This is a genomic window from Hydrogenophaga flava NBRC 102514 (assembly GCF_001571145.1).
Taxonomy (GTDB): Bacteria; Pseudomonadota; Gammaproteobacteria; order Burkholderiales; family Burkholderiaceae_C; genus Hydrogenophaga; species Hydrogenophaga flava.
Map to the genome: position 1 here is coordinate 1 of NZ_BCTF01000021.1, position 54,679 is coordinate 54,679.

A 54,679-nucleotide genomic window follows, 5' to 3' on the forward strand; every position below is an offset into this window, starting at 1 on the left:
CCCCGGTTGGCCATGATGGTCGATCAAACCCGTCGCAAGGTGAGATGGGGTGGGTGAAGAGATCTGGTGAGATGAGATCAGGCCGGCAGGGCGAAGCTCTGCCGGCTTTGTTTTTTTGTCAGCCGGGCTGCCTCGTCAAACGGCGCGTGGTCGCGCAGCGTGGCGTAGCAGATGCGGGCGAGCTTGTTGGCCAGGGCGCAGGTGGCCTTGTTGTGGTTGGAGCGGCCCTGCACATCCAGCGCCCAGCGGCGGATGCCGCAGACCTCTTTGCCAGCGCCATCGGCCACCTTGGCCGCCCGCAACACGCTCCTGGCGCCGTGCGTGAGCAGCATGCGCAGGTAGCGGTCGCCCTTCTTGGAGATGCGCCCCAGGTACCGGCTGGCGCCGGAGCTGTATTCGCGCGGCGTCAGGCCGAACCAGCTGGAGAAGTGGCGCGCGTCCTGGAAGTGCGTCACATCACCCGACGTGGCCGCCACCAGCGCGGTGGCGGTGAGCAACCCGATGCCGGGGACTGACAGCAGCAAGGTGCACGCCGTGCTGTGGCGGGCCACTGAAGCCAGCTCACGCTCGACTTGGGCGATGCGCGCTTCGAGCAGGCGGATTTCTTCGAGCAGCATGCCGGCGGTGTGCCGGATCAGATCGGGCACGGCCGAGCGAGGATCGGCCAGCACGCGGCCGATCGTCTCGACCCCGGTGCGAGCACCTTGCGGGATGGTGATGCCGAACTCGCGGCAGAAGCCGCGCAAGGCGTTGATGCGCGAGGTGCGCGTGCCCATCCAGAGCGAACGGATGCGGTGCAGACCTTGCAAGGCTTGCTGCTCGACCGACTTCACGCGAACGGGGCAGATGTCCGATGCACGTGCCGCTTCGAGCAGGGCGGCCGCGTCGGTGGCGTCGGTCTTGTTGCGCCGCACGTAGGCGCGCACGTACTGGGCGGGCAGCAGGCGGACCTCGATGCCAAGCGAGTTCAACCAGCGAGCCCAGTGGTGGGCCGAGCCGCAGGCTTCCATGACGACCAGGTCAACGCAGCGGTTGGCAAACCAGCGCTCGAACTGGGAGCGCGTCAGGCGCTGGGTTTCAACGATGCGCCAGTGCTCATCGGCAACGGCGATCTGGAAAACGGATTTGGCCAAGTCGACGGCCACGGTAGTAGCATGCATCTCGGACTCCTTACGTTTGTTGAAGACCTGATCCCCACGCCAATGAAGACCAGTGCGCGTTTCTCGCGCAAACAAACGGGGGAGTCCATTCCATCACTCGAGTGGACGCGCTCCGGCATGGCACTTGGCCCGCGCGGCGGCTTGGTCCATCATCCACCGCGCGGGCCAAGTGCCATGCCTGCGCGCGCCCCTAAGCTCAAACTACAAGGGCTTCCCCCCGAAAGTCAAACACTGATCCGGCCGTGATGCATCGCGAAGCGATGGATCACGGAATGTGTTTCGACTCGATCCAATCTCCACCTTCAGCGCCCAGCCCGGTTGCTCAGCGAGCAAGGGATGCGGACAGCGAAACTACAAACGGTCATTGATGCTGCTTTGACTGGCAGCGGACCCTGATGAAAGACGCGCGCGGGGGACCCATTCGTTAGCCGAGGATGGCCGGTCTTGCCTGATCGACAGCACCGGGCCTGGTCTCCTTGAGTTAAACGGTCACGCCCCGCGCAGGTCCAACCCTGACTCATCAACGCTGGCTGCACGCGGTGGTGGAAATCAATCTCCCTGCTGCTTTCTCTTTTGCGATGCGGCGACCTTCAGACCGGTAGCCTGAAGTCATCCCCTTTGCTGAGCACAGCCCAGCACATGCGGGCGTTCTTGGCGGCGATGGCGACCACCGCTTTCCAGTACCCCCGGCGCTGCGCCAGCGCGTTGGCCCAGCGACTGATCGGATCGCTCTTGTTCTTGGCTGCGGCCAGCACCGCCCGTGCACCGAGCACCAGCAGGCTGCGCAGGTACGGGTCCCCGGCCTTGGTGATGCGGCCCAGGCGCTGCTTGCCGCCCGAGCTGTACTGCCCGGGCACCAGGCCGAGCCAGGAGCACAGCTGGCGACCACACCTGAAGTCGCGCCCGTTGCCGATGGTGCTCAGCAGCGCCGTGGCGGTGGTCTCTCCGATACCCGAGAGCTGCATCAGGCGCTGCGCCTCGGTGCTCTGGCGAGCCATGGCGCGGATGTGCTGGTCGTACTGGCTGATGCGTTCATCCAGGCGGGTGACTTCGCTCAGCAGATCGCCGATCACGGTGTTGGCCCAGCCGGGCAGGTCTTCCAGGCGGGCCATCGTTTCGCGGCGCACGACGGCGGCTTTGAGTGGCAACACGATGCCCTGCTCTGACAACAGACCGCGGATGCGGTTGAGCGTGGCGGTGCGCTGCTCGACAAAACCCTGGCGGGCGCGGTGTACCAGCAACTGGCCCTGCTGTTCGATGCTCTTGACCGGGACGAAGCGCATGTTGGGTCGGGTGACGGCCTCGCAGATGGCGGCGGCGTCGGCCGCGTCGTTCTTGCCACGTTTGCCCGAGAGCCGATAGGGGATGACGAACTTGGGCGCCATCAGACGCACGGTGTGGCCGAACTTCGCAAACTCACGCGCCCAGTGGTGGGCGCCGGAGCAGGCCTCCATGCCGATCAGGCACGGTGGCAGCGAGGCAATGAGTTCGAGCAGCTTGCCGCGCGCAACGTTCGGGCGCACCAGCGCGGGCTTGCCCGACTCATCGACGCCGTGAACGGCAAAGACGTTCTTTGCCAGATCGATGCCAACGGATACGATTGCCATGGACTTCCCCTTCCAACAAACGAGTGAGTTGATGAGAGTTCGCACTTCCCATCGTGGCACTTTGATGCCGTACCCCGCAATTGCGCGGATCACTCGGGACGGGGAAGTCCCTTTTATTCGTTAGGCCTCACACAGCAACTTGTGGCGCCTCAGCAGCGCAAGCCGACCAACACTGAGCCACTCAGCACGACATGACGCGACGCATCCAGACCCACGAGCAATGTCTGAAGGACTTCGTCGCCGAACTCAAGCGAGAGATCAAGAGCAATGTCAGCTTCTGGCGAAACGTGGAGCCTAAGGAGGCAGCTGCACGCCGAGCTGCTTTCGTTTCGGTTGTCGTTGCGCTCAAGCGCCAACTCGAAGCGCACGGGATACCTCTTGCCGATGTTGGGCTGGTGGACTACGACGTACCGCAGGTGCCAGAGTAAGCGCACCACTGCTCGGCAGAGGCAAGTCGGGTCTCGTAGCATGAAGCGCATGGTGGGCCGGGTGACGGCTTCGCAGATGGCGGCGGCGTCGGCCGCATCGTTCTTGCCGCGTTTGCCCGATAGGCGGTAGGGGATGACGAACTTAGGCTCCATCAGGCGCACGGTGTGACCGAACTTCGCAAACTCGCCCGCCCAATGGTGGGCGCCGGAGCAGGCCTCTATGCCGATCAGGTAAGGCGGCAGCGATGCGATGAGTTCGAGCAGACGGGCGCGCGGGAAAGTGGGGCGCACCAACGCGGGCTTGCCCGCTTCATCCACGCCGTGAACGGCAAAGACTTTCTTTGCCAGATCGATGCCAACGGATACGATTGCCGTGGACTTCCCCTTCCAACAAGCGAGTGAGTTGATGAGATTTCGCACTTCCCATCGTGGCACTTGGATGCCGTACCCCGCAATTGAGCGGATCATCCGGGACGGGGAAGTCCCTTTCATTCGTTAGGCTGCACAACTCACCCACGATGGCGCAGGTGACCCATGAAACCGTTCTCGGATCCAGCAGTAGACGCCCGATTTAGGTCCTACCCGCCAAAGGTCCGAGCCAAGATGCTCGCGCTTCGAGAACTGGTCTTCGACACTGCAGCAAGATCCCCAGACGTGGGCGAACTTCAGGAAACCTTGAAGTGGGGCGAGCCGGCGTACGTCACGGCGAAGTCCAAAAGCGGTAGCACGGTTCGCATGGACTGGAAGGCACGTGCACCTCACCAGTACGCCATGTACTTTCACTGCCAGAGCGGCCTTGTCGAGACATTCAGGACCTTGTTTCCCAAGGAGTTCCGCTTCGAAGGGAATCGAGCCCTTGTGTTCGCACTCGACGAGAAGGTCCCCAAGGACGCGCTGGCGTTCTGCATTGATGCAGCGCTCACGCTTCATTCGCGCAAGAAGGCATCCGTCAGGAGAGCCCAGGGTGCAGCCTAACTCTACGTGAGACGCCAACGAACCCGTGGGCCTGGACGGTGACGGTGATCGCGTTTCAACCGCTAACCACCTTGCTCAAGCCCGCACCCACAGGAAACAGCTGCGGGTTCGAGAAGTCCTTGACCAGCGCGTCGTACACCTTCCTCACGCGCGCCGACACCGGGCTGCGCTGCGGCCGGTACACGCTGATGGGCCAGGGCGGTGGGGCTAGCTTGGGCAGCACCGCCACCAGCGTGCCTTGCTGCAGGTGTGGGGCGGCCACGAATCCGGGCAACTGGGCCACGCCGAGCCCGGCCAGTGCGGCGGCGCATTCGGCCTGTGTGCTGTTGCTGGTGAAGGCCAGTTGCCGCGGCACCCATTGCGGCAGCTGCTTCAGGAACCACGGCCAGGGCTTGCCGGTGCGGCGGTCCAGTGTGCCGATCACCGGGCCCAGTTGCAGCTCTGCCAGCGTTCGGGGCACGCCGATGCGCTCCAGCAGGGCCGGGGCTGCCACGATGAAGAAGGGGACTTCGGCCACTTGCCGCGCCACGAAGCGGGTGTCGCGGATGAGGCCGTGCCGGATGCCGATGTCGATGCGTTCATCGACCACATCGGTTTCTTCGTCTTCCAGGTGCAGCTCGAACTGCAGCCCGGGATGGACCGCCTGCAAACGGGCCAGGCTGGCGATCAGCGCTGTCTGGCCGATGGGCTGCGGAGCGGTCAGGCGCACCACGCCTTCCACCGGGCCGGTCGCGCGGGACGCAGGCGCTGTGAACAAGGCGTCGACACCATCGACCCCGCGCCTGGCCAGCTCGGCCCAGCGTTCGCCTTCGCGCGTGATCTGGCACTGTCGCGTGCTGCGATGAAACAGCACCTCGCCCACCTGGGTCTCCAGCTCCTGGATGGCGCGCGTGACGCTTTGCGGAGAGATGCCCAGCTGCTGGGCGGCTTCCCTGAAGTTCTTTGACTCGGCCGCTGCGCAGAAGATTCGCAGCATCTCCAATCGGTTTTGCATAGAGCAGTTTCCAGGCGGGCCCGGCATTCCAGCGCGGGGAATTCTCAAATCGGTTCGGGTTCATTCCCCTGCGCGCACCACGACGGGATACTGACTCGCAGGTGCAGCCGCGCGCATTGGCGCGCACGTTTTCCGTCGCGGGTCTTTCATGCAGTTCATCTTTCAATCCCTCTGGCCCATCGGCCTGGCGTTGTCTTTCGGCTTCTTGCTGGGCCGCTTCGTTCCACTGTCTGCACGCTGGACCGGCCGCGCCTTGCGGGTGCTGATCTTTCTGCTGTTGTTCTATTGCGGGCGGGAGTTCAGCGCCATTCTTCAGGTCGGGTCTGCACTGGGCAGGATCCTGTCGACGGCGGCGATCTTTGCCCTTCTGACGACGGCCGGATCATGGGGCCTGATGCTGCTGTTCCTCAAGAGCCAGAACGCATCGGCAGGGGCGCGGAGTGGAGCCTCCGTGCCGCAACGGTGGCGGCAGGCCGGTGTGGATTGCCTGATGGCCCTGGGGACCGTGGCCGCCGGTGTGGTGGTCGGGCAGTACGACCTGCCCGTGCTGGGGCTCATCGACACCCACCATCTGATCTATGTGATGGTGTTGCTGATCGGGGTGGAGCTGGTGGAGGTGCCGTTGGCCCGGATATGGCGAGACCCAGTGGCCTGGGCGGTGCCCCTGCTGGTGATCGGTGGCTCAGTGCTCGGCGGCCTGGGCGCCGCGTTGTGGACCGGCGAATCTGCGCGCGTGGCGCTGGCGATTGCCAGCGGGTTTGGCTGGGTCACGCTGTCCAGCGTGCTGGTGAGCAACGCATTGGGCGATGAATATGGCGCCATCACCATGGTGACGGACATGCTGCGCGAGCTGATGGCCATCACGGCGCTCTACTTGTTCGGCGCCCGGTTCAGCCGCGAGTCGATCGGTCTCTGTGGGGCGACGGCGCTGGATGCGACCTTGCCACTGATCCGCGCCCAGTGCGGCATGGGGGTGGTGCCTCTGGCCTTGTTGAGCGGGCTGGTGCTCACCTTGCTCAGCCCGGTGTTCATCGTGTTGTTCCTCGGGGCGGCCCGTTGATGGCCGGCTGAACCCAGGGGAGGGGCTCACCCCCGCCGCGCCGCCTCGATCACCGCGATATCGATCTTCGTCATCTCCATCATCGCGTTGAACGCCCGCTGGGCCGCGGCGCGGTCGGGGTCGGTGATGGCGGAGGTCAGCGCGCGCGGGGTGATCTGCCACGACAGGCCCCACTTGTCCTTGCACCAGCCGCAGGCGTTTGCTTCGCCGCCGTTGCCGATGATGGCGTTCCACAGGCGGTCGGTTTCGGCCTGGTCGTCGGTGGCCACCTGGAACGAGAAGGCCATGCCGTGCGACACGCCCGGACCGCCGTTGAGCCCCAGACAAGGGATGCCCATGACAGTGAATTCGACGGTGAGCACGTCGCCTTGTTTGCCCGAGGGGAAGTCGCCGGGCGCGCGCATGACCGCACCCACGGCGCTGTCGGGGAAGGTGGCGGCGTAGAAGCGCGCGGCTTCTTCTGCTGTGCCGTTGAACCAGAGGCAGACGGTGTTCTTGGCGGGCATGGGCGTCTCCTTGGTTTTCGAAAGGTTCCAACGATAGCCCGGAACTACAGATTCCAGGGAGCCGACGTCACACCGGTGTTGTCGGGTCCAGCAGCCAGCGCAGGTCGCCTTCCAGCCGCGGCCATTCGACGCCTGAGGCCATGTGGCCGTAGGGGCTGTCCAGCTCGCGGTAACGCAGCGGCCCGGGGACCGTGCCGAGCAGGGCGCGCACCGCGGGGTCGGGCGGGAAGATGGCGTCGGTGGTGCAGACCATGAACAGCAGGCGCGCGCGGATGTCGGCGAGGCGGCGGCGCACATCGAAGCGTTCGGCCGCGGCCGCCAGGGTGACCATGCTGTTGGGGTCGAAGCGCTCGGCCCACTGGCGGCAGGCCTTGTCCATGGCGACCTGGCGCTGCACCGGGTCGGCGATGCGCGCCTCGAACAGGCGCTCCAGGCCGTAGCTGCGCAGGGTCTGCAGGCGCAGGTCCATCAGCAGGTCTTGCATGCGCGGGTCGCCATAGTGCCAGCCGCCGTGCCAGGCCGGGTGGTCGGCAAAACGCTGGCGCGTGGACGCGGCGCTCAGGCCCTGGGGGTGGGTGAGGCCGGGCATCAGCACGCCCGCGGCGTCCACCATGTCGGGGTGTGACAGCGCCCACTGCAGGGCCTGCCATCCGCCGTAGGACGGGCCGACCACCGCGCGCAGGTGGCGCACGCCCAGGTGCTGCAGCAGGCGGTGCTGCACCGCCACAATGTCTTCGAGCGTGATGGCGGGAAAGTCGGGGCCCCAGTGCCGGCCGGTGCCGGGGTTGGTGGTGTTCGGGCCGGTGGTGCCGAACGAGGAACCCAGCATGTTGGAACAGACGATGAAGAAGCGGTCGGTGTCCAAGGGTCGGCCGGGGCCGAGCAGCGGCGCCCACGAACCTTCGGCCACCAGATGCCCGGGCGTGAGCATGGACGGGCCGCTGGTGTAGCCGTGGGTCACCAGCACGGCGTTGCCGCCGTCGGAGGCGAGCTGGCCGAAGGTGACGTAGGCCACGTCCAGCGCGGGCAGTTCGGTGCCGCTGGACAGCCGGTGGGCGCCCAGTGAAAGGGTGTTCAGCATGTCAGTCGACCTTGATGCCGGCGGTCTTGATGACCTGGGTCCAGGTCTCGGTCTCGCGCTGGACGAAGGGGGTGAAGCTGTCCTTGCCGGTCGCGACCACGGTGGCGCCGGTGGCCTCGATGCGGGCCTTGAGCGGGCCGTTCAGCGCTTTGAGTGCGGCGGCCTCGATGGCGGCGACCACCGGCGCGGGAATGCCCTGTGGTCCAGAGATGCCGGCCCAGGCCGTGGCCTCGAAGCCGGGGTAGCCCGATTCCGCCACCGTGGGCACCTGGGGCAGCAGCGGGTTGCGCTGCGCGCTGCTGATGGCCAGCGGCACGACCTTGCCGGCCGCGCTGGGCGCGATGACCGCGTCCTGGTTGAGGAACATCAGCTGCACCTGCCCGGCCATGAGGTCGGTGAGTGCGGGCGCGCCGCCGCGGTAGGGGATGTGCAGCATGGAGATGCCGGCGCGCTGCTTGAACATCTCCATCGCCAGGTGGCCGGACGTGCCGTTGCCCGAGCTGGCATAGCTCAGCCGGCCGGGGTGGGCCTTGGCGTGTTTCACCAGATCGGCCAGGGTCTTGAAGCCGGTGGAGGGGTGCACGATGAGCGCGTTCGCGCCGGCCAGCGCGAATGCGATGTGCACGAAGTCGCGGTTGATGTCGAACGGCAGCTTGGCCACCAGGCCCGGGCTGGTGGCGTTGCCGATCCAGGACAGCATCAGCGTGTGACCGTCGGGTGCCGCGCGGGCTGTGGCTTCGGCGGCAATCACGCCCGCACTGCCGGGCTTGTTCACCACGACCATGGGCTGGCCCAGCAGCTTGCCCATCTCGTCGGCGATCATGCGCGCCGCGTTGTCCGACGGCCCGCCGGCCGGCGCGGCGACGATGAACTGGATGGGGCGGTTGGGGAAGGGGGCCTGGGCCGACGCCACCGACGGGGCGAGGGCGTGCAGGGTGCCCAGTCCGCCCAGGGCGAGGATCTGCCTGCGCGTGAGTGGCGCGGGTGCTGAGGTCATGCTTGTCTCCTGTGTTTGTGGCCGCATGGTCGGGGCATTCCCCATCGGAGACAAGTAAAAAATTTGGGGTAGCCATTAGACTCTCCAATACCATGCCCGCCGCCTCCACCGTCCTGCTCAACCGCCTCCTGGCCCGGGGCAAGTTCCGCCATGCGCAGGTGCTCATGGAGCTGGCGGAGCTGGGCAGCGTGCAGCGCGCTGCAGACGCCATGGGCATGACGCAGTCGTCGGTGACGCAGTCGCTGGCGTATCTGGAGCAGCTGCTGGAGGTGCCGCTGTTCCACCGCCACGCGCGGGGTGTGCGGCCGACCGAGGCCTGCCTGGACCTGCTGCCGGTGGCCCGCCAGATCGTGGCCGGCCTGGGCGCCGGCGCAGAGGCGGTGGCCGCGCGCCAGCACCAGGGGCAGGGCGTGGTGCGGCTGGTCGCGTCGGGTGCGGCCATCAACGGCTTCCTGTTGCCGGCCCTGGCCGCCTTTGGCGAGCGCCACCCGCAGGTCGGCGTGCAGCTGCAGGAGCTGGAGCGCGACGACCTGCTGCTGCAGGTCTCGTCGGGGCAGGTCGACCTGGCGGCGTGCCGCCGGCCAGCGGTGGTGCCCAGCGGCTGGCGCTTCGATGCCGTCGCCAGCGATCACCTGGTGGTGGTCTGCGGCCCCCACAACCCGCTCGCGGGACGGCGGCTCCGCTCCTGGAAGACTCTGTCGGAGGCCACCTGGCTGCTGCCGCCGGTGGACAGCATCGCCCGCGTCCGGTTCGAGGAGGTGGCGGCCGGCTTCCCCCGGCCGGCGGCCACCTACCCGGTGGTGACGCGGTCGCTGTCCACGCTGGTCTGGCTGCTGCGGAACAAGCCTTTGCTGGCCCTGTTGCCGCACCGCTCCATGGCCGCCTGGCTGGCCCAGGGGCTGCTGTCCACGGTGGCCATGGACACGGGGTTCTCGCTGGAGCCGGTGGGGGTGTTGCAGCCGGAGCAGGGCACCCGCGCGGCGCCGGTCCTGCTGGCCCGGTGGCTGCTGAGCGCCGACGCCGAGGTGCCATCCGGCGGGGGCGCCTGAGCCCGGCGGGCCGCCGCCCGCCGGCCCGTCTCAGCCCCGCATCTTGCGCAGCAGCAGCTCGCGCATGATCTGGATCGGCGCCTCGCGCCCGCGGCCGCGCCGTGTGGCCAGCATGAAGGGCGACTGGAAGCCGAAGCTGGCCGGTAGCAGCACGCGCAGCTTGCCCTGGTCCATCCAGGGCTGGGCGTAGTGTTCGGGCAGGTAGCCCACGTAGCCGCCCGAGAGGATGAGGAACAGCTGCGCCTCCATGCTGTCCACCGTGGCCACGCTGTTCTTCATGCCGTGCTTGCCCAGCTCGGCCTTGCTCCAGTAGCTGCGGCGCACCACGTTGAGTTCGGACACCTGCGCCTCGGCGATATGGCGCTGGGCGAACAGCGGGTGCTGGTTGCTGCAGTACAGCCACTGCTGTTCGCGGTAGAGGGGCTGGAACACCAGGCCTGGCGGGCGGGTGGGAAAGAAGCCGATCGCCAGGTCCAGCTCGTTGCCCAGCAGGGCTTCCTGCAGGTCGTGCGGGTTCTTGACGAACAGGCCCAGGTGCACGGCGGGGTGGCGCTGGTTGAAATCACCGATCGCGTCCGACAGGCGCAGGGCGCTGTCGGTGACGGTGGAGTCGATGACGCCGATGCGCAGCGTGCCCGAGAGGCCCCCCTTTAGCGATGCGGCGAAGCTGCCGAAGCCGTCGATCTCGCCCAGCAGGCGCTGCGCCTCGTTCAGCAGCAGCTCGCCCTTTTCGGTGAGCGAAAAGCCGCTGCGGCCGCGGTCGCAGAGCTTGAAGCCCAGCAGGCCTTCGAGCTGGCTCATGTAGGTGCTGATGGCCGATAGCGTGAGGTTGAGTTCCTGCTGCGCCTTGGCGAAGCCCTGGTGGCGGGCCACGCTGGCAAAGATGCGCAGCAGTTTCAGGTCGGGCGTGGGGACGGTCGACGTGGTGGACATTGGTTTCGAAAAGTCTGAAGTGAGTTTTTGGTTCTGAGCATTTGTCGTGCCAGGGGGCGCCCGAAGAATGGGCACCAGCACACGACCACCGACCCGGAACCGAATGACCGCTCACTTCAACCAGCCCCAGGGGGGCAACGAGATGCCCCGTTTTGCGGGGCGCGGCACCATGTTGAGGCTGCCCGCCGCCGACACGCCCGAGGGGCTGGACGCCGCCTTCATCGGCGTGCCGCTGGACATCGGCACCTCGCTGCGTGCGGGCACCCGTTTTGGTCCGCGCAGCATCCGCAACGAGTCGGTGATGATCCGGCCGTACAACATGGCCACGGGCGCCGCGCCGTTCGATGGCCTGCAGGTGGCCGACCTGGGCGATGTGCCCATCAACACGTACAACCTGCTCGAATCGGTGCGCATCATCGAGGCGCACTACGACACCCTGCTGCCGCACAAGGTGGTGCCGCTGACGCTGGGCGGTGACCACACCATCACGCTGCCCATCCTGCGTTCGCTGGTGAAGAAGCACGGCCCGGTGGGGCTGGTCCATGTGGACGCCCACACCGACACCAACGACCACATGTTCGGCGAGAAGATCGCCCACGGCACCACCTTCCGCCGCGCGGTGGAAGAGGGTCTTCTGGACTGCAGGCGGGTGGTGCAGATCGGCCAGCGGGCCCAGGGCTACACCAGCGCCGACTTCCAGTGGGGCGTGGACCAGGGCTTCCGCCTGTTCACGGCCGAGCAGTGCTGGTACCGCCCGCTCGCGCCGCTGATGGACGAGGTGCGCCAGACCATGGGCGACGGCCCGGTGTACCTGAGCTTCGACATCGACGGCATCGACCCCGCCTGGGCGCCCGGCACCGGCACGCCCGAGGTCGGCGGCCTGACCAGCATCCAGGGCCTGGAGATCGTGCGCGGCTGCCGCGGGCTGAACCTCATCGGCGGCGACCTGGTCGAGGTCTCGCCCCCCTACGACCAGAGCGGCAACACCGCCCAGCTGGCCACCAACCTGCTCTACGAAATGCTCTGCGCGCTGCCGGGTGTTCCCGTTCGCTGAACCCAGGAGTCCTTGTCATGAACGCCCGCCATCCGTTCCCCCAGCCGCAGGACGCCGCTCAGGTGCCGCGTTTCGCCGGCCTGTCCACCTTCATGCGCTTGCCCCTGGTCGAACCCGACCGGCAGGATACCGTCGACATCGGCCTGATCGGCCTGCCCTGGGACGCCGGCACCACCAACCGGGCCGGTGCCCGCCACGGCCCGCGCGAGGTGCGCAACCAGTCGGCCCTGATGCGCAAGGTGCACCACGTCAGCCGCATCGCGCCGTATGACCTGGCGCGCGTGGCCGACCTGGGCGACGTGGCGCTGCCGCCCATGGACCTGATGCTGGGCCTGGACCTGATCGAGGCCTTCTACCGCCGGGTGCACGCGGCCGGCGTGCGGCCGCTGTCGGTGGGCGGCGACCACCTGGTCACGCTGCCGGTGTTCCGCGGCATCGCCCGCCATGGCGCAGTCGGCATGGTGCATTTCGACGCCCACTCGGACACCAACGACAGCTACTTCGGTGGCCAGCGCTACACCCACGGCACGCCGTTCCGCCGCGCGGTGGAAGAGGGCCTGCTGGACCCGAAGCGCACGGTGCAGATCGGCATCCGCGGCTCGGTCTACGACCCGGCCGACCTCGACTTCGCCAAGGCGGTGGGCATCCGCGTGATCCACATGGAAGAGGTGGCGGCCCGCAGCAACGAGGACCTGCTGGCCGAAACGCGCGGCATCGCCGGCGACGCGCCCACCTACATCAGCTTCGACGTCGACTGCCTGGACCCGTGCTTCGCCCCCGGCACCGGCACGCCGGAGATCGGCGGCATGAGCACGCTGCAGGCGCAGCACCTGGTGCGCGGCCTGCAGGGGCTGCACCTGATCGGTGCCGACGTGGTCGAGGTCAGCCCGCCGTTCGACGTGGGCGGCGTGACCTCGCTGGTGGGCGCGACCATGGCGTTCGAGCTGCTGTGCCTGCTGGCCGATGCGCACGCCCGGCTCGGCCGCGCGCCGGCCCCGGAGGCAGCCGCATGAAGCTCGACTTGTTCCGTTCCCTCTGGGGCTGGCAGGGCGACTGGGCCACCTGCGCCGCCGAGGTGCGTCGAATGGGCGCGGTTGGTGTGGAGGCGCGGCTGCCCGGCGACCCGTTCGCCCAGCGCGCGCTGCGCCATAGCCTGCAGCAGGAAGGGCTGGACTACATCGCCGTGGTGTTCACCGGCGGCGACGTGGTGCCGCGCCAGGACTGGACGCTGCAGCAGCACTGGGACCGGCTGGCCGCCAGCCTAGACGGTGCGCAGGCCGTGGGCGCGCGCTTCCTCAACGTGCTGCCCGGCAACGACCGCTGGCCGCTGGCGAAACAGGTCGAGTTTTTCGGCCGCGCGCAGGCCCTGGCCGACGCGGCCGGCGCGGTGTGCAGCTTCGAGATCCACCGCGCCACCTCTCTCTACAGCCCCTGGGTGGCGCTGGAGGTGATCGCCCAGCTGCCGCAGCTGCGCTTCACCGCCGACATCAGCCACTGGGTGGTGGTGTGCGAGCGCCTGCTGGACGACCCGGCCGACGACCTCGCGCCCTTCATCGAACGGGTGCACCACGTGCAGGCCCGCGTGGGCTACGACCAGGGGCCGCAGGTGCCGCACCCGGCCGCGCCCGAGTACGCCAAAGCGCTGGCCTTCCACCGCGGCGTGTGGGAGCGCATCTGGGCCGCGCAGCGCGCGCGCGGCCAGGCGGTGACCACGCTCACGCCCGAGTTCGGCCCCGACGGCTACACCCACCTGCTGCCCTTCACCCAGGCCCCCGTGGCCGACACCTGGGGCCTGAACCAGTGGATGGCCCGCGCCGAGACCGAGCACTTCGCGCAGTGGCGCGCCGCCCAGGCCGAGGCCGTGCCCGCCTGAACCCGTTTCTGCAACGTCCTGCAAACCATGCCCACCACCACCGCCAACTTCGAATCGCTGCCCGTCATCGACATCCGCGGCCTGTTCAGCCCCGAGCTGGCCGACCGCCAGGCCGTGGCCGACCAGCTCGGCCATGCGGCCCGCCACGTCGGTTTCTTCTACGTCAAGGGCCACGGCATCCCGCGCGAACAGATCGCCGGCCTGCGCCGCGCCGCGCAGCAGCTGTTTGCGCAGGACCTGGACTGGAAGATGCGCCACCACATCGGTCTGGGCCGCGGCCACAAGGGCTTCGTGCCCGAGGGCGAAGAGATCTACGGCAGTGGCAAGCCCGACCACAAGGAGGCCTACGACATTGGCTTCGAGGCCGCCGACGACCACCCCTTCGTGCAGGCTGGCCAGCCGCTGATCGGCGGCAACAAGTGGCCCGAACTGCCGGGCTTTCGCGAGGCGGTTGCGGCCTACTACGACAGCATCTTCTCGCTCGGCCGCACGCTGCTGCACGGCTTTGCGCTGGCGCTGGGCCAGCCCGAGGACGCGCTGGACCAGTACGTGACCTGCCCGCCGTCCAAGCTGCGCCTGATCCACTACCCGGTGGACCCGGCGGCCGAAGACACGCCGGGCATCGGCGCCCACACCGACTACGAGTGCTTCACCCTGCTGCTGGCCGACCAGGCCGGGCTGGAGGTGCTCAACGACCAGGGCCGCTGGGTCGACGCGCCGCCGCTGACCATCGACGGCGAGGAGCTGTACGTCATCAACGTGGGCGACATGCTGGAGGTGATGACCGCCGGCGCCTTTGTCGCCACCACGCATCGTGTGCGCAAGGTGCGGCACGAGCGCTATTCGTTCCCGCTGTTCTTCGCCTGCGACTACGCCACCCGCATCGCACCGCTGCCAGCCTTCGACCCCGCGGGCGAGGCGCGTGCGCGCTACGGCGACATCGCGATTGGCGAGCACATGTGGAGCATGGCGCTGCAGACCTACCGCTACCTGCGCGAGAAGGTCGCGCGCGGCGAGCTGCAGCTGCCGGCCAACGCCCGCAACACCACCAGCTTCGGCCAGTTCAAGACGCTGGCGACAACCCCCGCCGAGGCAACCGCGCCCTGAGCGCCGCCGGCCGTTTACCCGGTTCACGCATCCCGTTCCCCGTCCCTTGCCTTTCCTTGTCTGTTCCCTTCCTTCAGGAGTCCATGCCATGTCCCCACTGACCACTTCCTTCACCCGCACCGCCCTGGCCGCCCTCGTCGGGCTGGGCTGTCTGGCCGGCGCCCAGGCGCAGACCATGGCCCCCGGCGTGCTCAAGGTCGGCCTGGAAGCCACCTACCCGCCGTTCGAGTCCTACGACGGCGACAAGATCGTCGGCTTCGACCCCGACCTCACCGCGCTGCTGACGCGCGAGATGAAGCTCAAGCCCGCGCTGACCGACACCAAGTTCGTCAACCTGATTCCGGGCCTGGCCGCCGGCCAGCACGACGCCGTGGTCTCGGGCCTCTACATCACGCCCGAGCGCCTGGCCCAGGCCGACGCCATCCCCTACGCCAGCTCGGGCGCGCTGATCATGGTCGCCAAGGACAGCAAAGTGGCGCCGAAGACCGAGAAGGACCTGTGCGGCCTCAAGGTCGGCCTGCAGGCCGGCACCTCATGGGTCAAGCTGCTCAAGACCCTGTCGGACGAACACTGCAAGGCCACCGGCAAGGGCGCCATCACGGTGATGGAGTTCCCCACCGCGCCCGAGGTGTCGCAGGCCATCATGTCCCGCAACGTCGACGCCCAGCTGGAGATCGCCGGCGCCGCCAAGATGATCGTGGAGAAGACCAAGGGCCGCGTGACCATCAGCTCGCCCGACCTGGTCTACCCGCAAACCCTGGGCATCTACGTCAAGAAGGGCAACACGGCCCTCAAGCAGTCCTTCGAGACCGCCATGGCCGCGATCCGCAAGAGCGGCGAATACGACGCGCTGATCAAGAAGTACGAGCTCACGCCCGTCAAGTAATCCGCCGCCGCCCCACGACACGAGGACGCCGCCCATGGAACTGGACTGGACCTACTTCTTTTCGCTCTTTTCCATGGGCGCGTTCTACCGCGCCAGCGCGATGGTGATCGCGCTGGGCTCGCTGTCCTGGCTGCTTGGACTGGTGCTGGGCTTTGGCCTGGCCCAGGCCGAGGGCTCGCGCCACGTCTGGCTGCGCTGGCCGGCGCGCTTCTACGTCTGGTTCTTCCGCAGCGTGCCGCTGCTGGTGCTGCTGGTGTTCGTCTACAACCTGCCGCAGATCTTCCCCGCCACCGGCGTGGTGCTGGGCATCCCGTTCCTGGCCGGCCTGACCGGCATGGTCATGACCGAGGCCGCCTACATGGCCGAGATCCACCGCGGCGGCCTGCTGTCGGTGGCCAAAGGCCAGCGCGAGGCCGGTCATGCGCTGGGCCTGGGCTGGTTCGCCACGCAGACGCGCATCGTGCTGCCGCAGGCCTTCCGCATCGCGCTGCCTTCGCTCATCAACGAGTTCGTCACCATCATCAAGCTCACCTCGCTGGTGTCGGTGATCTCGCTGCCCGAACTGCTGCTGACCGGGCAGCGCCTCTACACACAGAACTTCCTGATCCTCGAAACCCTGCTCGCGGTGGCGGTGTACTACGTGGCCATCGTCACCGTGTTCGGGGCCGCGCTCGGCGCGCTGGAGCGCCGGCTGGACCTGAACCGGCGCAAGCCCGCGCCGGTGGACGAGGCGGACCTGGCCCGGCTGCGCGCCGGCCTGCCCGCGGCGCCGGTGGTCGCACCCGCCGAACGCGGGCCTGGCGCGCCGCCCGCGCTGGACCTCATGGCCATCCACAAGGCCTACGGCAGCCACGCCGTGCTCAAGGGCGTGAACCTGCGGGTCGGTGCCGGCGATGTGATTTCGATCATCGGCCCCTCCGGCTCGGGCAAGACCTCGCTGATCCGCACCGTCAACGCGCTGGAGAGCCTGGACCAGGGCGAGATCGTGCTGTTCGGCGAGAGCTACCTGCTGGGCGCCGCGCCGCAGGACGCGGCCCGCGTGCGCCAGGGCATCCGCCGCATCGGCATGGTGTTCCAGGGCTTCAACCTGTTCCCGCACCTGACGGTGCTGCAGAATATCCTGCTCGCGCCCGGCCTGCACGGGCAGGGCGACCCGGTGTCGCGCCAGCACACCGCTCAGCGCCTGCTCGACAAGGTCGGCCTGCTGGCGCACCTGCACAAGTACTCGCACCAGCTCTCGGGCGGGCAGCAGCAGCGCGTGGCCATCGCCCGCGCGCTGGCCTTGCGGCCCGACGTGATGCTGTTCGACGAACCCACCTCGGCGCTCGACCCCGAGCTGGTGGGCGAGGTGCTCAAGGTGGTCCGCGACCTGGCGGAAGAGGGCATGACCATGCTCATCGTCACGCACGAGATGGAGTTCGCGCTGCAGATCTCCGACCGCGTGGTGTTCATGGAGAACGGCCAGCTGCTGCTGGACGCGCCGCCCGCGCGCCTGCAGCAGCCCGATGCCGGCGACGACCCGGCGCTGGCCCGCGTGCGCCGTTTCATGGGCCTGGACAACGGCCCCGCCGTTGCAGCCTGACCTTCACGGAGACTTCATGACCAACACCCCCGGGGCCGACGAGGCCACCCTGCGCCGCGACCTGGCCGCCGCCTATCGGCTGGCCGCCCGCTTCGGCTGGGACGACACGCTCTACACCCACTTCTCGGCCCGGCTGCCCGTTGGCAAGAAAGGCCAGCAGCGCTTCCTGCTCAACCCCTTCGGCCTGCTGTTCAAGGAGGTGCGCGCCAGCGACCTGATCGTGGTCGACCTGGACGGGAAGGTGGTGCAGGGCGACGCCGCGATGAACCCGGCCGGCTTCACCATCCACAGCGCGGTGCACACCGCACGCGACGACGCCCACTGCGTCATCCACACCCACACCGTGCCCGGCATGGCCGTGGCCGCCTGCGAGCAAGGCCTGTTGCAGCTCAACCAGATCTCGGCCGAGTTCCACCAGTCGGTGGGCGTGCATCCCTACGAAGGCGTGGCCTTCAACCTGGAGGAACGCAGCCGCATCCAGGCCGCGCTGGCCGACAACATGGCCCTGATCCTGCGCCACCACGGCCTGCTCAGCGTGGGGCCGACGGTGGCCGACGCCTTCTGCGTCATGTACTACCTCAACAAGGCCTGCGAGATCCAGCTGGCCGCCGCGCAGCTGGCCAGCATCGCCGGGCCGGTCACGCGCATCCCGCCCGCGCTCAGCGCCCACGTGCGCAAGCAGTTCCGCGGCGTGGAACACGAGCGCCAACTGGTCTGGGCGGCCTGGCTGCGAGATCTGGAGCGCAGCGAACCGGACTACCGCCTGTGAGCGGTGCCGCGCCGACCCTGCTGCTGTGCAGCGAGACCGACGACCTCTCGGGTCTGTGTGGCGAATTCGAGCGCGCCGCCGCGCGGGCCTGCCCCGGCCTGCGCGTGCGGTGCTGGACGCCGGACACGGCGACCACCGAACTGCAAAGCGTGGTCGCCATCGCGGGCTGGTTCGTGCCCCTGGGCCTGCCGGCGCGCCTGCCGCGCCTGCGGCTGCTGGCCTCCATCGGGGCCGGGGTGGAACACCTGCTGCGCGACCCGGACCTGCCCCCCGATGTGCCAGTCACCCGCATCGTCGACCCGGCGCAGGCACGCGGCATGGCCGAGTACGTGCTGTGGGCGGCGCTGCACTTTCACCGCGACCTCGACCGCGTGCTGGCACAGCAGACGCGCCGCGAATGGCGCATGCCGGCGCAGCGCCCGGCCAGCGCCTACCGCGTCGGCATCATGGGCCTGGGCGCCATGGGCGCTGAAGTGGCCCGCACCCTGGCCGCGCACGGGTTCGATGTGCACGGCTGGGCGCGCAGGCCCGCTGCGCTGGACTGCGTGACCACCTGGGCCGGGCCGGAAGCGATGCGCCCCTTCCTGGCAGGGCTGGACATGGTGGTCTCGCTGCTGCCGCTCACACCCGAGACGCGCGGCCTGTGCAATGCCGACTGGTTCGCCGCGCTGAAGCCGGGCGCGGTGTTCGTCAACTGTGGCCGGGGCGAACAGCTGGTGGTGCCGGCGTTGGTGGACGCGCTGCGCAGCGGCCACCTGCGCGCCGCGGTGCTCGATGTGTTCGAACACGAACCCCTGCCGGCCGACGACCCGCTTTGGACCGAGCCTGCCGTGGTCATCACCCCGCACATGGCCTCGTCCGCGTCCGCCGAGGTGATCGCGGGGCAGATCGTGGAGAACACCGCGCGGGCGCTGGCGAGGAGGGCGCTGCTGCATGCGGTGGACCGGCTGCGCGGTTACTGAGCATCCATCGCCGGGCGTACCGGACGATTTCTTTCTCTGGCCGCGCTCCGGCGCGGGCGTTGGCGACGGATTGAGTAACTGTTCTGCAGCGGTTGCAGTAGTACGCTGGGGATCACTCAACGAATGTTCTCGCAAATGAAGCGGTCATTCATGAACTCTTAGAGGTCCTGGTCCAAATGACCTGCCCTCCACCAACGGGTGGTAGCCCGCACGCATGCGCGTGCGCGCCCCGACCGCCAACGGAGACAGGCACGGCGATTCAAAGAAGTGTCAGTTGGGTTCCGAAGTCGAGCGGTCAGGACGCCGACCAAACTACCGCCACATCGGCTTTGTTGGCTTGCTCCAGCATGCTCACCAGTGGCACCAGCCGCTGTGACAGCCGCACATCGGGGTCTGCATCGTCCGTGGCGGGGAGCGGTTCCGGCGCCGACTTTTCCTCCTTCAGGCGCAAGGCGTGGTCTTCCCGCCAGGCACGCTGCAGGATGTCGATGGCCCGGGGCAACTGATCCGGGCTGATCACGCCCTCCGGCGTGAGTTCTTTGCCGATCAGCCGCAGTGCACCCTGGGCATCGGCGCCCAGCATGACGAGATCGGCCGTGGCCTGTGATTTGAATCGGTACAGCATGGGCAGCTTTCGGTTGGAGTGACAGGAGGGTGGGCCGCCGGCACATCCGTCACCAGCGACCACATCAACAACAACCGTACGCCAACTGGCCGCTTTGCGCAAACCCGTAAGTCAAGCACGTGCCCGATGCGTGTCATGAGGCATCCGTGGGTTCGCCAGCGCACAGACGCACGCCGGCCCGGACGCCAGCATGCGTGCACGGGTCTCGCAAAAGCATGGCCCTGCAGCACCGCTGTTCGCGGACGCTGCCATTCCTCTCCTACCGAAAGCCCCCCATGAAAACCAGCACCCAACGTTTCTCCATCCTCCTGCTCGCAGCCGCTGCGCTCACCAGCGTGGTGGGCTGTGCCTCCACAGCCACCCAGGAAAGCACCGGCCAGTACATGGACGACACGGCCATCACGGCCAAGGTCAAGACGGCCATCTTCAACGACGCGTCGCTCAAGTCGGCCGAGATCAACGTCGAGACCTTCAAGGGCGTGGTCCAGCTCAGCGGCTTCGTCAACTCGGCGGGCGACATCCAGCGTGCGGTGCAGCTGGTGCAGGGCATCAGCGGCGTGCGTTCCGTGCGCAACGACATGCGCCTGAAATAAGTGTCCCCTCCCACCACCCAGGAAAGAACGCCATGAACACCACCGTCAAGACCCTCGGCGACGAAGCCTCGAACCTGGCCCACGAGGCCGCACTCGGCACCGAGCACGCCATCCGCTCCACACAACACCTGGCCCAGCAGGGGCTCGACGGACTGGGCACCGCGCGGGCACAGACCGGCGCCGCCCTGCAGCAGCTGGCGCACGACACCAGCGCGCTCACCCACCGGGGCATGGAAGCCCTGCGCGACGGAGGCCAGCAGCTGCGCGAGAAGTCCTCGCACGCGCGCCAGGCCACCGCCGAGTACATCCAGCACGAGCCGATCAAGTCCGTGCTGATCGCGGCCGCGGTGGGGGCGGGTCTCATGGGCCTGCTGGCGCTGTTCAGCCGGCACCGCGGCAACGGCCACTGACTCACGGACGCCGGCACATGATCCATCCCGTATTCCGCCTGGCCGCGGCACAGCCCATGCTGCTGGCCGCGCATGTGGGCGCCTATGCCGGGCTGGTGTCCGAAGAGCTGCACACCAGCGCAGCCGCGGTCCAGCGGCGCCTGCTGTGGCAGCTCGGTGGCGCCTTGTGTCTGGCGGTTGCGGCGGCACTGGCCGGGGTGGCCTTGCTGCTTTGGGCGTCGCTGGCGCCGGGTGCGGCACCGGCCGCGTGGCTGTTCGTGGCCACGCCGCTGTTGCCCGCGGTCCTCGGGCTGGCGGCGTGCTGGCGGGCCCAGGCCCACCGCAACGGCGAACCCCTGGCCCGGCTGCGCGCACAACTGGCCGAAGACGCTGCCCTGCTGGCCGGTCACACCGCGCCATGAACACGCCCACACCGATCTCCCCGGCGCTTCCTGCCAGCAGCGCACAGCTGCGTCTGGCCGAGAGCCGGGCACAGATCGCCCGCTGGCTGGAACTGGACCGCCAGGCGCCCGCCGCTTCGTCGGCACTGGGCTGTGCGGTGCGCAGCGCACTGCCGCTGCTGGGTGGTCTGCGTGCCCACCCGGGAACGGCCGTGGTGCTGGGCGCGCTGGCACAGGCCTGGCTGCGGTCCGGTCCGCCGCCATCCCCTGTCGGGAGCGGCTTCATACGCCCGCCGTGGGACCTGGCCATCACGCTCGCACGCCGCCATCCCAGGACCAGCCTAGTCGCGGTGGGCGTCACCGGTCTGGCGCTGTGGTGGTGGAGCCGTTCGTCCAGCCGCCCACCGTCTCGCTGAATCTCTCCACCCCTCGAAAGGAACCGCCATGCTGTACACCATCGCCCTCGCTCTGCTCATCCTCTGGCTGCTGGGTCTGGTCACCTCCTACACCCTGGGGGGCTTCATCCACCTCCTGCTGGTGGTCGCCATCGTCATCGTGCTGCTGCGCGTGATCCAGGGGCGCAGCCCGCTGTGATGCCGGTGCGGAGCGAGCCGGTCCGATCCGGCCGCTCCACCCGACTCACTCCCGGGGTTCGCCCTGGGCGTTGACCGTCACACTCGGCCCCGGCCGGTCGGTCAGCTGAACGTGGTGAAGGACGCCGCGGAACTCGTAGGTCACGTCCCAATAGTCGACCCGGTCGCGGCCACCCGAGGGGCTGCAACGCTGGACGTCCTGGGTGACGGGGCCGCGCTGTGAGGGCTGGCCCACCTGGGAGCCGATCGCTGCGCCGGCCACCACACCACCGACGGTGGTCAGGTCCCGGCCGGACCCGCCGCCGATCTGGTGACCCAATATGCCGCCGATGACCGCGCCCGCCAGCGCACCCGGGACATTGGCGCTGCTGCGCGGCGGTGGCACCTCTTCGCGCTCCATCCAGCAGCGCTGGCCGCCGGCGGTCATCACGGCGCGCGCCGAAAGGACTTTCGCCTCATACAGCCGTTCGTCGGGCGCACGCCGGTAGTCTCGCCGCCCCGATGACGGCCCCGCCTCCGGGTGGCTGGGCCGAACCGTGGCCGGATAACGGTCGGCAGGGGCCGGTGCGGCGCAGCCGGACAAGACCGCGAAGGCCGGCACCAGCACAGCGGCGATGCACAGGCGGGTCCGAGGGGTGGGAAGACGGGTGGTCATGATGAGGCTCCTGACGGTGGACCGAACGGTTCGACGAACGGGATGACACAGGCTGTCCCACCCTTGTTCGCTGTCATCAGGCTAGGCCTGAGAACGCTGGTGGTCTGTTCGACGGCGCACAGACCTTTGCCCCCCCTGTGCCTACAACCGTTGTGCGGGCCGACCGGCCACTTTCTCCCTCCCCAGACAGGCGCAGACCATGACACACACACCTTCTTCCCCCCCCACCTGGGACACCGCTTCGCTGGGCCGACCGGCCGGCGCATCGGCCCTGGAACACAGCGCCCTGAGCGCCCACCTCAGCGACTGCGGCGCCCGCCGCGGGCGCCTGCGCGACCTGCGGTCCGGTGCAGACGGTCTGCGGCAGGTGCTGTCCGCGCGCGTGGTCTCCACCGCGCTGGTGCTGACCCTGCTGCTGGGTGCCTTGTGGCTGTTGCGCTGAATGGCACTGGCCAGCCTGCGGGCCCGGTGGGAGTGGATTCCACCCCTTGTTGACGGCATGCTCGACGCCCGCCGGGGCATGGCGCTGGAGCCGATCCGATCCGAGCTCTTCGGTGTGGACCGGCTGGCGCAGCATGGCCACAGCCTCGGCAGCACGCACCGCGCCGGGCCGGCCCGCTTCGGCCAGGCCACCTTCTACCCGCGCCTGCAGAGCAATGTGCGCACCCTGCGCGCGGCCTACCAGTTCGTGGCGCAAGAAGCCCAGACCGGGCAGGACATCAGCCCCGCGGCCGAATGGCTGTTCGACAACTTCCAGCTGATCGAAGCGCAGCTGCGCGAGATCCGCGAGGGTCTGCCCGCGCGCTTCTACCGCTCGCTGCCGGTGCTGCTGGACGCCCCGCTGGCCGGACTGCCTCGTATCTACGGCGTGGCCTGGGACTACGTGGCGCACACCGACAGCGCGTTCGACGAAGATCTGCTCGTGCGGCTGCTGGACGCCTACCAGGATGCGCGGGAACTCAGCCAGGGCGAGCTGTGGGCATTGCCCACGACCCTGCGTGTGGTCCTGGTGGAGAACCTGCGCCGCCTGGCCGACCGCATTGCCAGCCAGAAGGCCGCACGCGAACTCGCCAGCCTGTGCGCGCTGCGGATCAACAGCATGGGCCTGCCGGAACTGCAGGCCCTGCACACGCTCATGGTCCGGCGCGGCGTCGGCCCCGAGTTCCTGTGCGCCCTGGTGAGGGCCCTCATCGGCCGGGTCGCGATGCCAGGGGAAGACGGGCAGCGACAGGCCCAGGCCTGGCTGAAGGTCCAGGTGCCCGACCTGGCCGCACTGCAGGCGCAGGAAGCGGCCGACCAGGCGGCCGACCACCTGAGTGTGGGCAATGCCGTCACGGCGCTGCGCCGGATCGGGGCGGCCGACTGGCAGGACATCGTCAGCCGGTCCAGCCGCGTGATCCGCGAGATGCTGGCCTCGCCCGTGTTCGCCGCCGAGGACGACACCACCCGCAACGCCACGCTGCACGCCATCGAGCGCCTGTCGGTGCACAGCGGCCACAGCGGCGCGCACGTGGCCCGCGAGCTGATCCATGTCATGGGCGGAACCCGCCCGCCCAGCCTGGCCTCGCACTGGCTGCAGGGAGACGGCCGTCCCGAGCTGGAGCGCACACTCGGTGTGCGCCAGCACCGCAGGGGCTGGTGGCGGCCCTTGTTGCGGGTCTCGCGCACGCCGGCTTACCTGGGCGCGCTGGCGCTGGGCAGCGCCGGGCTGGTGGCCGCGTGGCTGCCCGGCCCGGTGTGGGCCACCGCCAGTCCGGCCGCGCTGGCGCACACTGCGCTCACTGGCCTGTTGATGCTGCTGCCCGCGTCCGAAGCGGTGGGGGCCCTGGTCAACCGGCTCATCAGCGAATCGGTGCCACCGGTGCACCTGCCGCGCCTGCTGCTGGCCAAAGGCATCCCGCCCGAGGCGCAGGTCATGGTCGTGATACCCGCGCTGCTCGGTCACCGCGCGGGCATCGACGCCCTGGTGCGGCGTCTGCAGCTGCACCACCTGGCCAACCCCGAGGCACACGCCCAGTTCGCCCTGCTCAGCGACTGGACCGACGCCGACACCGAACACCACCCGGACGACGACGCGCTGCTGGCGCATGCCGCCGACGCGCTGCGCGCGCTCAACCGGCAGCACCCGGTCGCCGCGGACGCCCCCGCGCGCTTTCTGCTGCTGCACCGCGCACGCACGTTCAGCGCCACCCAGGCCCAGTGGCTGGGCTGGGAGCGCAAGCGCGGCAAGCTGCAGCAGCTGGTGGCCCGGCTGGCCACCGGCGAGCCCGGCCCGTTCTTCGACCTGGGCGAGCTCTCGTGCACCGCACCACACACGCGCTATGTGCTCACGCTCGACAGCGACACGCAACTGCCCCCCGGCCGCCTGCGCGCGCTGGTGGGCGTGGCCGAACACCCGCAGAACCGGCCGGTGCTGGACGCCGGTGGCCGGCGCGTGCTGCGGGGCTACGGCATCCTGCAGCCGCACCTGATCCCGCCGCTGCCCACCGAGGGTGTGCAGACCCCCTGGCAGTGGCTGTTCGCCGGGCAGAGCGGCATCGACCCCTACAGCGCCATGAGCTCCGACGCCTACCAGGACCTCTTCGGTGAAGGCAGCTTCACCGGCAAGGGCCTGCTGCACGTGGCGACGCTGCACGCGGTGCTGGGCGAGCGCCTGCCCACGGAACGCATCCTCAGCCACGACCTGCTCGAAGGCGCGCTGGTGCGCTGCGCCGTGGTGAGCGACGTCACCCTGCTCGAAGCCGAACCCGAGCACAGCGACGCCGACGCGGCCCGCCAGCACCGCTGGATGCGCGGCGACTGGCAGTTGCTGCCCTTCCTGTGGCAGTACCGGCGCTGGCCCCTGGGCGCCATCAACCGCTGGAAGCTGGTGGACAACCTGCGCCGCTCGCTGGTGCCGCCGGCGGCGCTGGCGCTGACCGTCCTGTCGCTGGGCGGCCTGGGGCTGAGCCTGCCGGTGGCCCTGGTGCTCGCGGTGACCGCCTACACGGCCGGCCCGCTGATGGGGGCGCTGGCGGCCTGGGTGCCGCGCCGCTGGGACCTGGCCGGTGAGCGCTTTGTGGTCACCGCCTCGCTGGACCTGCTGCGCGCCCTGGCTGCCGGCCTGTGGCAGCTGGCCCTGCTGCCGCAGCACGCGCTGCGCGCACTCGACGCCGTGCTGCGCACCGCGCACCGCCTGGCCCGCAGCCACCGCCAGCTGCTGCAATGGACCACCGCCGAGGCCGCCCAGGCGGATCTAGGCACCGACCTGTGGGCCACGCTGCGCCGCCACCGCGCCGGGCCGCTGATGGCGCTGGCGGGGGCGGCGGCGTTGTGGGTGGCCGGCTTGCAGCCCGGTGCCCTGGGCTGGACCCTGCTCGCGCTGTGGGCCACCGCGCCGCTGGTGGTCTGGGCGGCCAACCGGTCCTGGGCGGTGCATCCGTTGCCGCTGTCGGCGGCGGACCGCGAATGGCTGCACGGCGTGGCGCGCGACACCTGGCGCCTGTTCGAGCGCACGGTGGACGCGCCCGACCACCACCTGCCGCCCGACAACCTGCAGAGCGCACCCTACGAGATGGTGGCCCACCGCACCTCGCCCACCAACATCGGCCTGTACCTGCTGAGCGCCGCCTGCGCGCGGCGGTTCGGCTGGATCGGCACACAGGACCTGCTGACCCGGCTGGAGGCGACGCTCGCCACCCTGCACCGGCTCGAACGCCACCGCGGCCACTTCCTCAACTGGTACGACACCCGCACCCTGTTGCCCCTGCCGCCGCGCTATGTGTCGACGGTGGACAGCGGCAACCTCTGCGTGCACCTGCTGGCCGTGGCCCAGGCCTGCCGCGAACTGACCCACGATGCCGACGGCCGTGCCGCCTGTGCGCAAGCGATCGTGCGCTCGCACCGGCGCCTGCAACCCCTGCAGGATCTGCTGCCGCAGCGGCTGCATCGACCGCTGGCGCAGACCGCGCTGGGCCGCCTGTTCGCGGCCGAGCCGCTGGCGCCCGGCGATACGCCCCTGCCGGTGGACTTTCCTGCGCTGCTGCAGGCCGCCACGATCGAGCTGGAGAGCCTGCCCCCCACCGGCCACCCTGGCATCGTGGACCGCGCGCCCACCGCGCTCGACGAGTTGCAGTGGCTGCTGGGCGACCACCTGGCCACCTGGCGCTCGGCCCTGCGCGACCAGGCCGCCGCCGATGCCGGCTGCGACGTATCACATTCGCACACCCACCGGCGCCTGCTGGCCCTGGCGGACGCCTTCGAAGCCCTGGCCTGGGCGGCCGACTTCCGCTTTCTCTACCACCCGCGGCGCCACCTGCTGCACATCGGCTACCGGCCCGACGATCAGCTGCTGGACACCGCCTTCTACGACCTGCTGGCCTCCGAGTCGCGCAGCACCAGCCTGCTGGCCATCGCCAAGGGCGACGTGCCGGTCAAACACTGGACGGCGCTGGGCCGGCCCTTCTTCGCCAGCGGGCAGCACGTGGTGCTGCGTTCCTGGTCGGGCTCGATGTTCGAGTACCTCATGCCCACCCTGGTGATGACCGAACCGCGCGGCAGCGCGCTGGGCGAAGCGGCGCATTCGGCGCTGCGCGAACAACGCGCCAGCGTGCGGGCCACCGGACTGCCCTGGGGCCAGTCCGAAAGCGCCTACGCAGTGCGAGACCAGACCCTGGCCTACCAGTACGCCCCGCAGGGCGTGGCCCGGCTGGCGCTGCGCCGCACGCCGCCGGCCGAACACGTGGTCGCACCGTATGCGAGCGTGCTGGCCACGCTGGTGGACCCGCGCGCCGCCTGCACCAACCTGCGCCTGCTCTGCGGGCTGGGCGCGCGCGGACGCTATGGCCTCTTCGAGGCCCTGGACTACACCCCCGCGCGCCAGTCCCACGGCCACGCCCACACCCTGGTGCGCACCAGCATGGCGCACCACCAGGGCATGAGCATCGTGGCGCTGGCCAACCTGCTGCACGGCGGGGTGGCCCAACGTTGGGGCATGGCCCACCCGCGGCTGCAGGCGGTGGCCTCGCTGCTGCACGAACGCGCCCCGCGCGAGCTGGCGCCGCCCCTGCCGCTGCCCGGCCTGGTACCTCAGGAGCTGCACCCCCGCGTGCCCGAACCGGTGCGCGCGCTGGTGCCTGGCGAACAGGCACTGGAGCCGACCCACCTGCTGTCCAACGGGCGCTACACCGTCACGCTGCGGCCCGGTGGCGCAGGCTGGAGCCGGCACGGGCAGACCGGCATCACGCGCTGGCGCGACGACGCGCTGCGCGATGCAAACGGCAGCTTCCTCTACCTGAGGCGCGACGCGGCCCTGCCACCGGTCTCGCTGACCAGCCACCCCGCGCCCGACCCGTCGGCGCGCTACCTGGCCCACTTCCACACCGACCGGGTGGTGTTCGATGCCGCCTGGGACGACCTGCGCGTGAGCACCACCGTCTGGGTCAGCCCGGAGGACGACATCGAGCTGCGCCAGGTGGTGCTGCACCACGACGGCGACGAGCCCATCGAGCTGGAGCTGATCTCGGCCTTCGACGTCACGCTCGCTAGCCATGCGGCGGACGAGGCCCACCCCGCCTTCTCCGGCCTGTTCGTGCAGGCCGACTGGCTGCCCTCGCAGCAGGCGCTGCGCTTCGCGCGCACACCGCGCCTGCCCACCGAAGGCCGGCTGCAGGCCGCGCACTTCGTGGCCAGCACGCAGGGCGAGTTGCTGGAGCTTCGCTGCCAGACCGACCGCGCCCGCTGGCTCGGCCGCCACCACCCCGCCAGCCAGCCGCTGGCCGACCTGCAGGCCGTGCCCCTTGGGCCCGAAACCCTGACCACCGGCCTCGACCCGGTGGCCGCGCTGGGCGTTCGGCTGCGCATGGCTCCCGGCACGCAGGCCTGCGTGACCTTTGCCACCGCCGCCAGCGAAGACGCCGCCACCCTGATGGCCGTGGTCGACAAGTACCGCCAGCCCAGCTACGTGGAGCGCTCCTCGGTCATGTCGGCCACGCTGACCAGCATCCCGGTGGCCTCGGGCCGGCCACACACCCAGGATTTGCCGGCCCTGCACGCGCTGACCACCGCGCTGGTGCTGACCCTGCCCCGGGTGGCCATGGCCGACCCTGGCGTGGCCGAAGCCCCGCCGGTCGTCGAGAGCGACCGGCGCCTGCTCTGGCCGCTGGGCCTGTCGGGCACGCGCCCCCTGGTGCTGGTCACGGCCGGTCCGACCAAGGGCATGGGCCTGCTGCGCGCCCTGGTCCAGGCCCAGCGCGAATGGGCCCGCGCCGGTGTGCCCTGCGACCTGGTGGTGCTCAGCCACGAGGCGCACTCGTACCACATGCCGCTGCAGCATGAGCTGACGCTGATGACCGAACAGCCCGGTTCAGTGCCCGCGGGCTCCACGCCCACGGTGAGTGCGCTGCACCGCCTGCGCTTCGACCAGCTCTCGCCTGACCAACTGGCCACGTTGCAGCGCCTGGCGCGCGTGCACCTGGTGGCCGACGGCCGGCCGCTGCTGGCGCAGGTGGGCGCCTGGAGCGAGCGGCATGCCACACCGACGGCCAGTGCGTGGAAGGGTTTGGTCACCGAGACCGTGCCGGTGCGCCGGCTGCCGGCCAGTCCCGGCCCGTCCAGCGGCCACTTCGGTCCGGACGGGCGTGATTTCGGCTTCACCGTCGGCGCCGACCAGCAACCGACACGGCCCTGGATCAACGTGCTGGCCAACCCCGGCTTCGGCTGCATGGTGTCCGACAGCGGCGCAGGCCCCACCTGGGCACTCAACAGCCGCCTGAACCAGCTCACGGCCTGGTCCAACGACCCGGTGGCCGACCCGCCGGGCGAGTGGTTCCTGCTGCAGGACCGGCGCAGCCGCGACATCTGGAGCGTGACCCCGTCGGCCTGGGGTGCTCAGGACGTCGACTACGCCGTCACGCACACCCAGGGGCTGACCTCCATCAGCCACCGGCGCGGCGCGCTGGCGGTCAGCGTGCACTGGTGCGTGGACCCGGTGACGGCGCTCAAGCAGGTGCGCATCCGGCTGGAGAACCAGGGCGGCCGCAAGGCCCACCTGCGCATCACCGGCCTGGTGGAATGGCTGCTGGGCGAACAGCGCAGCGACCGCGCCACCCTGGTCACGCAGCCCTGCCTCGCGACGCCGCCCGAAGTCGGCCTGACCGGCCTGCTGTGCACGCAGACCGAGGCGGCCGCGGGTCTGGGGGGCGGCACCGCGTTCTTCTGCGAATCGCACGAAGGCGTGGACGCGCCCGAGGCCATCGACTGGACCTGCGACCGCCGCGCCTTCTTCGATGCCCGCGGCCAGCTGGTCCTGCCCCAAAGCCTGGGCCAGCGCAGCGGGGCGGGGCTGGACCCGTGTGCCGCGCTGTCTCGCCCCATCACCCTGCGGCCGGGCGCGGTCATCGACCAGGTGTTCCTGATCGGCCACGCCGCCAGCCCCGAGGCCGCGCGCACCCTGATGCGCCAGGCCGTGCGCAGCCCTGCGCGGGCGCGCGAACAGGCCGCGCAGGCGCAGTGGGAGCGCCTGCTGGGCGCCACGCAGGTGCACACGCCCGACCCGCTGTTCGACGCCCTGGTCAACCGCTGGCTGCTCTACCAGACCGTCTCGTCGCGCCTGTGGGCCAAGGCCGGCTTCTACCAGGCCGGTGGCGCCACCGGCTACCGCGACCAGCTGCAGGACGCCATGGCCCTGGTCTGGGCCGACCCGGCGCTGCTGCACGCCCAGGTCCTGCGGTGCGCGGCGCGCCAGTTCGAAGAAGGCGACGTGCAGCACTGGTGGCACGAACCCGGTGGCGCCGGCGTGCGCACGCATTTCTCGGACGACCTGCTGTGGCTGCCGCTGGCCATCGCGCACCACGTTCAGGCCACCGGCGATGCCTCGCTGCTGGACGAGACGGCCCCCTTCCTGACCGGTCCGCCAGTGCCCGAGGGCGCCGAAGACCGCTACGACGTACCCGCCGTGAGCGCGCGCAGCGCCAGCGTGTTCGAGCACGGCGCGCGCGCCATCGACCACAGCCTGCGCGTGGGCGCGCACGGCCTGCCGCTCATGGGCAGCGGCGACTGGAACGACGGCATGAACCGCGTGGGCCACGAAGGGCGGGGCGAATCGGTCTGGCTGGGTTGGTTCCTGTGCCACATCGTGCGCGCCTGGCTGCCGCTGGCGCTGGCGCGCGGCGACCACTACCGGGTGGAGCGCTGGGCTGCGGCGCTGGCGGGCTGGCGCCAGGCCCTGGCCACACAAGCCTGGGACGGCGCCTGGTTCAAGCGCGCCTTCTTCGACGACGGCAGTGCCCTGGGCAGCCATACCAGCGCCGAGGCCCGCATCGACCTGATCGCCCAGGCCTGGGCGGTGCTCTCGGGGGAAGCCACGCCCGAGCGACAGCACCTGGCCATGCAGGCGGTGGACACCGAACTGATGGACATGGAGCACGGTCTGGTGCGCCTGCTCGTCCCGCCGCTGGTGGACGCCGTGCCCAGCGCCGGCTACATCCAGGCCTACCCGCCCGGCGTACGCGAGAACGGCGGCCAGTACACCCACGCCGGCGCCTGGGCCTTGATGGCCGCGGCCCTGGTGGCGCTGCGCGAGCCGGGCAACGCCTGGGCCCGCAACACACCCTACCGGCTGTTCACCTGCCTGAGCCCAGCGCACCGGGCCGCTCACCCACAGTGGGGGCCGGCGTACGGGCTGGAGCCCTATGCGGTGGCGGCCGACGTGTACAGCCAGCCGCCCTATGTGGGGCGTGGTGGCTGGAGCTGGTACACCGGCGCCGCCGGCTGGCTGCACCGGGGCGCGGTGGAGTCCATCCTGGGCCTGAACCTGCAGGCGGACGAACTGTGGTTCACGCCCTGTCTGCCGCTGCACTGGCCGCGTGCCGAACTGACGCTGAAGCGGAACGGGTACCGCCTGCACTTTGTGCTGCTGCGCGCCGACATGTCCACGGCCCTGTCCGCCTGTGCCAGACTGAACGCGGGCCTGCTGCGGGTGGACAAACGCCTGCGCTGGCGCGAGTGGCCAACCGACAGCACGTTCGTCGTTCCGCTGGACTGAGCGGTCGCCGGTGCGGCTCAGCCGCGGCGGCGCACCACGGGGATGTGCAAACGGCCCGGTGCCTTGCGAGGAGGGCTGTGGCCGCTGGTGCGCAGCACCCGGTCCCAGAAGCCGCTGGTGACGCCGAAGCAGCAGGGCTGCAGCAGGTGGTGGTGGCGGGCGTGGGCATACCGGCGGGCCTGCCACCAGGGATGAACCATCTGTGCGTGGTGCAGGGCATGGTGCATGGCCACATAGGCCAGGTAGCCCGCGAGCACGCCCAGCGTGAGGGCTCCGCCGCGCAGGGGCCCCAGCGCCAGCACCGCCGGCAGTGCCACCAGCAGGCCGAACAGCGGCGCGCTCACGAGCGTCGGTGTGCCGATCAGCGCCTTCGGCCGACGGTGGTGTGCGCTGTGCCAGCTCGCAAAGGGCTCAAGCCCGTGCAGCACGAAGCGGTGCAGGGTGTACTCCAGCGCGGTCCACAGGACGACGCCGGCCAGGGCCAGTCCCACCAGGGACCACCCCGTACCTTCCGGTGCCTGCAGAGTGAGCCAACCGGTCAGGGTCGCCACCGCAAGGCCGTAGGCGATGAAGTCGGTGCGGTTGGATGGGTGTTCGATGGAAAAGGCGGACATGCGGTCTCCTGAGGGCTGCTGTGGCGTGGATGTCGGACCTTTCAATGCTCGGCCCGGTGCGCCCGCAGGTCTGTGCTGCAGCGAACGCAGGCACGTGTGCACAGCTCTTTTGTATGTGCGCTGTCGAACATACGCGGCGGGAACCCGCGCCTACACTCGAAAAAGTCACACATCACGGGCGCGGGTTCTTGCACGCCCCGACAAGGAGCCCCCCATGGAACCCATGCCCCCACCGTTCGCCAACCACCTGCTGGCCTCATTGCCTTCTGCCGAATGGGGGCGCTTCTCACCGCAGCTCGAAGCCGTCGAGCTTCCCCTGGGCAAGGTGCTGTACGAGTCGGGCGCCACCATGGGCCACGTCTACTTCCCGACCACCGCCATCGTCTCGCTGCTGTACGTGATGGAGGACGGTGCGTCGGCCGAAATCGCGGTGGTGGGCAACGAAGGCGTGGTGGGCATTGCGCTGTTCATGGGCGGCGAGACCACCCCCAGCCGTGCCGTGGTGCAGAGCGCGGGACAGGGCTATCGCCTGCGCGCCGGCGTCATCAAGGACGAGTTCAACCGCTCCGGGCCGGTCATGCACCTGCTGTTGCGCTACACCCAGGCGCTGATCACTCAGATGGCGCAGACGGCGGTGTGCAACCGCCACCATTCGCTGGACCAGCAGCTGTGCCGCTGGCTGCTGCTGAGCCTGGACCGCCTGAACGGCAGCGAACTGGTGATGACGCAGGAACTGATCGCCAACATGCTGGGCGTGAGGCGCGAAGGCGTGACCGAGGCCGCGCTGAAGCTGGCGCGGCTGGGTCTGATCCGCTATGCGCGGGGCCACATCACGGTGCTGGACCGGGCGGCGCTGGAAGCGCGCGTCTGCGAGTGTTACGCCGTGGTCAAGAAGGAATACGACCGGCTTCTGCCTCGCCAACTGGCGGAATGATCCCCGGGCCCGCCTGCCGTGGCGACGGGCCCCGGGGTTTCATGGTCGGTCAGCGGGTGCCTGTGACCTCGATCTCCACCCGGCGATCCGGTTGCAGGCATTCGATGAGCCGGGCGCGCGACAGGCTGTCGGGGCAGTCGGCCGCAGCGGTCACCGGTTGGCCCTCGCTCAGGCCGGTGGCGCTGATGCGGGCCGGGTCGATGCGGCCGTGGATCACCAGGTAGTCCTTGACCGATGCGGCCCGTGCATCCGAGAGCCTCTGGTTGAAGGCGTTGGACCCCATGCGGTCGGTGTGGCCCTCCACACTGATCGATTCGTAGGTGGCCCCGCCGAGCTGCTGGCTGAAACGGTCCAGGTCGTTCTGGCCCTGCTGCTGCACCACCGACTGGTTGGAGCCGAACAGGGCATCGGCCGACAGGCTCAGGCGCTCTGGCACGCGCGGCGCCACTGCGGGGGGCGCCGGCACCGGCACAGGCTCAGGCGCGGGTGCCGCAGCCACTGGCACCGGCGCCGGTGCCACATAGACGGGGGCGGCGGCCATGCGCGGCGCCGCCGTGCGACCGAACGGGAACACCAGGCTCACCGAGGCGACGTCGATGTTGTTGCGGCGGCCGGTGATGTCCTTCACGCGGTAGCGCTCCATCTCGCCGCGCACCCACATGGCGGGGGTCAGCTGGTACTGCGCACCCAGCCCGACCTTGTAGTTGGTGTTGTTGTGTTTGCTGCTGAACGCGACGCCCGCGCCCGCGCCGGTGCCGCTGTAGCGCTCTTCGGACCAGGCGTGGTGCACGCCCACCCTGGCCAGGCCGGCGAAGCGCTCGGTCAGTGGCAGCGTGCCCACCACATCGAAGTTCAGCCCGCGCACCTTGGTGGCCCCGGACAGCGAGCCGGCCGGAGAGGTCTGCGTCGTGAACCGGCTCTTGCCCAGGCTGTAGTAGCCGGTTTCCAGCGAGAGGTTGGGGTTGATCTGGTAGCCGCCAAACACCTTGAAGGCGTTGTCGTTGCGGTCACTGGAGCTGGAGAGCGTGTCGACACCGGGCAACAGCACGCCGGTGGTGCGGGCGGTCTCATTGGCCGAACGGGCGATGCCGGCACCGACGCCACCATAGAAGTGGCTGCTGCTTTGGCCCAGTGCAGGCACTGCGAGCAGGGCGCCGAGGCCGGCAAGCCCGATGAGGCGGATAGAGGAGGTGCGGTTCATGGGGTCCTTCTTGCGTTGTGGATGCGTTGCGCGGATTGCGTGGTCCGTTTGTAGAAGCCCTGATGACGTCCGTCGGTGCGCTGTCCAACATGGCCCTCGACCGGTGAGCGTGCGCTGTCGAACAGTCGGCACCGGAACGACCCCGCACACTGGGCACCCACCGGTCACACCGAGGCGCCTGCACCATGCCCACATCCGAAAATTTCCTGATCCGCCGATTGCCCCGGACGGCACGCAAACACCTGCTGGACCAGTGCGCGCTGTTTGACCTTGTGCTGTCCGACGAGCTGAGCGTGCGCGGTCAGCCGCTGGACCATGCGCACTTTCCCATCGATGGGTTCATCTCCATGGTGATCGACATGGACGGCTATCCGGAACTGGAGGTGGGCATGGTGGGGTGCGAAGCCATGCTGGGCGCCGAACTGCTGCTGGGCGCGACCCCGGCCCCCTGGCGGGCGCTGGTGCAAGGCCCGGGCCACAGCTGGCGCATTGGCGCCAAGGCCCTGCGCCGCGAATGCGCCACCAGCCCGGCGCTGCTTCAGGTGGTGCAGACCAGCCTGCTGGTGCGCCTGCACCAGCAGGCACTGGCCTCGGCCTGCGAGCGCTTTCACATGATCGGCCAGCGCCTGGCGCGCTGGCTGCTGATGAGCCACGACCGGGCCCGGAGCGACCGCTTCCACGTGACGCATGAGGGCATGGCCACGATGCTGGGCGTGCGCCGCGTGGGCGTGACGCTGGCGGCCAGCGAACTGCAGGACTGCGGCCTGATCCGCTACCACCGGGGCGAGCTCACCGTGCTGGACCGGACCGCCCTGGAAGGCCGGTCCTGCAGTTGCTACGCGACCGACCGGGCACTGCACCAGACGCTGTTTCCTGCCCAGCCCGCGTGAAGGAAGACGGCAGCGACCCGTTCAACCGAGCCAGCTGTCGTCCGCCTTGGCGGCCCACTCTTCCAGCTGCCGCTCGGCTTCGTCCTTGGCAATGCCGTAGCGCTCCTGGATCTTGCCGGCGAGCTGGTCGCGGCGACCCGCGATCTCGCGCAGGTCGTCTCCGGTCAGTTTTCCCCACTGGGCCTTGGTCTGTCCGGCCAGTTGCTTCCAGTTGCCTTCGATGGTGTCCCAGTTCATACAAGTCCTTTGTGGTGGCGGTGAACACCGCGTTCACCGTTCCTGTTTGTCGCAGGGCCGGGTTCCGGCGTCTGTGCGCCATCGAACCCGGATGCGCGTTGGGCTCAATCCTTGTCGGCGGGCATGCCTTCGAGCAAATCGGCCAGTTCGTCTGCGTGCTCCTCTTCCACCGCCAGAATCTGCCGCAGCAGGTCGCTCGTGGTCGGGTCCAGGTCTTCGAGAACACGGATCATGTCGCGGTAGCTGTCGATGGCAATGCGTTCGGCCACCAGGTTCTCGCGGATCATCTCGGGCAGGGTCTTGGCGGGCACGTATTCGGCGTGGCTGCGCTCGCTCAGGCTGTCGGGTGAAAAGTCGGGTTCACCGCCCAGCTGCACGATGCGCGCGGCCAGCTGGTCGGCGTGGCCCTGCTCTTCGTTGGAATGCACCAGGAATTCGGCACCCACGGTCTGTCCATGAATGCCGCGCGCCATGAAGTGATGGCGGCGGTAGCGCAGCACGCAGACGATCTCGGTCGCCAGGGCCTCGTTGAGCATCTTCAGCACCCGGGACCGGTCGGCGCTGTAGCCCTCGGTGACGGCGCCGCGTTCGATGTGCTGGCGCGCCTGCTGGCGCAGCACCTTGACGCTCGTGAGTTTGTGATGGGAGTTCATGGCGCTCACTTCTTGATCATGAGTTCGTTCTTCACGCCGCTCACCCCTTCGGCAGCGGCGGCCAGCTTGCCCGCCTGCTCGATCTGGTCCGGGCTGTTCACAAAGCCGGTCAGCTGCACTTCACCCTTGAAGGTCAGCACGCTGATGTCGAGGCTCTTGATGCCTGGGTCGGCCAGCAGCGCGGACTTGACCCGTCCCGTGACCGCGGTGTCGTCGATCGCGGAACCCACGGTGCCGGGAGCGCCTTTGAGGGAAATGCCGTTCTCCACATCGGTCACACCGGCCACAGCCCGGGTCAGCGCCAGGGCCTGTTCAATCTGAGCCTGGCTGTCGACAAACCCGCTGAGTTGCACCACGCCCTTGCGGGTTTCGACCTGCAGGTCGAGGCTCTTGACCAGGTCGTCGGCGATCAGCGCGGACTTGACGCCTGAAGTGATCACGGTGTCGTCCACCTGGGTTCCCAGGGTCATGGGCGGTGATGGCGGCACGACGAGCTCCGGTTCGGCAGGCTTGTTGCAAGCCCCGAGTGCGGTCAGGGCCAGGAGGCCGGTGGCCAGGACAGTGGTCCGGATGCGGTATTGATGGGTCATGAGGGGCTCCTTGGGTTGAAAAAAAGAACGCTCAGCGGGCGAGATAGCCGCCGTCGACGGGGTGGTACGAGCCGGTGACGAAAGATGCTCGGGTGGAGGCCAGCCAGACCACGAGCTCGGCCACCTCTTCGGGCAGGCCCAGGCGACCGATGGGATGTGCCGCCACCAGCGCGGCGTGCACGGCGGGGTCCGCGTCCAGCGCGCTGATCATGGGCGTCTGGATGAAGCCGGGACCGACCGCATTGATGCGCACGCCCTGTGCGCTGTATTCGAGCGCGGCCGCCTGTGTGAGACCCAGCACACCGTGTTTGGCGGCGGTGTAGGCGGCGGCCGTGGCAAAGCCGACCGTGCCCAGGATGGAGGCGACGTTGACGATCGCGCCGCCGCCGCTGCGCAGCAGGGCCGGGATCTGACAGCGCATGCCATAGAAGACACCGGAGAGGTTGACGTTGATGACCTGTGCCCAGCCGTCCAGCGGGTAGTCGGCCAGCAGCGCCGACGGGCCGCCGATGCCGGCGTTGTTGCAGGCCACATCCAGCCGGCCGAAATGCGCCATGGTCTGGTCCACCAGGGCCTGGGCGTCGTCGGGCTGTCCCACGTCCGACGTGGCGAACAGCGCCTCGGTGCCCAGGTCGCGCACCTGCCGCAGGGTCTCGTTGCCCGCGTGTGGGTCCAGGTCGGCCAGTACCAGGAGCGCGCCCTCGCGGGCGGCGACCAGCGCGATGGCTCGGCCAATGCCCGATGCGGCCCCGGTGACGAGCACCACTTTGTCTGTCAGCATGGAGTGACCCCAATCCAGGATGGCGACCGTGAACGTCAACGGACGCAGGCCCTGTCGATAGCGGACGCCACCGGCGGGGAGATGGTTGGACCTTAGGGTGTGGTGTGCAGGGGGTCTGTGCGCTACCTGACAGAGCATGGCGCCAAGGAGGGGTCCGAAACCCGCGCGCACCAGCGTTGCGGTGTTCGCAGGAGTACCATGGACCGCCTCAGGGGTGCGCTGGACGTGACACCGCCCCGCACCGATTCGCTTGAATCGCCAGTGGTGGCAGCGCCGCCCCTGGTGGGACAAGTCCTTTTCAGGAGCTGTCCCTTGTCAACCAGACGAACCAAACCGCCGGTCGCCGACACAGGTGAACACGCCGAGCTGCACCGGCAGGGGGCCAAGGCCGCCGCTCGCGGCGATGCACGTGCGACGAACCCGATGCTCGACGTGGTCAACCAGCCCGATGCCACTGGCGAGAGCAACACGGTGTGGACGGGGCGCCGAGACGCATGGGATCGAGGCCACACCACGCAGCTCGCACCGGCCGGCGAGCTGCTGAGCAGTGTGAAGACCGCTGCACCCTCCCTGGGCTCGCGGGATGAGGCCCTGTTCGGCGTCACCCGCGTGCTCACCTTTGCGGGTGCCAGCGGACTGACGGAAGCCAGCGGGTTCTTTTTCGAGCGAGATGCCCGGCTGTACCTCGTCACCAGCCGGCATGTGCTGTTCGATGCCCAAAGCGGGCACGCGCCCGACCGCATCGAGATCGAGATGCACACCGATGAGCGCGATCTGACACAGATGGCCCGCTTGTCGATCCTGCTTCACCGCGATGGCGTGGCCACATGGCACCAGGCCAGCGACAGCGGCGGAGAGATCGATGTGGCCACCATCCAAATCGATCGGAATGCGATGCCAACGGGCTGCGTGCTGCAGCCATTCAGGCCGCAGCACCTGGCGGTGGGGTTCGATCAATTCGATGTGGGCGACCGGCTGGCCATTCCGGGATTTCCCCTCGGCTTCTTCGACACCGTGCACCACCTGCCGGTGGTGCGCCAAGCCAGCATCGCATCGTTCTTCGGCATCCGCTTCCAGGGACAGGGCCTCTTCCTTACCGATGCCCGGATGCACCGTGGCAGCAGTGGCTCGCCGGTGCTGGCGCGTCTGGACGGCGACGGTGCAGGGCACCCGCGGTGGAGTCTGCTGGGCGTGCACTCCAGCCGCATGGACATGGCCACCCGCGACCTGGTGCAGGACGAATCACTGGGGCTGAACTGCGCCTGGTATGCCGATGTCCTGATGACCTTGACGACCGGTGACCTTTGATGAAACAGCGCTCAGGGAGCGACATGGCCTTGCTGTCCAGAAAGTTGTTCATGCCGAGGACAGCGCTGTTTCTGAATCGACCCGGGAGTCTTGGAATCCAGGGTCGATTGAGGTGGCGAGCAGGTCTGACAGCCATGGGCAGAAGACGATTCGCGGCATCAAGGGGCTCAAAGTCGACGACAGACCTCTGATCGCAGTGGCCTGGCCGCTTTCGGTGGGTTAGTAGTCGTTCAAAGAACATGGACCGACGTCCGTTGTCAGCCTCGACCTGTCATCCCTGGCGAACCAACAATTCCTCAACGCGCCCACAACCCATGACCTCCCCCTTCCTGCACCCCGCCATTCCGCAACTGCCAAGCGGAGACCTGCAGCGCACGGCCGACTTCTTCCGTGACCGGCTGGGTTTCACGGACTTCAGGCTGTTTCCCGAGCACGGGCACCTCATCGTCCTGCGTGGATCGGCAGAGATCCACTTCTGGTTGGCCGCGTCGGAAGACGAGGCGCGGCACCATGGAAGTGCCAGCAGTTGCTACATCCGGGTTCAGCACATCGAGCAGTTGCACCAGGAGCTGGTGCAGCTGCAAGCGCCATTTCGCTATGGCCTGACGCGCCAGCCCTGGGGCATGCACGAAATGCAGGTGGACGACCCTTTTGGCAACGCCATCCGCTTTGGTGAAGAGCTCAGCGACTGAGCCAGTGACGCTCGTCCGCCAGATCGCGTGGGCGCTACAGTGGGTGCCGGACCCACACCGAGACAGACACCCCCCATGAGCCTCGAATGGAGCGACAGCCAGGACACGATCAACTGGCACGAGTTGCAGAACCTCTACCGCCTGGCCCCGTTGGGCGACAAGTCGGTCGAGCTGTTGCAGACGGTGTTCACGAACAGCCGTTTCAAGTGTTTCGTGCGCGACGAGGCGGGCCGGCTGGTCGCAGCCGGGCGCGTGCTGTCGGACGGTGCGGACTGTGCCTACCTGTGTGATGTGGCGGTGATGCCCGATCACCAGGGCACAGGGCTCGGGCGGGCGGTGGTGCAGCGGCTGCTCGACCACTGCAAGGGACACCGCAAGATCATCCTGTACGCGGTGCCGGGCAAGGAAGACTTCTACCGCCGGCTTGGCTTCATGCGCCTGCTGACCGGCATGGCCATCTTCGAGGACCAGGCCGCGGCCATCGCGCGCGGCCACCTGGGCGAGGTCTGAAGCCCTCCGGCGGCGCGGGGTGGCCTCACTGCACGATTTCGTCGGCCGGTCCGCGGTGCGTGTCGGGTTGGGCCGTGGCGGCGCTGCCTGCAGCGGCACCCATCACCAGCAGAATGGCCAGCCACTGCAGGCCGGTGAGGTGTTCGTCGAGCACCAGCACCCCCATAAGCGCGGCCACGGCCGGCTCCATGCTGGCCATGACGCCGAAGGCGGCGGGCGTGAGGCGCTTGAGCGCCACCATCTCCAGCGAGATCGGCACCGCGCTGGACACGGCCGCAACGCCCAGGCCGAACAGCAGGATCCCGGGATCGAGCAATGCGCTGCCTGCGTGCCAGACGCCGAAAGGAACCACGGTGACCGCGGCCATGGTCAGGCCCAGCGCCACCGAGTGCCCCGCGTGCAGGTGGCCGACTTTCTTGCCGAACAGGATGTACGCGGCCCAGAACACGGCCGCGCCCAGGCCGAACATCACACCCACCGGGTCCAGGCTGGTCACGTCGTGGCCCAGCGGCAGCAGCAGGGCCAGCCCGGCGATGGCGAAGGCGATCCAGAGGTAGTCGATGGCGCGGCGCGAGGTGAAGAAGGCCACGGCCAGCGGCCCGCTGAACTCGATGGCCACCGCGACGCCGAACGGGATCGTCTGGATCGACTGGTAGAACATCAGGTTCATGCAGCCCAGGGCCATGCCGTAGCGCACCAGGCTTTTCGCGTCGGCGCGCGTGGTGGTCCAGCGCCAGGGCCGCCAGATCAGCAGCAGGATCAGGGCCGAGAAGCCCACGCGCAGCGCGGTGGTGCCCAGCGCACCGACCTGCGGGAACAGCTGTTTGCCAAACGAGGTGCCGATGCCCAGCGCGACGACCGAGCCGAGCACGGCCAGCAGGGGCACGGCCTGTGCCCAGCGGTTGGAACTCACGTCGAGATCAGGCCAGGGGAATCGTGAAGCGCTGAATCACCGGCTTCGTGTCCGGTCGCACGCCGCGCCACCATTCGAAGGCCTCGGCGGCCTGTTCGACCAGCATGCCCACGCCGTCGGCCAGCTGCGTCACGCCGGCGGCCAGCGCCTGTTTCAGGAAGGGCGTGAGGCCCTTGCCGTAGACCAGGTCGTAGGCGAGGGCGCCGGGCGCGAACACGCCCGCGGGCAGCGGCAGCTCGTCCTTGGAGAGGCCGGTGGAGGTGGCGTTGAGCACCACGTCGAAGGTCTCGCCAGTGAGTTCGTCGTAGCCGCCGGTCTGCAGGCTGGCGTGCGCCGCGAAGTCGGCCTTGAGGCCGTGGGCCTTGGCGGCGGTGCGGTTGGCAATCGCGATCACGGCGGGCTTCTGCGCCGCAATGGGCAGGATGGCGCCGCGCGTGGCGCCGCCCGCACCGCAGATCAGCACCCGCTGGCCCGCCAGCGACACGCCCAGGTTGCGCTGAATGTCGTTCACCAGGCCTAGGCCGTCGAAGTTCTGCGCCCAGATGCGGCCGCCCTCGAACTTGAGCGCGTTGACCGCGCCGGCCAGCCGGGCGGACTCCATCGGGTCGGTGGCGATCTCGAAGGCCTGCAGCTTGAAGGGGATGGTGACGTTCATGCCCCGGCCGCCCGCGGCAATGAAGGCCTCGACCGTGGCGCGGAAGCCGTCCAGCGGGCCTTCGATGGCGGTGTATTCGATGTCCTGCCCGGTGGCCTGCGCAAAGGCGCCGTGGATCAGGGGGGACTTGCTGTGGCCAATGGGGTTGCCGATGACGGCATAGCGGTCGGTCATGGTGCGGGGCGCGGAAGGAAGCAGGGGCTTTGGAAAGGCAGCCTGCGATTGTCGCGCATGGGGGCTACCATGCCGCGATGACCAAGACTCTCAAGATCGATTTCGTCTCCGATGTGTCCTGCCCCTGGTGCGCGATCGGCCTGGCCGGCCTGGAGCGTGCGCTGGAACGGGTGCAGCCGGATATCGCGGCCGAGCTGCACTTTCAGCCTTTCGAACTGAACCCGCAGATGGGCCCCGAGGGCGAGGACGTGGGCGAGCACCTGACGAAAAAGTACGGCAGCACGCCGGAACAGCAGGCGCAGATCCGCGAGACCATCCGCCAGCGCGGCGCGGAGGCCGGCTTTGCCTTCAACAAGGACGGCCGCGGCCGCATCTGGAACACCTTCGACGCGCACCGCCTGCTGACCTGGGCCGAGGCCGAAGGGGCCCCGGGCCAGCAGTTGGCCCTCAAGCGCGCGCTGATGGAGGCGCACCACGGCCGCGCCGAAAGCCCGGCCGACGCAGCGGTGCTGCTGGCGGCGGTGAAGCAGGCGGGCCTCGACGAAGACCGTGCCCAGCGGGTGCTGGCCAGCGACGAGTTCAGCGACGAGGTGCGCGAGCGCGAACAGTTCTACACCGGCCACGGCATCCACTCGGTGCCGGCGGTGATCGTCAACGACCGGCACCTGATTTCGGGTGGGCAGCCGGCCGAGGCCTACGAGCAGGCACTGCGGCAGATCGCCGCCGGTTGATGCCCTGGTGCGGGCCGCAGCCGTGACCTGTGGCACGGCGCGGCGGTGATTCGTTGTCTAATTTGCAACAAACACCGCACCATGCCCGCCGAAAGTCCTGCCTTCCTCCTGACCGAGCCACCCGACGAGGCGCCCCCGCACCAACCAGCTCCGCTGGGCTGGAGCGGCACCAGCAGCTTTCTGCTGGGCGTGCTGGTCATCCTGTGCATGGTGGTGCTGTACGTGCAGGTCTCGTCGCTGGTTGACGGGGCGCCCAGCCTGGCGCGGCACAGCCTGCACACCGATCAGCGGGCCGAGCTCGACATCACCGAGGTCGCCACGCTGCCGGCCAGCGCGTTTGATCCCGTGCCGGACCAGGTGTCCCGGGGCTTCACCAGGGCCGCGCAGTGGTTCCGCCTGGAGACGCCCTCCAGCCTGCCGGGCGACGCGGTGGTGGTGGTGCAGCCCAGCTACCTCGACGACGTCCGGGTGTACACGCCCGACCCCGGGTTGGTGACCGGCTGGCGCCTGTTCCAGCTGGGCGACCGCCACCCGGCGCCGGAGCGCTCTCGGATGGACCTGGGGTTCTCGGTGGCCTTCAAACCCGTGGCGGGGCAGGCCGTGTTCGTGCGGGTGCGCACGCTCAATGCCCACAACATCCGCGTGCGCGTGCTCCAGCCCGCCGTGGCCGACCGCGAAAACGCCGTTCTGCTGGTGGGCTTTGGCGTGTACTGCGGGGCCGTGCTGGCGCTCGCTGCGGCCGCCGCCATCGCGGCACTGGCCTACCGCGACCGCCACTGGGCGGCCAACGCCGGGTTCCAGCTGGCCACCCTGGGCGCGATGGTGTTCTTCTTCGGCCTGGGCGGGCGCTTCCTGCTGCCGGGCGACCCCTTGCTGGCGGACCAGCTGGCGAGCTGGTTCGGTTTTGCCCAGTACTTCACCGGTGCGCTGTTCTACCGGCTGCTGTTCCGCGAATACGGCGCGCCCGCGTGGCTGCTGCACCTGCAGTCGCTGCTGCTGCTGTTCCTGCCCCTGCAGGTCATGCTGACCATTGGCGGGCGGTTCGATCTGGCGATGCAGGCCGGCACCCTGATCCTGCCGCTGGCGGTGCTGGTCATGGGGCTTGCGGTGGTCTTCGTGCGCAGCGACGACGTGGTGCTGCTGAACCTGCTGCGCATCAACACCATCAGCACCACCATGTTCTTCCTGCTGGCCTATGCCACCCACCGGGGCCTGATCGAGGCGCGGTTCCTGCATCTCTACCCGGGTGTGTTCATCAGCCTCATGACGGCGGTGGTGCTGCACCTGACCCTGCTGCGCCGCCGCGAGCTGCTGGGACGGGAACAGGAAAGCACACAGCGCACCCTGGCGCTGGTGCGCCAGCAGGTGCAGTTCGAACGCCGCCGCCGGCTGGAGGACGGGCGATTCCTGGGCATGCTCATGCACGAAATGCGCTCGCCGCTGTCGGTGGTGGCCGTGGCCGCCAGCGCCCTGGAACGCAAGCTGGGCGGCGAGGGGGCGGGACTGCCCGCCAGCAAGTCCGTGGCGCGCGACCTGCGGCGCATCGGCACCTCCGTCGGGCAGATGCGCAGCGTGCTGCAGCAGGTGCAGGCGGTCAGCGAGCTGGAACACCTCATGGGCGGTCACGGCCCGGTGCAGAAGCCCGGGTTTGTGCAGGACCGCTGCGAAGCCGACGCCCTGTTGGGCCGGCTGCGGGACCTGCTGGCGCAGGAGCCGCGGGTGGACGCCTCGGAGCTGCTGCCCCGGGCACCCGGGCGGCTGGTGCGCGGCTCCGCTCCGCTGGTGGAGATGATGGTCCGCAACCTGTTGGACAACGCCTTGAAGTACTCGCCGCCGGAGTCCGTCGTGCGCTGCTCGTGCGAGCTGCGCACCGGAGTGTTCGACGTGATCGGTCTGACGATCCGGGTGAGCAACCGGATCGGGCCCGTGGGGGCCCCCGACCCGGCGCGGCTGTTTGGCAAGTACTACCGCGCCCCTCTGGCCCACCAGCATTCCGGCTCCGGACTGGGGCTGTACTGGGTGCGGGGAACGGCGCGCCTGTGTGGCGGCGATGTCGAGTTCGAGCAGCGGGACGATGACGTGAGCTTCGGTCTGGTGCTGACCTTTGTCGGAGACAACGAATGACCCGGATCTGGGATGTGCTGGTGTGCGAGGACTTTGTCGACCTGCGCGAGGCGCTGGTCGACTACCTGGAAGAGACCGGCCAGTGGCGGGTCCGGTCGGCCGGCAACGGCGCCGTGCTGCGGCGCTTGCTGGTGGAGCGGGTGCCCCAGGTGCTGCTGCTGGATGTGGGCCTGCCGCACGAGTCGGGCATCGACATCGCGCGCTGGATGCGGTCGACCTATCCCGATGTGGGCATCGTGATGCTGTCGGGTCGCTATTCCTCGTCCGACCGGCTGGCGGGCTGGCGGGCGGGCGCCGATGCCTACCTGCTCAAGCCGGCCGAGATGGAGGAGGTCGAGCTGGCGCTCAAGGCCGTGGTGCAGCGCGGCAGCCGCGCGTCCGATGCGGCGCCCGCCGCAACGCCCCTGGTGCGGTTCAACCTCCGCCAGGGCACCCTGACCGGTCTCGACGGCCTGGAGCACCGGCTGGCACCCCGCGAGGCGGCGCTGTTGCAGGTGCTGGCGCAGTCGCCGGGTTCCATCGTGGAGGTGAACACCCTGCGGCGCCTGCTCTGGACCGAGCAGGACTCGGAAACCGACGTCAACAACGCGCTGTTTTCCCTGGTGCGCCGCCTGCGCCGTAAGCTGGAGACCTGCGGCCTGGACGAGTCGGCCATATCGGTGATGCGCGGGCGCGGCTACCGGTTCAGCGCGACCCTGGCCATCGATTCCTGAGCCGCCCTGCGGTGTGGCCTCACGCCGACGAATTTGTCACGCTTTTTCTAACAAGCTGTTACTAGTTGGGGCTTGTGACAGTTTGTGACAGATTGCGTAGATCTGTAGTTCCTAAGCTTCATCCATCGCATCCTTGTCACGGAGAAGCTAATGAAATATGGATTCCGTCGCGGCCACGTTCCTTCCGGGCGACAGCGGCAATCGGGTTTCACCCTCGTCGAGCTGGCCGTCGTGCTGGCGGTGATCGGTCTGATCATTGGCGCCATGGCCATCGGCAAGGATGTCCAGCGCAACGCCGAATACACCAAGATCAAGAACAAGTTCATTGATCAGTGGGAGCAGGCCTACAACCAGTACTACCAGCGCACCGGCGTGGTGGTGGGTGACGACCAGACCGCTCCGCGCCTGATGGTCAACGGTGCCACCTACACCGCTGCCGGCGGGCAACCGCTGTCGGGCGGCAACATGACTGGCGCGATCCCACCGGCCCGCACCTGCGACAAGGCCAACGGCCCCAATATGGCCGCGCGCGCTGCAGGGGCCGCCACCAACCTGCGCACCCTGATGACGCAGTCCGGCATCCGCATGCCCCCGGGCCGCGCCGAAGGCTACGAAGACCGTTATGTCTACCTGGACAGCAACGGCAACCCGCAGGAGGTGCAGGTCTGCTTCCAGTGGAACAACCCCACCTCAGCCGAAGGTTCGGGCAACGTGATGATCATTTCCGGCCTGACCCCCGACCTGGCCCGCATGCTCGACCAGATGGTCGACGGCAAGCCCGACGCCCAGGAAGGCCGTTTCCGCAAGCAGGCCATTGCCAACGGCGTCGCCAACGGTCCGGGTGTGCAGTGGAACCGGACCAACGACGACTCGATTGCCTCGACGGTGGATGCCGGGTCCGGCGACGACACCCGCCTCGACGAAAACCAGGTGGCTACCGTGGTCGCCATCTACAAGATGAACCAGTGACCCAGCGCCCAGCGGAACGGAAAGCACAACCATGAAACAGTTTTCGACCCCCCGCCGCGCCCGCCAGGCCGGTTTCACCCTGATCGAGTTGGCCCTGGTGCTGGCGGTGATCGGCCTGATCATCGGCGCCATCGCCATCGGCAAGGACGTGCAGCGCAACGCCGAGTACACCAAGATCTCGAACAAGTTCCTCGAGCAGTGGAAGATGGCCTACGACCAGTACTACCAGCGCACGGGCACGGTGGTCGGCGACTGCCAGCAGGCGCCGACCTACATGGTCAATGGCGCCGAGACGTCAATTGGCGGTTCCGGTGCGTGTGTGCGTCCCGGAGGTCAGGGTGTGGCAGGCATTGCGCCGAGCTTTGCAAACACCGGTCGGAAGGTTTGCTCAGGACAGGGGTATGCGGCTGGTCAGACTGGTGGCGGTGATGTGAATCTGGCCACGCAGAACCTTCGAAACTTGATGACTCAGCACGGAGTTCGCATGCCCCCAGGGCGTGGCGAAGGGCATGAAGACCGATACGTCTACCAGGACACCAATGGCAACGCCAGCGAGGTGCAGGTGTGTTTCCAGTGGAACCCCGCCGGCACGACCAGTGGTGCCGGCAACGTGATGGTGGTGCGTGGCCTGACGCCCGACCTGGCGCGTTATCTGGACCAAGTGATCGACGGCAAACCCGACTCGCGTGAAGGGCGTTTCCGCATCCAGGGCCGTGCGGCTCACACCCAGGCAACACAAGCCAACGCCCCTGGCACCGCCTGGGAGGCCAACAACACAGTCGCAGCCAACATCGCCGGGGATGGACATTCTGGCCAGGACGGCACCGCCATCGGCGCCGACAACCCCGGCGGTGCCACCGCCACCGGCCGCCAGTACGACGAAGACCGCGTCACGCTGCTCACCGCCCACTGGGTGATGGACCAGTGATGGATGCGTCCCGACGTTTGCGCCTGGTCCTGCTGGGCGTCGCCACCCTGGCGCTGGCGGTGGCGGCCTGGTTCGCCTGGCAGGCCGTGGGTCGGCTGGGGCAGGCCCGGTCGGAAGCGGCTTCGGCGCGCGCCGAGCTGAGCCAGCTGCGCGGCCTGGTGCCTGCGCTGGAACAGCACGAGCGCTACGCCAGGGACGCCGAAGACATCAAGGCCATGGTTGCCAAGGCGGGTTTCGATCCCGCCCGCTGGTCCAACCGCAAGCTGCAGCGAACCACCGCCCTTCTCAGCCGCCGCGATGCCGAGATCCTGCTGGTGCAGCAGATCGGTGCCAGCGGCGCGCAATGGTTTGCCGCCGACTACTTCGACGTGACCGTGGCCTCGCCCGGGGCCGGCCTGTTCTCCCCGGTGCTGCCGGACGACAGGGGTTTCAACGTCGAGATGGCCGGTGTCGTGTACTTCCCCCTGGTGAGCCGATGAAGCCCGAGCAGATCCTCCTAGTCTCCCAGCAGGGCTGGTTCCGTCTCGCCGCCGGCGAGATGCGCGAGATCGCGCCCTGGCCCGAGCTCACCGGCGCCGCGGTGGTGGTGATCGACTTCGCGGATTCGCAGGTCGGCATCCAGTCGACCAAGGGCAAGCCCGAATACGCCGCCGCCCAGATCGAAAAACTGGTGCGCGCCGAAGGCGCGGTCGAAGGCCCGATACACGTCTTCGTGCACAAGCAGGTGCGCCACACCGACAGCTGCCAGACGCTCTACACCGCGGTCGCGCTGGACGACTGGCAGCGGCACCAGGACTGGGCGCAGCGCCAGCCCGACCACTGCATGGTCGTGCCGCTGGTGGCGACGCTGGCCACCGGCCTCGGCAAGGACGAGCCGCTGCGGCTGGTGCGCACGGGGCAGCAGATCCATGCCTACGGCGAGTCCGACAACAAGATGCACTACGCCACGGCGGCGGCCATCGGCACCGATGCGACCGACTACCTGGCGCCGGTGCGCACCGTAATGGCCCAGCTGCGCGCCAGCGGCTGGAAGAGCGCCGCGGGCGTGCGCTGGGGTGCCGTGCAGACCGACGACGCGGCCACCGAGCAGACGCTGCTGGCCAGGCTCGCCGAGCTGGGCGGCCTCGAAGCGCGCCTCATGCCGCACGAATCCTTCCGCACCGAAGGCGGCAAGGCGGCCTCGGTGCTGCCGGGTCTGCTGGCCGGCATGCCGGTGCGCGGCTTCGTCGCCTCCGGTCTGCAGCGGCTGGCCTGGCTGAGCGAGGGCTATGTGTTGCCCCTGGCCGCCATGGTGGCCGTGGTGGCGCTGGGCCTGGGCGCCTTTGCCGTCTACGCCGAGCAGTCGGCGGTCCAGGAACAGCAGTCGGTGCGCGCGCTGCGCGACGAGATGGAGCCGCTGCGCACCCGCCTGGCCGCGGCCACCGCCGCCGGTGGCACCGGCGTGGAAAGTGCGGACCTGGCGTTCGCCCGCCAGCTGGGTTTTGCGGCCACCCACGACCCGGTGCGCATGCTCACCACGGTGCGCCAGGCGGCCGGCACCGGGGTGCGCATCCAGCGCGTCCAGCTGGCCAAGGCCGACCAGGTGTCCAAGGCGCGCTTCCGCATCGACGGTGTGGTGGCCAACGGCTCCAGCGTCGAACTCAGCCGCTTCCTGGGTGCCTTGCGGGCCCAGGGCTGGGAGGCCGAATCGACCACGCCCAACGACGGCTCCGTGGGCGCTTTCGCCTACCACCTGCGCCGGGTGGCGTCGGGTGGCAACAGCTGATGTCCGAACAGAACTCCCGATGAAATACGTTGCCCTCACACTGAGCCTGATCGCCGCAGCGCTGCTTCTGCTGGCCGCGGCGATGATCGGCAATCGCATCGGCGTCGAGCGCCACACGCTGGCGCCGGTGCAGATGTCGCTGCCGCCCCTCTCGCCCCAGGTGGTGGCCGACCAGGCGGAGCTCAAGGTCTCGCTGCAGGCCCTGCTGGACGCGGCCGCCCGCCGGCCCATGGGCCTGGTGGCGGCTGGTTCCGCCGCGCCGGGCATCCGCCCGATGGAGAACTACGACAGCCTGTTCGTGCTGCCGCCGCAGACGCAGACCCAGATTGCGTCGCTGACACCGCAGCCGCGCGCCGGCCAGGTGCGCCAGCCGCTGTCGTCGGTGCCGCTGCCCAAGGTGAGCGTGGTCGTCGAAGGCGCCGAGCGCAAGGCCGTGGTGGACGGTCACCTGGTCCGGGTGGGCGACGCCGTGGGCGACGGTCTGGTGGTGCGTGCCATCCAGGTCGGTGCGGTGACCTTCGGCTACGGCAAGGAAGAACTGGTGGTGGCGGTGCCCCTGGAGCGGCTGCGCGTGCTCGGCGCGTTCCCCGCGAAGGCAAAGGCCAACTGATGAACAAAGGGGTCGTTGCCGGAGCAGGACTGGGCCTGGTGCTGCTCGCCTTTCTGGGCGGGTACTGGGTGGCGAACAACGGTTCGTCGCCCGCGCCCGCCACAGGCAGCCTGTCGGCACCGTCTCCAGTGACCGCGGCAGGGCCTGCCGGTGACGCTGCGTCTTCGGCCTCCGGCGCAGCGTCCACAGGTGCACTGGTGACGTCCGCGCCGGCGGCCGCCCAGTCTTCCGCCGCTGAGCCGGCCTCGCCCGTGGCGGGCGCCCCGGCGCCGGGTGCTGCGGGCCCGTCGGCCGCTGCACCGGCGGCGGGCGGCTCCAGGCTCACGCCCGAAGAGCGCCGCCAGCTGCGCGCCAGCATCCGCGCCAAGCTGGCCGCGTTGCAGGCCAAGGGCCCGAACGTCTCGATCGCCGAGGCCCAGGCCGTGATGGACGAGGTCGAGCAACTGGGCCGCGGCGAGTTCGATCCCCGCTATTTCAAGGCCGTGCGCGACATGCTCGGCTACTCGGGCCGGGTGCAGACGCTGAGCAAGGAGCTGCAGTCCATCGCGTCCAGCTCGAACGCCAAGGACGTCGCCCGCCGGCAGGCGATCCTGGCCGAGATGCGCGACCTCAGCGATCAGATCAGCCAGAGCGCCGCGCAGGTGCAGTCGTACGCGCGCCCGCTGTCGGCGCCGGCAGGAACGCAGAAGTGAGCACGGCCCTGCACCTCCGGCACACGCTTTCACGCGCGGCCCGTGTGCGGCGCGTGCGCGGCTTTTCGCTGGTGGAGGTGGCGATCGTGCTGGTGGTCGCCGGGCTGGTGAGCTGGGCCGCGTTCACCGCTTTCGACACGGTGTCCGAACAGCAGGAGCGCGAAGGGGCGATGTCCCTGGCGCGCCAGATGCAGGGCAGCCTGCGCGCCTTCGCCATGCGCCATGGCCGCCTGCCATGCCCGGACAGCGGGGCCACCGCGACCGGCTACGAATCACTCACCGGTGGCACCTGCACCGCCGGCAACCAGGTGGGCTGGTTTCCCTACGTCGCGGTGGACATGGAAGTGCCCCAGGAATCGCTGCGCGCCCGCTACGCGGTCTTTCGCGCTGCCAGCGGCACGCCGGCCTCGGACGCCGACCTCGCGGTGGCAGTGGAACGCACCGGCGACGCCGCCGGCGATGCCACCCAGCTGGATGTCACCGACCTGATCGTCGGTCTGGGCAACGCCGCCTCGCTGGCGCTGTCGACCTCGCGCGCCCACCTCACCGGCGACGCCGGTCCGGCCGGTGCCATCGACTGCGCGGCCAACGCCGTCATGCCGGTCGCCTACTGGCTGGTGCTGCCGCTGCACGACCGCAGCGGTGACGGCCTGCGCCTGGACCCCCCCCACACCGCGGCGGGCCTCTGCGCCGCCAGTCCCAACGCCCCGATCCGGTCCACGTCCGACGACGTGGTGCTGGCCGAGTCGCCCGCGCAGCTTGCTGGTTGGCTGAGAAGAAGCATGCCCTGAGCACAGCCGCCCGTTTTCCGATGTCCCTCGCACACACCACTGCCATGCAAAAGACCCAACTGCCCTTCCCGACGACCGCACTGGTCAAGGCCACCGCCGCCCTTTCGGTGGTGCTGCTGTCGGCTTGCGTGGCTCCGCCGCCGCAGAGCGCGAAGAACCTGAGCGACCCGGACACCGAGTCGGTGCGACGCATCCAGGAAGTGGCGCAGGCCGAGTCGCGCAAGCTGCTGGAACAGCAGGAGCGCCTGCTGGCCGAGCTGCGCAAGACGGCTGCGGCCAAGGCGCTGGAGCCGCCGGCACCGCAGTACGACCCGCTGGAGGGCCGCACCATCAGCGTGTCGATCTCCAACGGCACCATCAGCCAGATCCTGACCGCGTTCGCCGATGCAGCCAAGGTCAACCTCATCGTCGAGCCGGCGGTGGTGCAGCAGGGCGCGCTGACCGACATGTTCCTCAAGGACGTGTCCCTGCGCGAGGCCTTCAACGAGCTGCTGCGCAGCTACGACGTGTCGGGCGAGATCCGCAACCAGACCATGCGCATCCGCCTGCACGAGGAGAAGTTCTTCGCGATGAACTTCCTCAACGTGAACTCGCAGATGTCGCTGAACTCCGGCGGCAACGTGTTCGGCTCCAACTCCAGCAATGCCAACTCGGCCATCTCCGGCGCCCTGTCGATGACGGCCTCGTCGACCCAGCGGGCCGACCCGTACACCGAGATCGAGAACAACCTGCGGGCCATCCTGGGCGAGAACCGCCCTGCGAACGAGTCGTCGCAGACGGCGGCCACCAACGCGCGCACCCCGCAGGAACCTACCCAGGTGCAGCAGCCCAACCAGAACCAGGCCTTCACGCTCAACCGCACCTCCGGTACGCTGTTCGTCAAGGCCCGCCCGTCGCAGATGCGTGCGGTGGAGAAGCTGATCAAGCAGACCCAGGACATGCTGACCAAGCAGGTCTACATCGAGGCGCAGCTGATCGACGTGCAGCTGGGCGACGGCTACCAGCTGGGTGTGGACTGGACCCAGCTGCGCAGCCGCCTGGCGCTGAACTTCGGCGTCGACGCGCTCAACCTCTCACCCACCGGCAACGGCAGCCTGCCCGGTTCGCGCGGCAGCTACCCCGGCAGCAGCCTGACCATTCCGGCGCGGGCCATCGGTTCGTCCACCGGCCTGGCCACCGGCGGCATCGGCTACGCCGACACCAACGGCTCGGCGGTGATCAATGCGCTGCGCAACTTCGGCACCCTGCGCATCCTCTCCAACCCCAACATCCAGGTGCGCAACGGCACGCCCGCGATGCTCTCGGTGGGCACCAGCCTGAAGTACGTCTCGCGCTCCAGCGCGGCGCAGAACAACATCGGTGGTGGCGCCACCACCACCTCGTCCGAAGTGCAGACCGATTCGGTGTTCTCCGGTGTGATGGTCGGCGTGCTGCCCATGATGCGCGACGACGGCAAGATCGAGCTGCTGATCAACCCGGTGCAGAGCGATGTGGACCCCAAGACGCTGGAGCTGGTGCAGGTCAACCAGTTCAACTCGGTCAGCCTGCCGCAGGTCGCCTACAAGGGTCTGACCACCACGCTGAACGTGAACGACGGCGACGTGGTGGTGGTCGGCGGCCTGATCGACCAGAAATCCTCCAGCGCCAACAGCGGTGTGCCCTTCCTGGCCGACGTGCCGGTGCTGGGCAAGCTGGTGTCGCAGGAAGGGGATGCGCGCTCGTCCCGCGAACTGATCGTCGTGCTGCGCGTGCGCCTGCTATGAGTCTGATCTACCAGGCACTGAAGCAGACCGAACAGGAGGCCCCGGCCCCCGTGGTGGCCAGCGCCGCTGCCGCAGCGCCGCGCGCGGTGCCGGCGGCGCCAATGGCGGCACCACGCGGTCTGCGCGGCTCCCTGCTGCTGGGTGCCGTGGTGGCCGGCGCGGGCATCGTGGCGGGGTTGCTGCTGTCGCAGCGCGAACCGGCGGCCGGGATGGCCACCGCTGCGCCTGCGGCCATGGCTCCGGCATCTGCAGCGGCACCGGCACCGGCACCGGCCGACGTGCCGCCCCTGCCCGCTGCTTCGGTGGCGCCATTGCCGGTCGCTGCCCCTGCCGCCCCCGCCGCGTTGCTGGCGTCTGCGCCCGGCGCCGTGGCGGCCCTGCCCGTGGTCGAGCCGCCCCTGCCGACGGTGCCGCCGCGGCTGATGCTCTCCACCTCGCTGTCCGTGCGCCCGGCCGCTGCCGCGACCGAGCCCGCCCCCGCGGTCACCACGCCACCCGCCGCCGCTCCTGCACCCACGTCCGCGCCCGCTGCTGTGCCGGCCGCCGCCCAGCCGGTGTCGCAGGCGCGCCCGTCGCCGGTCGAGGTGACGGTGCGTGCCACCAGCGGGGCCACCGAGGGTGCGTCCAACGAAGACATCAGCGAACTGTTCGACGGCCTCAACCGGGCACTGGAAGCCCGCGACGAGGCCCAGGCGCAGCGACACCTGCAGGGCATCCGCAACCGCCTGCCCGAAGGCTCGCTGGCGCGCCTGCGCGCCGAAGGCTGGCACGCCTACCGCACCGGCGACGCCGAGCGGGCCCAGCGCGTCTACCGCCGGCTGCTGGAGAAGCTGCCCGGCGACGAAAACGCCAGCCTGACGCTGGCCTCGATCGAGCGCCAGGGCCAGCGGCCCGACCAGGCGCGCGAGGTGCTGGCGCGTTCGCTGCGGCACAACCCCAATTCCGCCGTGCTGCGCGCGGCGCTGGACCAGGCCAGCCAGACCGAGGCCACCCGATGAACGCGCGCAACAGCCACCTCGCCACCCTGGGCCTGGTCCGCAACCCGTTCCCCTACACGCCGGACGCGGGCTGCTACTTCACCACCCCGCACCTGGAAGAGCAGCGCGTCGAGCTGGAGCACTGCATCCTCTCGCGCAAGGGCTTCTGCCTGCTCACGGCCGAGGTCGGCATGGGCAAGAGCACGCTGGTGCGCCGCCTCATGGCCGACCTGGCGCCACGCCAGGTGGTCTCGGCCCTGGTGTTCAACACCTTCCTGCAGGGCCCGGAACTGCTGTCCGCCGTGCTGCAGGACTTCGGTCTGCAGGGCACCGGCTCGATGGCGACGGACATCAATGTCCTGAACAACTTCCTGCTCGACAACCACCGCGAGGGCCGGACCTGCCTGCTGATCATCGACGACGCACAGAACCTCACGGAAAGCTCGCTGGAGCTGATCCGCCTGCTGTGCAACCTCGAAACCGACCAGGAGAAGTTGCTGCAGATCCTGCTGGCCGGCCAGCCCGAGCTGGAGGCCACCCTGGCGCAGCACAGCCTGCGCCAGCTGCGCAGCCGGGTGGTCAAGCACGCCCGGTTGTACGGACTGAACAGCATGGAGATCGCGGACTACATCCGCTTCCGCTTCGAGTCCTCGGGCAGCGACGGCAGCCTGCTGCTGCAGGCCGACGCCTGCCAGCTGCTGCTGCAGGAAACCGCCGGCGTGCCGCGCCAGGTCCATCTGGTCATGGACCGCTGCCTCTACGGCCTGGCGGCGCGCAACGGCAAGGTCATCGACGCCGCGCTGATGAAGCAGGCCATCCAGGACTGCCGCATCCAGCTCGATGCGGGCGCCGCCGAGCCCGCGCCATCGGCACCGGTGCTGCCGGCCGTGGCCGCTGCGGCCACCCCGGTGCGGCGCTGGGCCCCTCTGGCGGCGGCTCTGTCGGTGCTGGCGGTGGCGGCGGTGCTCTGGTACCAGGGCGCGCTTCCCGTGCAGGCCAGGGCGGTGTCGCCGGTGGCGGCACCAGCGGCTGCACCCGCAGCGGCCGCCGCCAAAGCCCCGGAACCGGAAAAGGCCGCCGCACCCGCACCCGAAGCGGCACCGGCTGTGGCGCTTCAGGCCGCTGCATCTGCATCTGCACCAGCCGCCGCGCAGAACGGCGCC

General features: G+C 69.3%; 53 protein-coding genes and 1 pseudogene (1 of these 54 cut by a window edge). 36 read left to right on the forward strand and 18 right to left on the reverse strand.

Features of this window, described 5'->3' with window-relative positions; all coding sequences use genetic code 11:
* Nucleotides 1–77 precede the first annotated feature (77 nt).
* The 3 genes and pseudogenes from HFL01S_RS17545 to HFL01S_RS17555 form a co-directional block, all read right to left on the reverse strand.
* A complete protein-coding gene (locus HFL01S_RS17545; protein ID WP_066260956.1) occupies nt 78–1,160 on the reverse strand; it encodes an IS110 family RNA-guided transposase in 1,083 nt (360 codons plus the stop codon).
* 590 nt (nt 1,161–1,750) lie between these two features.
* Nucleotides 1,751–2,767: an IS110 family RNA-guided transposase gene (locus HFL01S_RS17550; protein WP_066260958.1), complete on the reverse strand. Its 1,017-nt coding sequence runs from the start codon at nt 2,765–2,767 to the stop codon at nt 1,751–1,753.
* Between the two features lie 467 nt (nt 2,768–3,234).
* Nucleotides 3,235–3,564, reverse strand: a pseudogene (locus HFL01S_RS17555) (IS110 family transposase); the annotation flags it as partial.
* A gap of 165 nt (nt 3,565–3,729) precedes the next feature.
* On the opposite strand from HFL01S_RS17555, the gene HFL01S_RS17560 reads away from it, so the two are divergent.
* Nucleotides 3,730–4,170, forward strand: coding sequence for a DUF1801 domain-containing protein (locus tag HFL01S_RS17560; RefSeq protein WP_066260961.1), 441 nt, complete (start codon nt 3,730–3,732; stop codon nt 4,168–4,170).
* A 55-nt stretch (nt 4,171–4,225) separates the two neighbouring features.
* On the opposite strand, the gene HFL01S_RS17565 is transcribed toward HFL01S_RS17560, so the two are convergent.
* Complete coding sequence (locus HFL01S_RS17565) at nt 4,226–5,164, reverse strand: LysR family transcriptional regulator (RefSeq protein ID WP_066260963.1); 939 nt, start codon at nt 5,162–5,164, stop codon at nt 4,226–4,228.
* A gap of 148 nt (nt 5,165–5,312) precedes the next feature.
* On the opposite strand from HFL01S_RS17565, the gene HFL01S_RS17570 reads away from it, so the two are divergent.
* Nucleotides 5,313–6,224: a LysO family transporter gene (locus HFL01S_RS17570; RefSeq protein ID WP_066260964.1), complete on the forward strand. Its 912-nt coding sequence runs from the start codon at nt 5,313–5,315 to the stop codon at nt 6,222–6,224.
* Between the two features lie 26 nt (nt 6,225–6,250).
* On the opposite strand, the gene HFL01S_RS17575 is transcribed toward HFL01S_RS17570, so the two are convergent.
* The 3 genes from HFL01S_RS17575 to HFL01S_RS17585 form a co-directional block, all read right to left on the reverse strand.
* Nucleotides 6,251–6,730, reverse strand: a complete 480-nt coding sequence (locus HFL01S_RS17575) for a VOC family protein (RefSeq protein ID WP_066260965.1) — start codon at nt 6,728–6,730, stop codon at nt 6,251–6,253.
* A gap of 67 nt (nt 6,731–6,797) precedes the next feature.
* Nucleotides 6,798–7,811, reverse strand: a complete 1,014-nt coding sequence (locus HFL01S_RS17580) for an alpha/beta fold hydrolase (protein ID WP_066260966.1) — start codon at nt 7,809–7,811, stop codon at nt 6,798–6,800.
* 1 nt (nt 7,812) lies between these two features.
* Complete coding sequence (locus HFL01S_RS17585) at nt 7,813–8,808, reverse strand: Bug family tripartite tricarboxylate transporter substrate binding protein (protein WP_066260968.1); 996 nt, start codon at nt 8,806–8,808, stop codon at nt 7,813–7,815.
* A 92-nt stretch (nt 8,809–8,900) separates the two neighbouring features.
* Here HFL01S_RS17585 and HFL01S_RS17590 point away from each other — a divergent pair, with 92 nt between their 5' ends.
* Nucleotides 8,901–9,857 (forward strand): LysR family transcriptional regulator, encoded by a 957-nt coding sequence (locus tag HFL01S_RS17590; protein WP_066260969.1) that lies wholly within the window; start codon nt 8,901–8,903, stop codon nt 9,855–9,857.
* 30 nt (nt 9,858–9,887) lie between these two features.
* Here HFL01S_RS17590 and HFL01S_RS17595 read toward each other — a convergent pair whose 3' ends face one another.
* The gene (locus HFL01S_RS17595) at nt 9,888–10,790 is read right to left on the reverse strand and encodes a LysR family transcriptional regulator (protein ID WP_066260971.1); all 903 of its coding nucleotides are present in this window, start codon (nt 10,788–10,790) and stop codon (nt 9,888–9,890) included.
* Between the two features lie 103 nt (nt 10,791–10,893).
* Here HFL01S_RS17595 and speB (HFL01S_RS17600) point away from each other — a divergent pair, with 103 nt between their 5' ends.
* The 8 genes from speB (HFL01S_RS17600) to HFL01S_RS17635 all read left to right on the forward strand — a co-directional run bounded on the left by speB (HFL01S_RS17600) (nt 10,894) and on the right by HFL01S_RS17635 (nt 19,023).
* A complete protein-coding gene (speB, locus tag HFL01S_RS17600) occupies nt 10,894–11,844 on the forward strand; it encodes an agmatinase (RefSeq protein ID WP_066260973.1) in 951 nt (316 codons plus the stop codon).
* Nucleotides 11,845–11,861: 17 nt separating this feature from the next.
* A complete protein-coding gene (speB, locus tag HFL01S_RS17605; protein ID WP_066260974.1) occupies nt 11,862–12,857 on the forward strand; it encodes an agmatinase in 996 nt (331 codons plus the stop codon).
* Complete coding sequence (locus tag HFL01S_RS17610; protein WP_066260975.1) at nt 12,854–13,717, forward strand: sugar phosphate isomerase/epimerase family protein; 864 nt, start codon at nt 12,854–12,856, stop codon at nt 13,715–13,717. The genes speB (HFL01S_RS17605) and HFL01S_RS17610 overlap by 4 nt, the downstream gene beginning before the upstream one ends.
* Nucleotides 13,718–13,744: 27 nt before the next feature.
* Entirely contained in the window at nt 13,745–14,824 is a 1,080-nt protein-coding gene (locus HFL01S_RS17615) for an isopenicillin N synthase family dioxygenase (protein ID WP_066260977.1), read from the forward strand.
* 88 nt (nt 14,825–14,912) lie between these two features.
* On the forward strand, nt 14,913–15,710 hold the full coding sequence (locus HFL01S_RS17620) for an ABC transporter substrate-binding protein (RefSeq protein ID WP_084383459.1): 798 nt from the start codon (nt 14,913–14,915) through the stop codon (nt 15,708–15,710).
* 34 nt (nt 15,711–15,744) lie between these two features.
* On the forward strand, nt 15,745–17,292 hold the full coding sequence (locus HFL01S_RS17625; protein ID WP_066260980.1) for an amino acid ABC transporter permease/ATP-binding protein: 1,548 nt from the start codon (nt 15,745–15,747) through the stop codon (nt 17,290–17,292).
* Nucleotides 17,293–17,308: 16 nt separating this feature from the next.
* The gene (locus HFL01S_RS17630) at nt 17,309–18,061 is read left to right on the forward strand and encodes a class II aldolase/adducin family protein (protein ID WP_066260981.1); all 753 of its coding nucleotides are present in this window, start codon (nt 17,309–17,311) and stop codon (nt 18,059–18,061) included.
* The gene (locus tag HFL01S_RS17635) at nt 18,058–19,023 is read left to right on the forward strand and encodes a 2-hydroxyacid dehydrogenase (protein WP_066260984.1); all 966 of its coding nucleotides are present in this window, start codon (nt 18,058–18,060) and stop codon (nt 19,021–19,023) included. The genes HFL01S_RS17630 and HFL01S_RS17635 overlap by 4 nt, the downstream gene beginning before the upstream one ends.
* Nucleotides 19,024–19,318: 295 nt before the next feature.
* Here the strand turns inward: HFL01S_RS17635 and HFL01S_RS17640 are convergent, their stop codons facing one another.
* Nucleotides 19,319–19,648 carry a DUF1840 domain-containing protein gene (locus HFL01S_RS17640; protein WP_066260985.1) on the reverse strand — a complete coding sequence of 110 codons (330 nt, stop codon included), beginning with the start codon at nt 19,646–19,648 and terminating at the stop codon, nt 19,319–19,321.
* Nucleotides 19,649–19,923: 275 nt separating this feature from the next.
* On the opposite strand from HFL01S_RS17640, the gene HFL01S_RS17645 reads away from it, so the two are divergent.
* Genes HFL01S_RS17645 through HFL01S_RS25180 form a run of 5 tightly spaced genes read left to right on the forward strand, consistent with a single transcriptional unit; the run spans nt 19,924 to nt 21,625 of the window.
* Nucleotides 19,924–20,241, forward strand: a complete 318-nt coding sequence (locus HFL01S_RS17645) for a BON domain-containing protein (RefSeq protein WP_066260987.1) — start codon at nt 19,924–19,926, stop codon at nt 20,239–20,241.
* Between the two features lie 32 nt (nt 20,242–20,273).
* Nucleotides 20,274–20,651 (forward strand): hypothetical protein, encoded by a 378-nt coding sequence (locus HFL01S_RS17650; RefSeq protein ID WP_066260988.1) that lies wholly within the window; start codon nt 20,274–20,276, stop codon nt 20,649–20,651.
* 17 nt (nt 20,652–20,668) lie between these two features.
* Nucleotides 20,669–21,052, forward strand: a complete 384-nt coding sequence (locus tag HFL01S_RS17655) for a hypothetical protein (protein ID WP_066260990.1) — start codon at nt 20,669–20,671, stop codon at nt 21,050–21,052.
* Nucleotides 21,049–21,447, forward strand: coding sequence for a hypothetical protein (locus HFL01S_RS17660; protein WP_066260992.1), 399 nt, complete (start codon nt 21,049–21,051; stop codon nt 21,445–21,447). The genes HFL01S_RS17655 and HFL01S_RS17660 overlap by 4 nt, the downstream gene beginning before the upstream one ends.
* A 28-nt stretch (nt 21,448–21,475) precedes the next feature.
* On the forward strand, nt 21,476–21,625 hold the full coding sequence (locus HFL01S_RS25180; RefSeq protein ID WP_157538937.1) for a lmo0937 family membrane protein: 150 nt from the start codon (nt 21,476–21,478) through the stop codon (nt 21,623–21,625).
* A 45-nt stretch (nt 21,626–21,670) separates the two neighbouring features.
* On the opposite strand, the gene HFL01S_RS25930 is transcribed toward HFL01S_RS25180, so the two are convergent.
* Nucleotides 21,671–22,279: a glycine zipper 2TM domain-containing protein gene (locus tag HFL01S_RS25930; protein WP_084383460.1), complete on the reverse strand. Its 609-nt coding sequence runs from the start codon at nt 22,277–22,279 to the stop codon at nt 21,671–21,673.
* A 199-nt stretch (nt 22,280–22,478) separates the two neighbouring features.
* On the opposite strand from HFL01S_RS25930, the gene HFL01S_RS17670 reads away from it, so the two are divergent.
* Nucleotides 22,479–22,721, forward strand: a complete 243-nt coding sequence (locus HFL01S_RS17670; protein ID WP_066260994.1) for a hypothetical protein — start codon at nt 22,479–22,481, stop codon at nt 22,719–22,721.
* Complete coding sequence (locus tag HFL01S_RS17675; protein ID WP_245644848.1) at nt 22,722–31,301, forward strand: glycoside hydrolase family 94 protein; 8,580 nt, start codon at nt 22,722–22,724, stop codon at nt 31,299–31,301. It begins immediately after the preceding gene.
* A gap of 17 nt (nt 31,302–31,318) precedes the next feature.
* Here HFL01S_RS17675 and HFL01S_RS17680 read toward each other — a convergent pair whose 3' ends face one another.
* A complete protein-coding gene (locus HFL01S_RS17680; protein WP_066260995.1) occupies nt 31,319–31,915 on the reverse strand; it encodes a sterol desaturase family protein in 597 nt (198 codons plus the stop codon).
* Nucleotides 31,916–32,129: 214 nt separating this feature from the next.
* On the opposite strand from HFL01S_RS17680, the gene HFL01S_RS17685 reads away from it, so the two are divergent.
* On the forward strand, nt 32,130–32,849 hold the full coding sequence (locus HFL01S_RS17685) for a Crp/Fnr family transcriptional regulator (RefSeq protein WP_066260996.1): 720 nt from the start codon (nt 32,130–32,132) through the stop codon (nt 32,847–32,849).
* A 49-nt stretch (nt 32,850–32,898) separates the two neighbouring features.
* Here HFL01S_RS17685 and HFL01S_RS17690 read toward each other — a convergent pair whose 3' ends face one another.
* Complete coding sequence (locus HFL01S_RS17690; RefSeq protein WP_066260997.1) at nt 32,899–34,050, reverse strand: outer membrane beta-barrel protein; 1,152 nt, start codon at nt 34,048–34,050, stop codon at nt 32,899–32,901.
* Nucleotides 34,051–34,235: 185 nt separating this feature from the next.
* Here HFL01S_RS17690 and HFL01S_RS17695 point away from each other — a divergent pair, with 185 nt between their 5' ends.
* On the forward strand, nt 34,236–34,940 hold the full coding sequence (locus tag HFL01S_RS17695) for a Crp/Fnr family transcriptional regulator (RefSeq protein WP_066260998.1): 705 nt from the start codon (nt 34,236–34,238) through the stop codon (nt 34,938–34,940).
* A gap of 21 nt (nt 34,941–34,961) precedes the next feature.
* On the opposite strand, the gene HFL01S_RS17700 is transcribed toward HFL01S_RS17695, so the two are convergent.
* The 4 genes from HFL01S_RS17700 to HFL01S_RS17715 all read right to left on the reverse strand — a co-directional run bounded on the left by HFL01S_RS17700 (nt 34,962) and on the right by HFL01S_RS17715 (nt 37,201).
* On the reverse strand, nt 34,962–35,177 hold the full coding sequence (locus HFL01S_RS17700; RefSeq protein WP_066261000.1) for a CsbD family protein: 216 nt from the start codon (nt 35,175–35,177) through the stop codon (nt 34,962–34,964).
* A 104-nt stretch (nt 35,178–35,281) separates the two neighbouring features.
* Nucleotides 35,282–35,830 carry a ferritin-like domain-containing protein gene (locus HFL01S_RS17705; protein WP_066261113.1) on the reverse strand — a complete coding sequence of 183 codons (549 nt, stop codon included), beginning with the start codon at nt 35,828–35,830 and terminating at the stop codon, nt 35,282–35,284.
* Between the two features lie 5 nt (nt 35,831–35,835).
* On the reverse strand, nt 35,836–36,420 hold the full coding sequence (locus tag HFL01S_RS17710; protein WP_066261001.1) for a BON domain-containing protein: 585 nt from the start codon (nt 36,418–36,420) through the stop codon (nt 35,836–35,838).
* 31 nt (nt 36,421–36,451) lie between these two features.
* The gene (locus tag HFL01S_RS17715; protein WP_066261004.1) at nt 36,452–37,201 is read right to left on the reverse strand and encodes an SDR family oxidoreductase; all 750 of its coding nucleotides are present in this window, start codon (nt 37,199–37,201) and stop codon (nt 36,452–36,454) included.
* A 312-nt stretch (nt 37,202–37,513) separates the two neighbouring features.
* Between HFL01S_RS17715 and HFL01S_RS17720 the strand changes: the two genes are divergently transcribed.
* The 3 genes from HFL01S_RS17720 to HFL01S_RS17730 all read left to right on the forward strand — a co-directional run bounded on the left by HFL01S_RS17720 (nt 37,514) and on the right by HFL01S_RS17730 (nt 39,711).
* The gene (locus HFL01S_RS17720) at nt 37,514–38,509 is read left to right on the forward strand and encodes a CrpP-related protein (protein ID WP_245644849.1); all 996 of its coding nucleotides are present in this window, start codon (nt 37,514–37,516) and stop codon (nt 38,507–38,509) included.
* A gap of 314 nt (nt 38,510–38,823) precedes the next feature.
* Entirely contained in the window at nt 38,824–39,201 is a 378-nt protein-coding gene (locus HFL01S_RS17725; protein WP_066261005.1) for a bleomycin resistance protein, read from the forward strand.
* Nucleotides 39,202–39,276: 75 nt separating this feature from the next.
* The gene (locus tag HFL01S_RS17730; RefSeq protein ID WP_066261006.1) at nt 39,277–39,711 is read left to right on the forward strand and encodes a GNAT family N-acetyltransferase; all 435 of its coding nucleotides are present in this window, start codon (nt 39,277–39,279) and stop codon (nt 39,709–39,711) included.
* A 25-nt stretch (nt 39,712–39,736) separates the two neighbouring features.
* Here HFL01S_RS17730 and HFL01S_RS17735 read toward each other — a convergent pair whose 3' ends face one another.
* On the reverse strand, nt 39,737–40,624 hold the full coding sequence (locus HFL01S_RS17735) for an EamA family transporter (protein ID WP_066261008.1): 888 nt from the start codon (nt 40,622–40,624) through the stop codon (nt 39,737–39,739).
* A gap of 7 nt (nt 40,625–40,631) precedes the next feature.
* A complete protein-coding gene (aroE, locus tag HFL01S_RS17740) occupies nt 40,632–41,453 on the reverse strand; it encodes a shikimate dehydrogenase (RefSeq protein WP_066261010.1) in 822 nt (273 codons plus the stop codon).
* Nucleotides 41,454–41,530: 77 nt separating this feature from the next.
* Here aroE and HFL01S_RS17745 point away from each other — a divergent pair, with 77 nt between their 5' ends.
* The 13 genes from HFL01S_RS17745 to HFL01S_RS17805 form a co-directional block, all read left to right on the forward strand.
* Nucleotides 41,531–42,184: a DsbA family oxidoreductase gene (locus HFL01S_RS17745; protein ID WP_066261012.1), complete on the forward strand. Its 654-nt coding sequence runs from the start codon at nt 41,531–41,533 to the stop codon at nt 42,182–42,184.
* Between the two features lie 81 nt (nt 42,185–42,265).
* Nucleotides 42,266–44,308 (forward strand): sensor histidine kinase, encoded by a 2,043-nt coding sequence (locus HFL01S_RS17750; RefSeq protein WP_066261017.1) that lies wholly within the window; start codon nt 42,266–42,268, stop codon nt 44,306–44,308.
* Nucleotides 44,305–45,021 (forward strand): response regulator transcription factor, encoded by a 717-nt coding sequence (locus tag HFL01S_RS17755; protein ID WP_066261018.1) that lies wholly within the window; start codon nt 44,305–44,307, stop codon nt 45,019–45,021. Before HFL01S_RS17750 ends, HFL01S_RS17755 begins: the two co-directional genes overlap by 4 nt.
* Before the next feature lie 150 nt (nt 45,022–45,171).
* Nucleotides 45,172–45,990 (forward strand): type II secretion system protein, encoded by an 819-nt coding sequence (locus HFL01S_RS17760; RefSeq protein ID WP_066261020.1) that lies wholly within the window; start codon nt 45,172–45,174, stop codon nt 45,988–45,990.
* A gap of 31 nt (nt 45,991–46,021) precedes the next feature.
* Complete coding sequence (locus HFL01S_RS17765; protein ID WP_066261022.1) at nt 46,022–46,918, forward strand: type II secretion system protein; 897 nt, start codon at nt 46,022–46,024, stop codon at nt 46,916–46,918.
* A complete protein-coding gene (locus HFL01S_RS17770) occupies nt 46,918–47,397 on the forward strand; it encodes a hypothetical protein (RefSeq protein WP_157538938.1) in 480 nt (159 codons plus the stop codon). The genes HFL01S_RS17765 and HFL01S_RS17770 overlap by 1 nt, the downstream gene beginning before the upstream one ends.
* On the forward strand, nt 47,394–48,683 hold the full coding sequence (locus HFL01S_RS17775) for a hypothetical protein (RefSeq protein ID WP_066261024.1): 1,290 nt from the start codon (nt 47,394–47,396) through the stop codon (nt 48,681–48,683). Before HFL01S_RS17770 ends, HFL01S_RS17775 begins: the two co-directional genes overlap by 4 nt.
* Before the next feature lie 19 nt (nt 48,684–48,702).
* Nucleotides 48,703–49,293 carry a hypothetical protein gene (locus HFL01S_RS17780; RefSeq protein ID WP_066261025.1) on the forward strand — a complete coding sequence of 197 codons (591 nt, stop codon included), beginning with the start codon at nt 48,703–48,705 and terminating at the stop codon, nt 49,291–49,293.
* Complete coding sequence (locus HFL01S_RS17785; protein WP_066261029.1) at nt 49,293–49,985, forward strand: hypothetical protein; 693 nt, start codon at nt 49,293–49,295, stop codon at nt 49,983–49,985. Before HFL01S_RS17780 ends, HFL01S_RS17785 begins: the two co-directional genes overlap by 1 nt.
* A complete protein-coding gene (locus HFL01S_RS17790) occupies nt 49,982–50,776 on the forward strand; it encodes a prepilin-type N-terminal cleavage/methylation domain-containing protein (RefSeq protein WP_066261030.1) in 795 nt (264 codons plus the stop codon). Before HFL01S_RS17785 ends, HFL01S_RS17790 begins: the two co-directional genes overlap by 4 nt.
* A gap of 44 nt (nt 50,777–50,820) precedes the next feature.
* The gene (mshL, locus tag HFL01S_RS17795) at nt 50,821–52,539 is read left to right on the forward strand and encodes a pilus (MSHA type) biogenesis protein MshL (protein WP_084383469.1); all 1,719 of its coding nucleotides are present in this window, start codon (nt 50,821–50,823) and stop codon (nt 52,537–52,539) included.
* The gene (locus HFL01S_RS17800; protein WP_066261031.1) at nt 52,536–53,537 is read left to right on the forward strand and encodes a tetratricopeptide repeat protein; all 1,002 of its coding nucleotides are present in this window, start codon (nt 52,536–52,538) and stop codon (nt 53,535–53,537) included. Before mshL ends, HFL01S_RS17800 begins: the two co-directional genes overlap by 4 nt.
* Nucleotides 53,534–54,679 carry the 5' portion of an ExeA family protein gene (locus HFL01S_RS17805; RefSeq protein ID WP_066261033.1) on the forward strand. The gene runs 378 nt beyond the window's last position, so only the first 1,146 of its 1,524 coding nucleotides appear in the window; it begins with the start codon at nt 53,534–53,536; the stop codon falls past the right edge of the window. Before HFL01S_RS17800 ends, HFL01S_RS17805 begins: the two co-directional genes overlap by 4 nt.

What these genes read in the sequence shown, in the direction of transcription:
- HFL01S_RS17545 (WP_066260956.1), bottom strand. Translation starts at nt 1,160, where the DNA reads ATGCATGCTACTACCGTGGCCGTCGACTTGGCCAAATCCGTTTTCCAG.
- HFL01S_RS17550 (WP_066260958.1), bottom strand. Translation starts at nt 2,767, where the DNA reads ATGGCAATCGTATCCGTTGGCATCGATCTGGCAAAGAACGTCTTTGCC.
- HFL01S_RS17560 (WP_066260961.1), top strand. Translation starts at nt 3,730, where the DNA reads ATGAAACCGTTCTCGGATCCAGCAGTAGACGCCCGATTTAGGTCCTAC.
- HFL01S_RS17565 (WP_066260963.1), bottom strand. Translation starts at nt 5,164, where the DNA reads ATGCAAAACCGATTGGAGATGCTGCGAATCTTCTGCGCAGCGGCCGAG.
- HFL01S_RS17570 (WP_066260964.1), top strand. Translation starts at nt 5,313, where the DNA reads ATGCAGTTCATCTTTCAATCCCTCTGGCCCATCGGCCTGGCGTTGTCT.
- HFL01S_RS17575 (WP_066260965.1), bottom strand. Translation starts at nt 6,730, where the DNA reads ATGCCCGCCAAGAACACCGTCTGCCTCTGGTTCAACGGCACAGCAGAA.
- HFL01S_RS17580 (WP_066260966.1), bottom strand. Translation starts at nt 7,811, where the DNA reads ATGCTGAACACCCTTTCACTGGGCGCCCACCGGCTGTCCAGCGGCACC.
- HFL01S_RS17585 (WP_066260968.1), bottom strand. Translation starts at nt 8,808, where the DNA reads ATGACCTCAGCACCCGCGCCACTCACGCGCAGGCAGATCCTCGCCCTG.
- HFL01S_RS17590 (WP_066260969.1), top strand. Translation starts at nt 8,901, where the DNA reads ATGCCCGCCGCCTCCACCGTCCTGCTCAACCGCCTCCTGGCCCGGGGC.
- HFL01S_RS17595 (WP_066260971.1), bottom strand. Translation starts at nt 10,790, where the DNA reads ATGTCCACCACGTCGACCGTCCCCACGCCCGACCTGAAACTGCTGCGC.
- speB (WP_066260973.1), top strand. Translation starts at nt 10,894, where the DNA reads ATGACCGCTCACTTCAACCAGCCCCAGGGGGGCAACGAGATGCCCCGT.
- speB (WP_066260974.1), top strand. Translation starts at nt 11,862, where the DNA reads ATGAACGCCCGCCATCCGTTCCCCCAGCCGCAGGACGCCGCTCAGGTG.
- HFL01S_RS17610 (WP_066260975.1), top strand. Translation starts at nt 12,854, where the DNA reads ATGAAGCTCGACTTGTTCCGTTCCCTCTGGGGCTGGCAGGGCGACTGG.
- HFL01S_RS17615 (WP_066260977.1), top strand. Translation starts at nt 13,745, where the DNA reads ATGCCCACCACCACCGCCAACTTCGAATCGCTGCCCGTCATCGACATC.
- HFL01S_RS17620 (WP_084383459.1), top strand. Translation starts at nt 14,913, where the DNA reads ATGTCCCCACTGACCACTTCCTTCACCCGCACCGCCCTGGCCGCCCTC.
- HFL01S_RS17625 (WP_066260980.1), top strand. Translation starts at nt 15,745, where the DNA reads ATGGAACTGGACTGGACCTACTTCTTTTCGCTCTTTTCCATGGGCGCG.
- HFL01S_RS17630 (WP_066260981.1), top strand. Translation starts at nt 17,309, where the DNA reads ATGACCAACACCCCCGGGGCCGACGAGGCCACCCTGCGCCGCGACCTG.
- HFL01S_RS17640 (WP_066260985.1), bottom strand. Translation starts at nt 19,648, where the DNA reads ATGCTGTACCGATTCAAATCACAGGCCACGGCCGATCTCGTCATGCTG.
- HFL01S_RS17645 (WP_066260987.1), top strand. Translation starts at nt 19,924, where the DNA reads ATGAAAACCAGCACCCAACGTTTCTCCATCCTCCTGCTCGCAGCCGCT.
- HFL01S_RS17650 (WP_066260988.1), top strand. Translation starts at nt 20,274, where the DNA reads ATGAACACCACCGTCAAGACCCTCGGCGACGAAGCCTCGAACCTGGCC.
- HFL01S_RS17655 (WP_066260990.1), top strand. Translation starts at nt 20,669, where the DNA reads ATGATCCATCCCGTATTCCGCCTGGCCGCGGCACAGCCCATGCTGCTG.
- HFL01S_RS17660 (WP_066260992.1), top strand. Translation starts at nt 21,049, where the DNA reads ATGAACACGCCCACACCGATCTCCCCGGCGCTTCCTGCCAGCAGCGCA.
- HFL01S_RS25180 (WP_157538937.1), top strand. Translation starts at nt 21,476, where the DNA reads ATGCTGTACACCATCGCCCTCGCTCTGCTCATCCTCTGGCTGCTGGGT.
- HFL01S_RS25930 (WP_084383460.1), bottom strand. Translation starts at nt 22,279, where the DNA reads ATGACCACCCGTCTTCCCACCCCTCGGACCCGCCTGTGCATCGCCGCT.
- HFL01S_RS17670 (WP_066260994.1), top strand. Translation starts at nt 22,479, where the DNA reads ATGACACACACACCTTCTTCCCCCCCCACCTGGGACACCGCTTCGCTG.
- HFL01S_RS17675 (WP_245644848.1), top strand. Translation starts at nt 22,722, where the DNA reads ATGGCACTGGCCAGCCTGCGGGCCCGGTGGGAGTGGATTCCACCCCTT.
- HFL01S_RS17680 (WP_066260995.1), bottom strand. Translation starts at nt 31,915, where the DNA reads ATGTCCGCCTTTTCCATCGAACACCCATCCAACCGCACCGACTTCATC.
- HFL01S_RS17685 (WP_066260996.1), top strand. Translation starts at nt 32,130, where the DNA reads ATGGAACCCATGCCCCCACCGTTCGCCAACCACCTGCTGGCCTCATTG.
- HFL01S_RS17690 (WP_066260997.1), bottom strand. Translation starts at nt 34,050, where the DNA reads ATGAACCGCACCTCCTCTATCCGCCTCATCGGGCTTGCCGGCCTCGGC.
- HFL01S_RS17695 (WP_066260998.1), top strand. Translation starts at nt 34,236, where the DNA reads ATGCCCACATCCGAAAATTTCCTGATCCGCCGATTGCCCCGGACGGCA.
- HFL01S_RS17700 (WP_066261000.1), bottom strand. Translation starts at nt 35,177, where the DNA reads ATGAACTGGGACACCATCGAAGGCAACTGGAAGCAACTGGCCGGACAG.
- HFL01S_RS17705 (WP_066261113.1), bottom strand. Translation starts at nt 35,830, where the DNA reads ATGAACTCCCATCACAAACTCACGAGCGTCAAGGTGCTGCGCCAGCAG.
- HFL01S_RS17710 (WP_066261001.1), bottom strand. Translation starts at nt 36,420, where the DNA reads ATGACCCATCAATACCGCATCCGGACCACTGTCCTGGCCACCGGCCTC.
- HFL01S_RS17715 (WP_066261004.1), bottom strand. Translation starts at nt 37,201, where the DNA reads ATGCTGACAGACAAAGTGGTGCTCGTCACCGGGGCCGCATCGGGCATT.
- HFL01S_RS17725 (WP_066261005.1), top strand. Translation starts at nt 38,824, where the DNA reads ATGACCTCCCCCTTCCTGCACCCCGCCATTCCGCAACTGCCAAGCGGA.
- HFL01S_RS17730 (WP_066261006.1), top strand. Translation starts at nt 39,277, where the DNA reads ATGAGCCTCGAATGGAGCGACAGCCAGGACACGATCAACTGGCACGAG.
- aroE (WP_066261010.1), bottom strand. Translation starts at nt 41,453, where the DNA reads ATGACCGACCGCTATGCCGTCATCGGCAACCCCATTGGCCACAGCAAG.
- HFL01S_RS17745 (WP_066261012.1), top strand. Translation starts at nt 41,531, where the DNA reads ATGACCAAGACTCTCAAGATCGATTTCGTCTCCGATGTGTCCTGCCCC.
- HFL01S_RS17750 (WP_066261017.1), top strand. Translation starts at nt 42,266, where the DNA reads ATGCCCGCCGAAAGTCCTGCCTTCCTCCTGACCGAGCCACCCGACGAG.
- HFL01S_RS17755 (WP_066261018.1), top strand. Translation starts at nt 44,305, where the DNA reads ATGACCCGGATCTGGGATGTGCTGGTGTGCGAGGACTTTGTCGACCTG.
- HFL01S_RS17760 (WP_066261020.1), top strand. Translation starts at nt 45,172, where the DNA reads ATGAAATATGGATTCCGTCGCGGCCACGTTCCTTCCGGGCGACAGCGG.
- HFL01S_RS17765 (WP_066261022.1), top strand. Translation starts at nt 46,022, where the DNA reads ATGAAACAGTTTTCGACCCCCCGCCGCGCCCGCCAGGCCGGTTTCACC.
- HFL01S_RS17770 (WP_157538938.1), top strand. Translation starts at nt 46,918, where the DNA reads ATGGATGCGTCCCGACGTTTGCGCCTGGTCCTGCTGGGCGTCGCCACC.
- HFL01S_RS17775 (WP_066261024.1), top strand. Translation starts at nt 47,394, where the DNA reads ATGAAGCCCGAGCAGATCCTCCTAGTCTCCCAGCAGGGCTGGTTCCGT.
- HFL01S_RS17780 (WP_066261025.1), top strand. Translation starts at nt 48,703, where the DNA reads ATGAAATACGTTGCCCTCACACTGAGCCTGATCGCCGCAGCGCTGCTT.
- HFL01S_RS17785 (WP_066261029.1), top strand. Translation starts at nt 49,293, where the DNA reads ATGAACAAAGGGGTCGTTGCCGGAGCAGGACTGGGCCTGGTGCTGCTC.
- mshL (WP_084383469.1), top strand. Translation starts at nt 50,821, where the DNA reads ATGCAAAAGACCCAACTGCCCTTCCCGACGACCGCACTGGTCAAGGCC.
- HFL01S_RS17800 (WP_066261031.1), top strand. Translation starts at nt 52,536, where the DNA reads ATGAGTCTGATCTACCAGGCACTGAAGCAGACCGAACAGGAGGCCCCG.